This window comes from Leifsonia sp. 10L418 (genome assembly GCF_056395445.1).
Genome location: NZ_JBFTJN010000005.1, coordinates 1 through 57,671 on the forward strand (window position 1 = coordinate 1; position 57,671 = coordinate 57,671).

General features: G+C 66.1%; 50 protein-coding genes and 1 rRNA gene (1 of these 51 running past the window's edge). 33 read left to right on the top strand and 18 right to left on the bottom strand.

Going from position 1 to position 57,671, the window contains the following annotated elements:
- Positions 1-2 precede the first annotated feature (2 nt).
- A 5S ribosomal RNA gene (rrf, locus tag AC1DCF_RS11655) occupies positions 3-119 on the top strand.
- Between the two features lie 538 nt (positions 120-657).
- Here the strand turns inward: rrf and AC1DCF_RS11660 are convergent.
- Positions 658-1,512 (bottom strand): RDD family protein, encoded by an 855-nt coding sequence (locus AC1DCF_RS11660; protein WP_477211163.1) that lies wholly within the window; start codon positions 1,510-1,512, stop codon positions 658-660.
- Positions 1,513-1,528: 16 nt separating this feature from the next.
- On the opposite strand from AC1DCF_RS11660, the gene AC1DCF_RS11665 reads away from it, so the two are divergent.
- Complete coding sequence (locus AC1DCF_RS11665) at positions 1,529-2,524, top strand: stage II sporulation protein M (RefSeq protein ID WP_477211326.1); 996 nt, start codon at positions 1,529-1,531, stop codon at positions 2,522-2,524.
- Between the two features lie 53 nt (positions 2,525-2,577).
- Here the strand turns inward: AC1DCF_RS11665 and AC1DCF_RS11670 are convergent, their stop codons facing one another.
- From AC1DCF_RS11670 to AC1DCF_RS11690, 5 genes are read right to left on the bottom strand one after another with little or no spacing between them, the layout of a single operon-like run.
- Complete coding sequence (locus AC1DCF_RS11670; RefSeq protein WP_477211164.1) at positions 2,578-3,885, bottom strand: DUF58 domain-containing protein; 1,308 nt, start codon at positions 3,883-3,885, stop codon at positions 2,578-2,580.
- Positions 3,886-3,894: 9 nt separating this feature from the next.
- Complete coding sequence (locus tag AC1DCF_RS11675; protein WP_477211165.1) at positions 3,895-4,866, bottom strand: AAA family ATPase; 972 nt, start codon at positions 4,864-4,866, stop codon at positions 3,895-3,897.
- A gap of 3 nt (positions 4,867-4,869) precedes the next feature.
- Positions 4,870-6,171, bottom strand: a complete 1,302-nt coding sequence (locus AC1DCF_RS11680) for a DUF4350 domain-containing protein (protein ID WP_477211166.1) — start codon at positions 6,169-6,171, stop codon at positions 4,870-4,872.
- Positions 6,168-6,893: a DUF4129 domain-containing protein gene (locus tag AC1DCF_RS11685; RefSeq protein ID WP_477211167.1), complete on the bottom strand. Its 726-nt coding sequence runs from the start codon at positions 6,891-6,893 to the stop codon at positions 6,168-6,170. The genes AC1DCF_RS11680 and AC1DCF_RS11685 overlap by 4 nt, the downstream gene beginning before the upstream one ends.
- Before the next feature lie 2 nt (positions 6,894-6,895).
- Positions 6,896-8,104, bottom strand: coding sequence for a hypothetical protein (locus AC1DCF_RS11690; RefSeq protein WP_477211168.1), 1,209 nt, complete (start codon positions 8,102-8,104; stop codon positions 6,896-6,898).
- A gap of 122 nt (positions 8,105-8,226) precedes the next feature.
- Here AC1DCF_RS11690 and mtrA point away from each other — a divergent pair, with 122 nt between their 5' ends.
- From mtrA to AC1DCF_RS11725, 7 genes are all read left to right on the top strand, one after another.
- Positions 8,227-8,907, top strand: coding sequence for an MtrAB system response regulator MtrA (mtrA, locus tag AC1DCF_RS11695; protein ID WP_477211169.1), 681 nt, complete (start codon positions 8,227-8,229; stop codon positions 8,905-8,907).
- Positions 8,908-8,912: 5 nt separating this feature from the next.
- Entirely contained in the window at positions 8,913-10,577 is a 1,665-nt protein-coding gene (mtrB, locus tag AC1DCF_RS11700; protein WP_477211170.1) for an MtrAB system histidine kinase MtrB, read from the top strand.
- A complete protein-coding gene (locus AC1DCF_RS11705; protein WP_477211171.1) occupies positions 10,570-12,267 on the top strand; it encodes an LpqB family beta-propeller domain-containing protein in 1,698 nt (565 codons plus the stop codon). The genes mtrB and AC1DCF_RS11705 overlap by 8 nt, the downstream gene beginning before the upstream one ends.
- Before the next feature lie 89 nt (positions 12,268-12,356).
- Positions 12,357-13,094, top strand: coding sequence for a ComF family protein (locus tag AC1DCF_RS11710; RefSeq protein WP_477211172.1), 738 nt, complete (start codon positions 12,357-12,359; stop codon positions 13,092-13,094).
- 86 nt (positions 13,095-13,180) lie between these two features.
- Positions 13,181-13,882, top strand: coding sequence for a ribosome hibernation-promoting factor, HPF/YfiA family (hpf, locus tag AC1DCF_RS11715; protein WP_477211173.1), 702 nt, complete (start codon positions 13,181-13,183; stop codon positions 13,880-13,882).
- 132 nt (positions 13,883-14,014) lie between these two features.
- Positions 14,015-16,804, top strand: a complete 2,790-nt coding sequence (gene secA / locus AC1DCF_RS11720; RefSeq protein WP_477211174.1) for a preprotein translocase subunit SecA — start codon at positions 14,015-14,017, stop codon at positions 16,802-16,804.
- Between the two features lie 154 nt (positions 16,805-16,958).
- Positions 16,959-17,408 (top strand): DUF2871 domain-containing protein, encoded by a 450-nt coding sequence (locus AC1DCF_RS11725; protein ID WP_477211175.1) that lies wholly within the window; start codon positions 16,959-16,961, stop codon positions 17,406-17,408.
- 10 nt (positions 17,409-17,418) lie between these two features.
- Here the strand turns inward: AC1DCF_RS11725 and AC1DCF_RS11730 are convergent, their stop codons facing one another.
- Complete coding sequence (locus tag AC1DCF_RS11730; RefSeq protein WP_441791433.1) at positions 17,419-17,922, bottom strand: Rv3235 family protein; 504 nt, start codon at positions 17,920-17,922, stop codon at positions 17,419-17,421.
- Between the two features lie 146 nt (positions 17,923-18,068).
- Here AC1DCF_RS11730 and AC1DCF_RS11735 point away from each other — a divergent pair, with 146 nt between their 5' ends.
- Positions 18,069-18,668 (top strand): hypothetical protein, encoded by a 600-nt coding sequence (locus AC1DCF_RS11735; protein ID WP_477211176.1) that lies wholly within the window; start codon positions 18,069-18,071, stop codon positions 18,666-18,668.
- On the opposite strand, the gene AC1DCF_RS11740 is transcribed toward AC1DCF_RS11735, so the two are convergent.
- A complete protein-coding gene (locus AC1DCF_RS11740; protein WP_441791431.1) occupies positions 18,665-18,994 on the bottom strand; it encodes a helix-turn-helix domain-containing protein in 330 nt (109 codons plus the stop codon). The genes AC1DCF_RS11735 and AC1DCF_RS11740 overlap by 4 nt on opposite strands.
- Before the next feature lie 214 nt (positions 18,995-19,208).
- Between AC1DCF_RS11740 and AC1DCF_RS11745 the strand changes: the two genes are divergently transcribed.
- The 3 genes from AC1DCF_RS11745 (at position 19,209) to AC1DCF_RS11755 (ending at position 22,587) form a co-directional block, all read left to right on the top strand.
- Positions 19,209-19,766 (top strand): SAF domain-containing protein, encoded by a 558-nt coding sequence (locus tag AC1DCF_RS11745; protein WP_477211177.1) that lies wholly within the window; start codon positions 19,209-19,211, stop codon positions 19,764-19,766.
- Positions 19,767-19,768: 2 nt separating this feature from the next.
- On the top strand, positions 19,769-21,022 hold the full coding sequence (locus tag AC1DCF_RS11750; RefSeq protein WP_477211178.1) for a CpaE/TadZ family protein: 1,254 nt from the start codon (positions 19,769-19,771) through the stop codon (positions 21,020-21,022).
- 71 nt (positions 21,023-21,093) lie between these two features.
- Positions 21,094-22,587: a sensor histidine kinase gene (locus AC1DCF_RS11755; RefSeq protein WP_441791428.1), complete on the top strand. Its 1,494-nt coding sequence runs from the start codon at positions 21,094-21,096 to the stop codon at positions 22,585-22,587.
- A gap of 178 nt (positions 22,588-22,765) precedes the next feature.
- Here the strand turns inward: AC1DCF_RS11755 and AC1DCF_RS11760 are convergent, their stop codons facing one another.
- Positions 22,766-23,014: a WhiB family transcriptional regulator gene (locus AC1DCF_RS11760; protein ID WP_035837005.1), complete on the bottom strand. Its 249-nt coding sequence runs from the start codon at positions 23,012-23,014 to the stop codon at positions 22,766-22,768.
- A gap of 199 nt (positions 23,015-23,213) precedes the next feature.
- Between AC1DCF_RS11760 and AC1DCF_RS11765 the strand changes: the two genes are divergently transcribed.
- From AC1DCF_RS11765 to AC1DCF_RS11795, 7 genes are all read left to right on the top strand, one after another.
- Positions 23,214-23,672, top strand: a complete 459-nt coding sequence (locus tag AC1DCF_RS11765) for a hypothetical protein (RefSeq protein WP_441791426.1) — start codon at positions 23,214-23,216, stop codon at positions 23,670-23,672.
- A 35-nt stretch (positions 23,673-23,707) separates the two neighbouring features.
- Positions 23,708-24,481, top strand: coding sequence for a DUF1684 domain-containing protein (locus tag AC1DCF_RS11770; RefSeq protein ID WP_477211179.1), 774 nt, complete (start codon positions 23,708-23,710; stop codon positions 24,479-24,481).
- A gap of 107 nt (positions 24,482-24,588) precedes the next feature.
- The gene (locus tag AC1DCF_RS11775) at positions 24,589-26,082 is read left to right on the top strand and encodes an ABC transporter substrate-binding protein (RefSeq protein ID WP_477211180.1); all 1,494 of its coding nucleotides are present in this window, start codon (positions 24,589-24,591) and stop codon (positions 26,080-26,082) included.
- Positions 26,083-26,169: 87 nt separating this feature from the next.
- Positions 26,170-27,132 (top strand): ABC transporter permease, encoded by a 963-nt coding sequence (locus tag AC1DCF_RS11780; RefSeq protein WP_477211181.1) that lies wholly within the window; start codon positions 26,170-26,172, stop codon positions 27,130-27,132.
- Positions 27,129-27,995 (top strand): ABC transporter permease, encoded by an 867-nt coding sequence (locus AC1DCF_RS11785; RefSeq protein WP_477211182.1) that lies wholly within the window; start codon positions 27,129-27,131, stop codon positions 27,993-27,995. Before AC1DCF_RS11780 ends, AC1DCF_RS11785 begins: the two co-directional genes overlap by 4 nt.
- Entirely contained in the window at positions 27,992-28,783 is a 792-nt protein-coding gene (locus tag AC1DCF_RS11790) for an ATP-binding cassette domain-containing protein (protein ID WP_477211183.1), read from the top strand. The genes AC1DCF_RS11785 and AC1DCF_RS11790 overlap by 4 nt, the downstream gene beginning before the upstream one ends.
- Complete coding sequence (locus tag AC1DCF_RS11795) at positions 28,780-29,544, top strand: ABC transporter ATP-binding protein (protein ID WP_477211184.1); 765 nt, start codon at positions 28,780-28,782, stop codon at positions 29,542-29,544. The genes AC1DCF_RS11790 and AC1DCF_RS11795 overlap by 4 nt, the downstream gene beginning before the upstream one ends.
- A gap of 65 nt (positions 29,545-29,609) precedes the next feature.
- On the opposite strand, the gene bcp is transcribed toward AC1DCF_RS11795, so the two are convergent.
- Genes bcp through aroA form a run of 3 tightly spaced genes read right to left on the bottom strand, consistent with a single transcriptional unit; the run spans position 29,610 to position 32,572 of the window.
- Positions 29,610-30,089 carry a thioredoxin-dependent thiol peroxidase gene (gene bcp / locus AC1DCF_RS11800; RefSeq protein ID WP_441791419.1) on the bottom strand — a complete coding sequence of 160 codons (480 nt, stop codon included), beginning with the start codon at positions 30,087-30,089 and terminating at the stop codon, positions 29,610-29,612.
- A 39-nt stretch (positions 30,090-30,128) separates the two neighbouring features.
- A complete protein-coding gene (rsgA, locus tag AC1DCF_RS11805) occupies positions 30,129-31,178 on the bottom strand; it encodes a ribosome small subunit-dependent GTPase A (RefSeq protein WP_441791418.1) in 1,050 nt (349 codons plus the stop codon).
- 35 nt (positions 31,179-31,213) lie between these two features.
- Entirely contained in the window at positions 31,214-32,572 is a 1,359-nt protein-coding gene (gene aroA, locus AC1DCF_RS11810; protein WP_441791417.1) for a 3-phosphoshikimate 1-carboxyvinyltransferase, read from the bottom strand.
- A gap of 109 nt (positions 32,573-32,681) precedes the next feature.
- On the opposite strand from aroA, the gene AC1DCF_RS11815 reads away from it, so the two are divergent.
- Positions 32,682-33,329, top strand: a complete 648-nt coding sequence (locus tag AC1DCF_RS11815; RefSeq protein WP_441791461.1) for a sigma-70 family RNA polymerase sigma factor — start codon at positions 32,682-32,684, stop codon at positions 33,327-33,329.
- The gene (locus tag AC1DCF_RS11820; RefSeq protein WP_441791416.1) at positions 33,326-33,568 is read left to right on the top strand and encodes a zf-HC2 domain-containing protein; all 243 of its coding nucleotides are present in this window, start codon (positions 33,326-33,328) and stop codon (positions 33,566-33,568) included. The genes AC1DCF_RS11815 and AC1DCF_RS11820 overlap by 4 nt, the downstream gene beginning before the upstream one ends.
- 44 nt (positions 33,569-33,612) lie before the next feature.
- Here AC1DCF_RS11820 and AC1DCF_RS11825 read toward each other — a convergent pair whose 3' ends face one another.
- Positions 33,613-34,395 carry a VOC family protein gene (locus AC1DCF_RS11825; RefSeq protein WP_477211185.1) on the bottom strand — a complete coding sequence of 261 codons (783 nt, stop codon included), beginning with the start codon at positions 34,393-34,395 and terminating at the stop codon, positions 33,613-33,615.
- A gap of 239 nt (positions 34,396-34,634) precedes the next feature.
- Here AC1DCF_RS11825 and AC1DCF_RS11830 point away from each other — a divergent pair, with 239 nt between their 5' ends.
- A complete protein-coding gene (locus AC1DCF_RS11830; protein ID WP_441791414.1) occupies positions 34,635-35,123 on the top strand; it encodes a nucleoside deaminase in 489 nt (162 codons plus the stop codon).
- Here the strand turns inward: AC1DCF_RS11830 and xdhC are convergent.
- Genes xdhC through AC1DCF_RS11845 form a run of 3 tightly spaced genes read right to left on the bottom strand, consistent with a single transcriptional unit; the run spans position 35,028 to position 39,876 of the window.
- Positions 35,028-35,972, bottom strand: coding sequence for a xanthine dehydrogenase accessory protein XdhC (gene xdhC / locus AC1DCF_RS11835; protein WP_477211186.1), 945 nt, complete (start codon positions 35,970-35,972; stop codon positions 35,028-35,030). The two genes, AC1DCF_RS11830 and xdhC, sit on opposite strands and share 96 nt — an antisense overlap.
- Before the next feature lie 2 nt (positions 35,973-35,974).
- A complete protein-coding gene (gene xdhB / locus AC1DCF_RS11840) occupies positions 35,975-38,350 on the bottom strand; it encodes a xanthine dehydrogenase molybdopterin binding subunit (RefSeq protein WP_477211187.1) in 2,376 nt (791 codons plus the stop codon).
- Positions 38,347-39,876: a xanthine dehydrogenase small subunit gene (locus AC1DCF_RS11845; protein ID WP_477211188.1), complete on the bottom strand. Its 1,530-nt coding sequence runs from the start codon at positions 39,874-39,876 to the stop codon at positions 38,347-38,349. Before AC1DCF_RS11845 ends, xdhB begins: the two co-directional genes overlap by 4 nt.
- A 270-nt stretch (positions 39,877-40,146) precedes the next feature.
- Here AC1DCF_RS11845 and aceB point away from each other — a divergent pair, with 270 nt between their 5' ends.
- The 8 genes from aceB to AC1DCF_RS11885 all read left to right on the top strand — a co-directional run bounded on the left by aceB (position 40,147) and on the right by AC1DCF_RS11885 (position 49,351).
- On the top strand, positions 40,147-41,745 hold the full coding sequence (gene aceB, locus AC1DCF_RS11850; RefSeq protein WP_477211189.1) for a malate synthase A: 1,599 nt from the start codon (positions 40,147-40,149) through the stop codon (positions 41,743-41,745).
- A gap of 3 nt (positions 41,746-41,748) precedes the next feature.
- Entirely contained in the window at positions 41,749-43,020 is a 1,272-nt protein-coding gene (locus AC1DCF_RS11855; protein WP_477211190.1) for a DUF6986 family protein, read from the top strand.
- Between the two features lie 21 nt (positions 43,021-43,041).
- Complete coding sequence (locus AC1DCF_RS11860) at positions 43,042-43,854, top strand: bifunctional allantoicase/(S)-ureidoglycine aminohydrolase (protein WP_477211191.1); 813 nt, start codon at positions 43,042-43,044, stop codon at positions 43,852-43,854.
- A 23-nt stretch (positions 43,855-43,877) separates the two neighbouring features.
- Positions 43,878-45,263, top strand: coding sequence for an allantoinase AllB (allB, locus tag AC1DCF_RS11865; protein ID WP_477211192.1), 1,386 nt, complete (start codon positions 43,878-43,880; stop codon positions 45,261-45,263).
- 73 nt (positions 45,264-45,336) lie between these two features.
- Positions 45,337-45,834 carry a 2-oxo-4-hydroxy-4-carboxy-5-ureidoimidazoline decarboxylase gene (gene uraD, locus AC1DCF_RS11870; RefSeq protein WP_477211327.1) on the top strand — a complete coding sequence of 166 codons (498 nt, stop codon included), beginning with the start codon at positions 45,337-45,339 and terminating at the stop codon, positions 45,832-45,834.
- Positions 45,831-46,196 carry a hydroxyisourate hydrolase gene (gene uraH, locus AC1DCF_RS11875; protein ID WP_477211193.1) on the top strand — a complete coding sequence of 122 codons (366 nt, stop codon included), beginning with the start codon at positions 45,831-45,833 and terminating at the stop codon, positions 46,194-46,196. The genes uraD and uraH overlap by 4 nt, the downstream gene beginning before the upstream one ends.
- 2 nt (positions 46,197-46,198) lie before the next feature.
- The gene (gene pucL / locus AC1DCF_RS11880) at positions 46,199-47,098 is read left to right on the top strand and encodes a factor-independent urate hydroxylase (RefSeq protein ID WP_477211194.1); all 900 of its coding nucleotides are present in this window, start codon (positions 46,199-46,201) and stop codon (positions 47,096-47,098) included.
- Between the two features lie 87 nt (positions 47,099-47,185).
- Positions 47,186-49,351 carry an MMPL family transporter gene (locus tag AC1DCF_RS11885; RefSeq protein ID WP_477211328.1) on the top strand — a complete coding sequence of 722 codons (2,166 nt, stop codon included), beginning with the start codon at positions 47,186-47,188 and terminating at the stop codon, positions 49,349-49,351.
- Positions 49,352-49,382: 31 nt separating this feature from the next.
- Here AC1DCF_RS11885 and AC1DCF_RS11890 read toward each other — a convergent pair whose 3' ends face one another.
- Both AC1DCF_RS11890 and AC1DCF_RS11895 read right to left on the bottom strand, forming a co-directional pair.
- Positions 49,383-51,107: a cation:proton antiporter gene (locus AC1DCF_RS11890; RefSeq protein ID WP_441791404.1), complete on the bottom strand. Its 1,725-nt coding sequence runs from the start codon at positions 51,105-51,107 to the stop codon at positions 49,383-49,385.
- 161 nt (positions 51,108-51,268) lie between these two features.
- Positions 51,269-55,039 carry a multifunctional oxoglutarate decarboxylase/oxoglutarate dehydrogenase thiamine pyrophosphate-binding subunit/dihydrolipoyllysine-residue succinyltransferase subunit gene (locus AC1DCF_RS11895; RefSeq protein ID WP_441791403.1) on the bottom strand — a complete coding sequence of 1,257 codons (3,771 nt, stop codon included), beginning with the start codon at positions 55,037-55,039 and terminating at the stop codon, positions 51,269-51,271.
- A gap of 134 nt (positions 55,040-55,173) precedes the next feature.
- On the opposite strand from AC1DCF_RS11895, the gene guaB1 reads away from it, so the two are divergent.
- Together guaB1 and AC1DCF_RS11905 are read left to right on the top strand one after the other, a co-directional pair.
- A complete protein-coding gene (gene guaB1, locus AC1DCF_RS11900; protein ID WP_477211195.1) occupies positions 55,174-56,613 on the top strand; it encodes a GMP reductase in 1,440 nt (479 codons plus the stop codon).
- Positions 56,614-56,753: 140 nt separating this feature from the next.
- Positions 56,754-57,671, top strand: partial view of a hemolysin family protein gene (locus tag AC1DCF_RS11905; RefSeq protein WP_477211329.1) — the 5' portion only. Its footprint extends 498 nt past the window's final position; 918 of the gene's 1,416 nt are visible here — the first part of the coding sequence; its start codon is at positions 56,754-56,756; the stop codon falls past the right edge of the window.

Genomic DNA, 57,671 nt, shown 5'->3' on the forward strand with positions numbered 1-57,671 from the left:
GTTTCGGCGGCCATAGCGAGAGGGAAACGCCCGGTCACATTCCGAACCCGGAAGCTAAGACTCTCAGCGCCGATGGTACTGCAGGGGGGACCCTGTGGGAGAGTAGGACACCGCCGGACTTAACTTAGCAACACCAAGAAAGCCACCCCACGGGGTGGCTTTCTTGCGTTAACCACCCGGCTCGAAAACGGGCACGAAAGTCCGGTGGTCGAGCCTGTCGAGACCCCGTCAGCCAACGCTCAGACGCAAACTACGACGGCCGTGCGCCTCCTCTGGCGGCCGAGCCCTCGCCTGATCTCGAGACACGGCCGACTCCATCAGGCGCTCTAGATCAACGAATTGGGAGCGGTTAGAGACCCGGCCGCGCGACCTCCCCGAACCAGTGCGCTGACCTTGACCGTTCCGGTCGAGTTTGCCCGGCGTTGCAGGCAAGGTCGACCGCAACGGTCAAAGTCGACGAAGGTCCGTTCCGCAGCTGAAGCCACCCCGTCGGGGTGGCTTTCATTCGTTAAGGCGCTATTGCGCGGTGAGCCGGTCAGGCCGGTCAGGAGCGGGGGCGGCCGGCGCTACAGGCCCGGTGCCGCTACGCGGGTGGGAGCCAGCACGCCGACCGAGGGAAGGGGCACCAATTCGCGGCGCTGTCCATCAGCCGGGCAGCTAGCGGTTCGGGAAGTCGTGCGGCAAACCGGTCAGAACGGGGGCGAGTCGAGTCTGCTGAGCCTGTTCAAGGTTCAGCGCGGCGAACTCGCGGTCACGGCGGAGCGCCTGCACGCCCAGAAGGAAGGTCTCGGGGGAGACGGACGGAACTGGCGACACGTACGGGGCGACTTCCTCAGCGAGTGAAGCACTGAGCTTCTGTCTCGCAAACGGCGTCAGCGCGGTGGCCTGGCCGAGAAACTGCGCCACCCGGCGAGCGAGCCGATCAGGCAACTTGGCGACATCCGCCGTCAACGCCCAGGCCGTGAGCTCTGCGGGAAGACGCAGCACCGCTGCGTCCGAGCGGGGGACTCGCTCATGCTGACTGTAGGTGCCGGCCAGTAGATCGCCGAGACGTTTCGACTTACTGTTCAGCAGGCCTGCCGTCGCGGCGATCCCCCCGAAGGTCATGAAGATTTCGAGCACACCGAGTAAGGCGCGAATGAACGCGTGGCGCAAACCGATTGCACCACCGTCGTCGCGCACAATGCGCGCGCCGATCGCCAGTTTGCCGAGTGAGCGGCCTCCGGTCGCCCGCTCGACGAGCATGGGAACGATCAGGATGGCGAACACGAGGCCGGCGATACTGAGCGCTTGTGAGAGCGCATCGTCCATCACATCAGCGAGGAGCCAGAACAAGATCACCATGATGAGCAGGAAGAGCAGTAGATAGGCAGCCCAGTCGATGAGCGTGCCGGCGCCGCGCAGAATGATGCCGGCGGGCCGGACATCGAGCGCTACGGCTTCGCCGGTGATGAGTTCGTACTCATCACTGACATTCTCCTCGTGAACTGCCGACTCCGCGGGCTTCGCCATGTCACTATTGAAGCAGATGGATCTCGACGCCTACTCCGCCGCGCACCGCGCCGAATGGGACCGCCTTGCCGCACTTGGCGCGCAACGGTCCCTCTCTGGGGAGCAAGCAGACGAATTGATCGCCCGCTATCAGGCGGGCGCGACCCAGCTTTCGGCGTTGAAGACCACGGCAGGGTCAACACTGCAGGGCGACCGGCTGTCGGTATCGTTGTCGCGGGCTCGGCTGAGATTCACCGGGGCAAGCGCAAATGTGCTGGCTCAGATTCCGCAGTTCTTTCTGCTGCAGCTGCCTGCAGCGTTGTACCGACTGCGCTGGATCACGCTCGTCGTCGCACTCGTGACGTTCCTCGTCGCCGGCCTCTACGCGGCTTGGGCGCTCGGCAATCCTCAGGTGCTCGCGAATTTCGGTTCGGACGAGCAGCTGGCAAAGCTGGCCAACCATGATTTCGTCGACTACTACTCGTCGAACCCCGCAGCATCCTTCGCCGGCCAAGTCTGGACGAACAATGCCTGGATTGCCGCACAGTGCATTGCGTTCGGAATTCTCGGCGTCTACGTGCCGTACATCGTGCTGCAGAATGCCCAGAACCTTGGCGTCAATGCAGCAGTGATGTTCGCCTATGACAAGGGCGACGTGTTCTTTCTCTACATCCTGCCGCACGGGCTGCTCGAGCTCACGGCCATCTTCGTCGCAGCAGCCGGAGGGCTCCGCATCTTCTGGGCATGGATTGCTCCCGGCGCCCGCACGCGGGGCCAGGCGCTGGCCGAGGATGCTCGAGCGCTGTTCACCGTCGCGATCGGGTTGGTCTTCGTGCTGCTCGTGTCCGGGGCGATCGAGGGCTTCGTGACCCCGGCGCCATGGCCGTGGCCGATGAAGATCGGCATCGGCGCTTTGGCGCTCGTGCTCTTCCTCGTGTACATGCTCGTGGTCGGTAAGCGGGCCACGCGGCTCGGGGAGACCGGAGACCTCAGCGAGTTCGAGGCCGGGGCCCGCCGCATCTACGCCAGCTGAGCTGTCGAAGCCGGCCGAGCGGCCGGATCTCGACTGTCGGCCGGTGATGCCGGTTACAGGCGCCCGGCCGCTTTCAACGCGAGATACCGGTCGGAGAGCGCCGGCGGGAGATCGGCCGGAGGAGCCGTCACGACTTCACCACCGAGCTGACGGATGGCGGCAGACACGCTTGCGACGTCGAGCAATGCTCGCTCGGCGGCCGCGGCCGTGTACACCTCGTCGCGGTGGGAACGCCGGCCGATCGCGGCGGCTGCTCCGGGGTCGGTGACCGAAGCCACAACCACGGTGTGCCGGCGCGTGAGCTGCGGCAGCACGGAGAGCAGGCCCGACGACGAGCCGGCGGCATCGATCGAGGTCAACAGAATCACCAGGGCCCGTTGGCTGGTGATCTGCCGCACCTGTGCGGGCACCGAAGCCCAGTCCATCTCGATCAGCTCGGGTTCGATCAGGGCCATCGTGTCGACCATCCGGGAGAGGAGCTCCGCCCCTTGCGCCCCCTGAACCCGGCCGCGACTGCGACGGTCGTAGGCGAGAAAGTCGACGCGATCACCGGCCCGCGAGGCGAGCGCGGCGAGGAGCAACGACGCCTCGAAGGAGGAGTCAAGGCGCGGCTCATCATCGACACGGGCCGCAGCGGTGCGCCCTGTGTCGACCACGATGACGACCCGACGATCACGTTCCGGGCGCCAGGTGCGCACCATCACATCATTGCGTCGCGCCGTTGCCCGCCAGTCGATGGATCGCACGTCATCGCCCCGCACGTACTCACGCAGCGAATCGAACTCGGTGCCCTGCCCACGCACCATCACACTGGTTCGTCCGTCGAGCTCCTTGAGTCGCGCGAGGCGCGACGGCAGATGCTTGCGGGAATGAAAGGGCGGCAGTACGCGGATGCGACCGGGTGCGGCCAGCGTGGCCTGTCTGGCCCACAGCCCCAGCGGGCCAACGGAGCGCACTGTCACCTCGCCGACTCGCCGTTCCCCGCGACGAAACGGCGTCAGAGTGATCACGATGCGGCGCCTCTCGCCGACCGGGATACTGACGCGGCTGCGATTGTTTCCTGCGCCGGCCGACGGCTGCCAGGCATCCCTCACGACGCCGTGCAGACGGCGCTTACCGGTGTTGGTCAGATACAACTCGCTGTTGACCGACTCACCGAGCCTCACCCGTGTCGGAAGGATGCGGCGGAGCGTCAGCTGGCGGGGCGACGCGGCGAGAGTCAGATCGACGGCGCCGAGAAGGACCACACCGAGCAGCCACCAGCCGAGCACCGAGGCGGCGGCTTCAACTGAGTTTCCGAGCAGCACAATAGGCACGGCGCCGAGGGCGACGAGAAGAACGAAGCGTCCGGTAACGGTCATCGACGCGACCTAGATCGGAACCTGAACCTGTTGCAGGATCGAGCGCAGGATGGCGTCGACGCCGATTCCCTCGAGCTCGGCCTCCGGCCGCAGTTGGATGCGGTGACGCCACACGGGCAATACCATCGCCTGCACGTGATCGGGGGTGATCGACTGATAGCCGTTCAGCCAGGCCCAGGCCTTGGCCGCGGCGAGCAGGGCAGTGGTGCCACGCGGGCTCACCCCCAACTTCACCGACGGGCTGTGCCGGGTCGCCCTGGCCAGATCGACGAGATACGCCAGGACATCGGGACTGGCGCCGACGGCAGACACCGCCTGCTGTGCTTGGGCGAGTTCGTCAGCGCCGAGCACGGCGGTCACCCCGGCGCCGGCCAGGTCGCGTGGATTGAAACCGTTCGAGTGCCGGCGGAGCACCTCGACTTCGGTCTCGCGCTCGGGCAGGTCGAGCACCAGTTTCAGCAGGAACCGGTCGAGCTGCGCCTCGGGCAGAGTGTACGTTCCCTCGTACTCGATCGGGTTCATGGTGGCGGCGACGATGAACGGCTCGGGAAGCGGAAGCGACCGTCCGTCGACACTGACCTGACGTTCCTCCATCGCTTCAAGAAGGGCCGACTGAGTCTTCGGTGGCGTGCGGTTGATCTCATCCGCCAGCATGATGTTCGTGAAGACCGGCCCCTGGCGAAACTCGAACTCGCCGGCCCGAGCATCGTAGATCAGCGAGCCCGTCACATCTCCGGGCATCAGATCCGGTGTGAATTGAACACGCTTCGTGTCGAGGCTGAGTGCATGGCTGAGCGATCGCACCAGCAACGTCTTGGCGACACCCGGCACGCCCTCCAGAAGTACATGGCCGCGCGCCAACAAGGCGATGATCAGTCCGGTGACTGCGCCATCCTGGCCGACGACGGCTTTGCCGACTTCAGCGCGCACCTGAGCCAGGGCTTGACGCAGTGTTTCATCTGTTTCGAGGAGAGTCGTCATCTGTCAATTCTTCCGTGTCGGGGGAGCGGGCGAAGTGGGAGGTGGGGTGTTACCGGGAAGCATTCGTGCGACCAGCGCCTCAAGCTCGGTGAGACGGTCGGACAGGCGGATGAGGTCGCTGTCGTGGTGCGGAACCTCATCGACCAGAACCGCACGCACGTCGGTGACGTTCTGGCCGGTGAGCGCGGAAACGGCGACGATGATCTCCGAATAGTGCGCGGTGCGGGGGAGGCCGAGTCGAGTCGCCAGTCGGCTGAGCGTGCCGATACGCAGGGCATCGATCGCACGAAGCCGGGCAGAATTGCGTGCGTAGAGCCGCGCGCGGCCCTCCATCGTCTCGTTGGCTCTGACCGTCACCGGCAGGTTCTCGGCGACCAATGGGCCGAATCGGCGGCCACGCCAGACAAAGGCGCTGAGCGCGGTGAGCAGCAGAAGCACAAGCACCGGGGTCACCCAGCCCGGGGTCAGCGCGCCGAGCGATGGCGGACCAGTGCGGGGGATATCCGCCAGAGTCGGGAGGTACCAGACGACGCTCTCGCTCTCGCCCAACAGATTCAGAGCGAGAGCGGCGTTGCCAAACGTGGCGATCTCGCCGTTCTGGAACACGGCGGGCTGGGCGACGAGGGTGAGGGTCTTGTCATCGTGAACGAGTTCGACGAGCGAATACGAACCGTCTCCGCTGGGGAAGCACCCGGTCGCAGCGATGCTTGCGTCGGTGATGCGAAGCGTCTGCCCGCCGGGCGACAGCGTGCCGGCCTTGACAGCAGCCGGCACGGCGCACTCGGCGGACAGAGCGTCGGCGGTGCTCACGCCGCCGAACCCCAGACCGGGCGCTGCCGTCTCAAGAAAGGTGAAGTCAGGCGCCGCGACCACGGAGCGGGCGGGGAAGCGCAGCAACTCAGTGAGCTGATCGGAAGACAGGTAGCTGTTTTCGTCAGCGAAGAACAGGGTCGGGTCGGCGGATGTCGACAACGCGGTGGTGGCCTCCTCGAGAGTGTTGACGACGCGCACGCTCACCCCCTGCTGGCGCAACACCTCGACGAGGGCCTGGCTTCCGGCGGGCGCCGGATTTCCCGCAGCCAACGGCACGCCCCCCACCGAGCTGCCACCGGCGATGAGAGAGGCGACCATCGCAACGACCACCGCACCGGCACCGGCCAGTACCCAGAAGAGTGCGCGTCGCCCGGCCGTGCGAACCGTGGGCGTCGACGAGGAGGTCTGTCGGGGAGCCTGCTGCCTCTCGGCCTGACGCTGCGCCCGACGAGTCGCCGCGACAGCCTCTGCTGGTTCCGTGGAGACGGTCATGACAGCACCACCTGGGAGTGGTCATCCGGGGCAATGCTGTGGTCGGGCAGAATCGGCCGTTCCCCGCGCAGCGCGCTTTCGAGGTCGGCGAGGGACGTATATCCGTATTCCGTGCCCTCGGTTCCGAGATAGCGAACCTGGTCAAACGTCACGGCCGCTTCGACCAGCTGAGTTCGGTGGCCGGGAAAGGCGGTCGCGGCAGCGGCGGCGACGTCATGCGCGGTGGTGCCCGGCGCCAATTGAACGATCGTTCGCTCGAAGAGCCCGCGGGCAATTGCCCGAAACATCTCCTCGGAGGCACGGCCCCACTCGCCCGTCGTTGCGGAGGCGAGCGCTGACTTTCTCATCATGTCGGCCGAGCGGTGATCATCCTCGCCAAAAAGCACAGAGGTCGGCTTGCTGCGACGGTTCAGCCGGGGGAGTCCGAAAATCAGAAACGCCGTGACGACGAGGGCTGCCACGATGACGGCCACGATGAGGGGGAGCCACGCGCCGAGCCCCTCGCCGGACGGGACGGTCAACGACTGGACCCAGTCGAAAAACGCCTGGGACAAGCGATCGAACCAGGTCGGTTTGGCTGCCTGATAGGGGGCCTTGGCCAATTCTTCGTTCAGCCACTGCCGTGCTTCCGGCGCGCTGGGGTCAACCGGGATGTCGGCACGCCGAAACGTTTCTGACCAGCCTGTGAATGTCGCGTCAACCACCCCGCTGATCGCGATCATGCTCAGTGCGAGCCCCAACCGGGCGGGGAACTCTGAGTCGGCGTCGGGACCGGACGATACGGGTCAGGGAGTGAGGACGACCCGGGCGCGCCAGAGTGCGCGGCCTCGACGAACCGCGCCAGCTCGAGGTCGAGGCCCTCTTTGCGCATCCGCAGGTCGATGTAGATGAGCGCGGTTGTCGCCGATTGGATGACGGCGGCGACTGCCCCGAGAACGAGCGAGACAAGAAGGATGACGACGTAGAGGATGGCGGACGGCACGAAACTGTCGATCGCCGCATTCGGGTCAACGAGTGAGAAGCTGATCGAGAACAGAAACGTCAACGGAGTCACGACGACCTGGGTGATCACGTTGACGATCGCTGCGACCAGAAACTGCACTCCGAAGGTGCGCCAGAAGTAGCCGATCGTCAGCGACCAGGAACGACGAACCGCCTGACGGATGCTGAGCCGCTCGAGCACAATCAGGCTGGGCACGAGCGAGGTGCGGGTAAACAGCCACACACCGATGACGGCCAGACCCAGTCCACCGAGAATGCCGATCACGACGGCGAGTGCGATCCACATTCCGCCGAGAACTGCGAACACAGCCACGAGTCCGGCGATCAGTCCGACTCCGACGAGCAGCGCTGCAGAGAGAACCAACGTCCACAGCACCAGCGTCCACAGCCGTCGGCCGGCCGTGCGCCAGAGAACAGCGAGTCGAAGCTTCTCACCGAGAGTCGCGCGGGCCACTTCGAGCACGATCACGCCCTGGAGCAGAGCCGAGGCGACAACCGAAAGCGCGATCGGGAGGATCGCCGACAGAACGATGGTGAGGGTGGCGCCCGCCGAGACGGTATCCCGTTCGTCCAGCGGAGCGGAATCGATCCGTCCCACAGCGAAGTAGGTGACGAGCCCGATGGTGAGCAACGAAATGATCAGGCTGGCCGCCTGAACGAGGAGCGCGCTTCCGAACGTCGCCTTCGGATTGCGTTTCAGAACCTGGAACGGTGCGGCAAGCAGGGCGCCGAACCCGAGAGGTCGAAGTGGGATCAATCCGGGCTTCGGCGGCGGGGTCCAGCCGTGCGGTGCGCCCGACGGCGGAGGAAAACCACCGGCGGGAGCCGCAAACTCCCCGTAGCGAGGCGCGTCCGGCCCTGCTCCGGCCGGGGCCGCCGAAGGGCCGGGGGTGGGTGATTGCCAGTTCTGCGGGTCCGTCACGTCACCCATGCTGGCACACCAGCGCACTCGAAGCATGTTCCGAGGCGTTCCGGAGCAGTACTCGGCTACGCTGAGGCCAGAGATTACAGGAGTTGCCGCCTGACCAGGGGGCCTCAAGCGGAAACGGATGAATGAGCGCACGCATATTAGTTGTCGATGATGACCCCGCGCTGGCGGAAATGATCGGCATCGTTTTGAACGGTGAGGGCTTCGACACTCACTTCTGTGCGGACGGCGCGCTCGCGCTCGGAGCCTTCCACGAGACGAAGCCCGATCTGGTGCTTCTTGACCTGATGCTTCCCGGACTTGACGGGATCGAGGTCTGCCGCCTGATCCGCGCGGAGTCGGGAACTCCCATCATCATGTTGACGGCGAAGTCCGACACGACCGATGTCGTCAAGGGGCTCGAATCCGGTGCAGACGACTATATGGTCAAGCCGTTCAACCCCAAGGAACTCGTCGCCCGAATCCGGACACGACTCCGCCCGGCCGCCGTCGTCTCGTCGGCGAATCTGCATATCGGCGACCTGGTCGTCGATGCTGCCGGACACGAAGTGCGACGGGGCGACCAGCGCATCAACCTGACGCCGCTCGAGTTCGATCTGCTTCTGGCCCTGGCCTCGAAACCGCAGCAGGTGTTCACGCGCGATATGCTGCTCGAACAGGTCTGGGGCTACCACTACAAGGCGGATACCCGCCTCGTCAACGTGCACGTCCAGCGATTGCGGGCCAAGGTCGAGGACGACCCGGACAACCCACGTATCGTCATGACGGTGCGTGGTGTCGGCTATCGGGCCGGCGCGGTCGGATAACAGCAATGTTTGCGCGACCAACGGCTGCGCGCACCCCGGTGGCGCTGGGCGGCCGAACCTGGTTCCGCCGGGTTGCTGCGTTATGGCGGTCGTCTCTACAGTTCCGCACCGTCGGCATCACCGTCGTGCTGTCGGGCCTGGCCATCCTGCTCGTCGGCGTCTACATGTCGGTCAGCATCGGAAACGACCTGTTCCAGTCGCGGCTGAACCAGGTGCTGCTGGAGTCGAATCGGGCCACGACAGCGGCGCAAKGGATTCTGGATTCGTCGGATGCCGCAGATCGCGTGCAGGTGCAGGCTCTGCTCGGATCCGCCCGCACCCTGATCACGGCTACCTCGTCCAGCCGGCTGATCGCCGTTCTCCGGGTTCCGGGGCAGGAAGCGTCGTCGGTGATCCCGCAGGACTCGTCGACGTTCGGCGAATCGACCAACGTCATCTCTCCCGAGCTGCGTGAAGCGGTGCGGGCGAATTCCGGTGAACAGTTTTGGCAGTCGGTGACTCTGTCGAACGACGACGGCCAGGACTACCCAGGGATCGTCGTCGGCTCGCAAATTTCGGTTCCGGTCGCAGGGGGCTATGAGCTGTACATCGGCTACAGCCTGCAAGAAGCCGAGGGCACGCTCCTCTTCGTGCAGCGGACGCTGCTCATCGCGGCAGTGGCGCTGATGCTGCTGATCGGGGCGGTCACCTGGATTGTCGTGCGTTTCGTCGTGACGCCGATCCGGGTCGCCGCCGAAACCAGCCAGCGCCTGGCGTCAGGCGATCTTGCTGTGCGGATCCCGGAGAAGGGTGAGGACGTCATCGCAACGTTGGCGCGCTCGTTCAACGGCATGGCGGACAGCCTGCAGAGTCAGATCAAAAAGCTGGCCGACCTGTCGGAGGTGCAACAACGATTCGTCTCCGACGTGTCGCACGAATTGCGCACCCCCCTGACCACGATCCGCCTGGCCGGGTCGGTGCTCTACGATCAGCGCGCCAACTTTCCGCCGGCGACCGAACGCACCGCCGAACTGCTTCACACCCAGGTGGAACGGTTCGAACTACTGCTCGGCGATCTTCTGGAAATCAGCCGCTACGACGCCGGCTCGGTGCAGGTCGAAGCTGAACCCACGAACTTGGTGCACCTGGCCGAGGATGCGATCGACAGCATGCGCTCCCTCGCCGAATCGAAGGGCACCGAACTCAGGCTCGTCGCGCCCGGTGGGCACCTCAACGCCGAGGTCGACCCGCGTCGCATCCGTCGTATCTTGCACAACCTCATCGGAAACGCGATTGAGCATGGTGAGGGCAAACCCGTGGTGGTCTCTGTCGACAGCAACGCGACCGCCGTCGCGCTCTCGGTGCGCGACTTCGGGCTGGGGATGACCGACGCCGACGTCGCCCATGTCTTTGACCGGTTCTGGCGGGCAGATCCATCACGTCAGCGCACGATCGGCGGAACCGGACTGGGCTTGGCAATTTCGCTCGAGGATGCGACGGTGCATGGCGGCTGGTTGCAAGTCTGGTCGAGCCCCGGCGACGGATCCTGCTTCAGACTGACCCTCCCGCGACGTTCACGTGACACGCTCACCGACTCCCCGCTCCCGCTGACGCCCGATGAGGGGCTGGTCGGCGAGATGCCTCCCGGCCTCCTGCTTGACGGAAAGACGACGGAGGGCACCAATGTCTGACTCTCCTCGCCGTTCCCGCCTTCGGGCGTGGGGCGCACTTGCCGTTCTCGCCGTGACGCTGCTCGCCGGATGTTCGGGTATTCCGCGTTCCGGAGAAGTGCAGGCCGGGGCCGCAGCCCCGCCCGGCGACACACTGAACCCGGTCTTTCTGCCGTCCGGCCCCGAGAAGAACGCGAGCCAGGAATCGATTCTGCGCGGTTTCATCGACGCCGCATCGAGCCCGGAGAACAACTACGCCATCGCCCGTAAATTTCTCGCCCCGGCCGACAGCACGTCCTGGGCGCCGGATGCCGGAGTGACCGTCGACGACGGAAGCGGCCGGGTGATTCAAGTCGTCGACGACATGGCGATGCAGTTCTCGGTGAAACCGGTGGCGGAAGTCAATGAGAAAGGTGAGTACCGTGAGGTCGGGTCGTCTGCCCCGGTCACCCTGCTCTACCACTTCGTGCTCGTCGAAGGCCAGTGGCGAATCAGCCAACCGCCCAACGGAATCGTGATCGATCAGAACACCTTCCGCGACGTCTTCAGCTCGCAGGAGATCTATTTTTACGATCCGACCTTCACCTATCTCGTGCCCGATCTGCGTTGGTTCCCGCGAGGCGCTTCCGCTCCGACCAAGATCGTGAACGCTGTGCTTGCCGGCCCCAGCCCGTGGCTGGCGCCCGCGGTGACCACAGCCTTCCCCGAAGGAACAAAACTCACCGCCGACGCCGTGCAGGTGGTTGCACGCGTGGCCCAGGTCGACCTGAACAACGAGGCATTGAACGCGGAACGCGTCACGCTGCAACGCATGAAGGCACAGCTGACGAACAGTTTGCCGTCTGGGCTCTCGGTGACGATCACCATCAACCACAACTCGCAGGACATCGGCGATCTCGGCGATGCTGCTCCGATTGTGAACCCGCGCGGTGATGCCAGGGCGCTGATTCTTCGCAACGACGAGTTCGGGTTCTTGGGCGCCACAGGAAGCTCGCTGACCCCGGTCAGCGGTCTGTCGGACAGCATCGCGACGCTGAAGCCGAAAGCCGTCACACTCGCTGCCGGGCAAGATTTCGCAACGGCGCTCGCCGACGGAGGTGTCTACGGAATTCCTGCCGGCGCGCCGGCGAAACTGTTGGATCCGCGCGCGAACCTCATCGCCCCGTCGGTGGACCCCTTCAACATGGTGTGGTCGGTACCGGCTGATCGCCCCGCTGAGCTCTTTGCCTACACGCCGAGTGGTGAGTCGGTCGCCGTGCCGACGAATTGGCAGGACGCGACTTCGATCACCTCACTCGTGGTCTCCCGGGACGGAAGCCGGCTCATCGCCCTGCTGAGCACCGGCACCGATGTGCGGTTCGTCGTCGCGGCGATCAGCCGCGACAAGGGAATTCCCGTTGCTCTCGGCGAGCCGGTCACGCTCGCCGCTGCTCCGGGCACCCCACTGGGCGCAACCTGGATCGACGACGTCACCGTCGCCTCGCTGACGGTCACCCCGACAGGAACGGAACAAATCGTCGCGCAGGAGATCGGCGGCGTGCGCACCCCTCTCGAGCCGGCCCCGCACAGCGTCTCGATCACGGGCGGGAACACGCTGCGCGATCTTCGAGCACTCTCGGTCGACCAGGGGCTGCAGGTGCAGTGGGGGAGTGGCTGGCAGCAACGAATCGATCACGTGGCGCTGATCGCGACGCAGCAGGGGCTCCTCTAACCGCCCTCACCACTCGCAGCCCGGCAGCGGTTCTCCACGGATGAGGTGCGGGCCCGCAGCCGGCGCTTCCCGTGCGGGAACCTGGCGTCGTGAACCTGCGCGACATCTTCTCTGGGCCGCTCCTCGACGCGTTCGCCGTGGTGGTGCCGACCGCCTGTGCCGGCTGTGGCCGGCCTGACCGTGGGATGTGTGCCGCCTGCCGGTACAGCGTGCGACCGCATGTCCACACGGTGTCCAGGGGCGCATTGACGGTCTGGTCGGCTCTCGAATATGCCGATGAAGCCCGGCGAGTGATCGCCGCATACAAGGATGGCGGGAGAACCGATGTCGCGCCGATTCTGGCCGTGGCGCTCCAGAGTGCGGTGCGGGCGGCGCTCGCCGCCGACGAGTCGTTGGATGCCATGGCGCAGGCCGGCTCCCACTCCCACGAAGACCGGGCACGCGGGGTGCGGGTGGCGACGATTCCATCGTCGTCAGTGGCCTGGCGCCAGCGCGGCTTCAGCCCCGTCGGGCTGCTCCTTGCCCACGGAGGCATCGTTGCGGGCAACGTCCTCCGACAGCTCGGCATCAGTCGTGATCAGGTGGGTCTCGGCGTCGCCGAACGGAGCCTCAACAAGCACCTCTCGCTCGTGGCTCGCGGTCGGCTCGACGGCCAGGACTTCCTGATCGTGGATGACATCCTGACGACCGGTGCCACGCTCCGGGAGGCGCAGCGTGCGATTGTGGCCGGCGGAGGGCGGGTTATCGGATGTGCGACGCTCGCTGAAACTCGACGCCGTCATCCCCTCACCCAGCACTCACAGGAAACTGTTCCGCAAATGCTGTGACTTATCTCTCAAGCCCCGCTACGGTGGTCCTAAAGGCGCGAAACAATCGCCCGGATTTGGGCGATTCGCCAGATCTGGAGGTCGTCATGGAAACTATCATCGTCGGACGAAATCTAGGGATCACCGACCGGTTTCGCGAATACGCGACCGAGAAGGCAGAGAAGATCGCGGCGCTGGCCGACAAGGCACTCGCTCTTGAAATCAAGGTCAGCCGGCACAGCGAAAAGAACGGTGCGACCGGCCCCGATCGAGTAGAACTCACGCTCATCGGCAAGGGTCCGCTCGTGCGGGCTGAAGCAGATGGATCCGACAAGTACGCGGCATTCGACGTTGCCCTCGGTCGACTTCTCGAACGAGTTCGCCGCGCGAAAGACCGCAAGAAGGTGCATCGTGGTGGCGCTCACCGCCCGACCTCGCTTCACGACGCGTCGGCAGACGGCTTCAGCGTCGTTGACATCACCCCGGCCACCAGCGAAACACTGGAACGGGTACGCACAGGGTCGATTCCCGTTGTCGGCAGTGAAGCCGAAGGCGAAGAGATTGAAGAGGTGTACAGTCCGGTCGTGATCCGGCGCAAGGTGTTCGAGGCCGCTCCCATGACCGTCGATGACGCGCTCTATTTCATGGAACTCGTCGGACACGACTTCTATCTCTTTCAGGATGCGACGTCACTGCGACCGAGTGTGGTCTACCGCCGGAAGGGTTGGGATTACGGCGTCATCGAACTGGGCGAAGTCTCAGAGGAATCGGAACTGCGGGAGGCAGCTGCCAGCAGTCGCAGCATCTGACCAAGTAGCATTGCTAAAGTTGCCGGCTGTGTCGGCGCGCTGTGTCGGTAGCAGGCTGTGCCGGCAATAAAACATGGCGTCCGACCGGACGACAGGCGTGGCTTGCGCCGTGACGACTAGTGGAGTGCATTCGTGGCCTCAATTCTTGAAAAGGTTCTTCGTGTAGGAGAGGGACGCATCCTGCGTCGTCTCGAGAACTACGCCAAGGCGATCAACGCGCTCGAGGAAGACTTCAAGGGCCTCAGCGACGAGGAACTGAAGAACGAGACGACGACCCTGCGCGAGCGCTACTCGAACGGAGAGTCGCTCGATGATTTGCTGCCGGAGGCCTTCGCCGCTGTGCGTGAGGCCTCCACCCGCACCCTCGGCTTGCGTCACTTCGACGTACAGCTGATGGGCGGGGCAGCGTTGCACCTCGGCAACATCGCCGAGATGAAGACCGGTGAAGGCAAGACTCTCGTCGCGACGACAGCCGCGTACTTGAACGCCATCACCAGCCGCGGTGTGCACGTGATCACCGTCAACGACTACCTGGCGAGCTACCAGAGCGAGCTGATGGGGCGCGTCTTCCGCGCCCTCGGGATGACGACCGGATGCATCGTGTCCGGTCAGACCCCGGAGCAGCGTCGCGAGATGTACGCCGCTGACATCACCTACGGAACCAACAACGAGTTCGGTTTCGACTACTTGCGCGACAACATGGCGTGGCAGACCTCCGACATGGTGCAGCGCGGGCACTACTTCGCCATCGTCGATGAGGTCGACTCGATTCTCATCGACGAAGCTCGCACGCCGCTCATCATCTCGGGCCCCGCATCGGGCGAGGCGAACCGCTGGTTCACCGAATTCGCCAGCCTGGCCAAGCGACTTGTTCCGGACGAAGACTTCGAGGTCGACGAGAAGAAGCGCACCATCGGCGTGCTCGAACCCGGCATCGAAAAGGTCGAGGACTACCTCGGCATCGACAACCTGTACGAGTCGGCGAACACGCCGCTGATCTCGTTCCTCAACAACGCGATCAAGGCCAACGCGCTGTTCAAGAAAGACAAGGACTACGTCGTGATGAACGGCGAGGTGCTGATCGTTGACGAGCACACCGGCCGTATCTTGATGGGGCGCCGCTACAACGAAGGCATCCACCAGGCGATCGAGGCCAAGGAAGGCGTCGCGGTCAAGGCCGAGAACCAGACCCTCGCCACCGTCACCCTGCAGAACTACTTCCGTCTCTACTCCAAGCTGTCCGGCATGACCGGTACCGCCGAGACCGAGGCTGCCGAATTCATGAGCACGTACAAGCTCGGCGTGGTTCCCATCCCGACGAACAAGCCGATGCAGCGCATCGACCAGTCGGACCTCGTGTACAAGAACGAAGAAGCCAAGTTCAACCAGGTCGTCGAGGACATCGTCGTGCGCCACGAGAAGGGGCAGCCGGTTCTGGTCGGAACGACGAGCGTCGAGAAGAGCGAATACCTCTCCCGCTTGTTGGCCAAGAAGGGCGTGCGCCACGAGGTCCTCAACGCGAAGAACCACGCGCGTGAGGCAGCGATCGTTGCCCAGGCCGGCCGACTCGGTTCGGTGACCGTCGCCACCAACATGGCTGGACGTGGCACCGACGTGATGCTTGGCGGCAACGCGGAGTTCCTTGCCGTTGCAGCGATGAACGCGAAGGGCCTCAGCCCCGTTGAAACCCCTGACGAGTACGAGACGGCTTGGGACGACGTGTTCGCCGACGTCAAGTCCGGTGTCGACGAGGAGGCCGAAAAGGTCATCGCGGCCGGCGGACTCTACGTGCTCGGCACCGAACGTCACGAGTCGCGTCGAATCGACAACCAGCTGCGCGGACGCAGCGGGCGTCAGGGCGACCCGGGAGAGAGCCGCTTCTACCTGTCGCTGACCGACGACCTGATGCGCCTGTTCAACGCCGGCGGTGCTGAGGCATTGATGGGACGCCAGGGCGTTCCCGACGACCTCGCCATCGAATCAAAGATCGTCAGCCGGGCCATCCGCAGTGCTCAGTCGCAGGTCGAAGGCCGCAACGCCGAGATTCGCAAGAACGTGCTCAAGTACGACGATGTGCTGAACCGTCAGCGTGAAGCGATTTACAGCGACCGCCGCCACATCCTCGAGGGCGACGACCTGCACGACCGCACGCAGAAGTTCCTCGAACAGGTTATTGACGAGGTGCTCGAGGTGCACACCGGAGAGGGCAACGGCGACGACTGGGACTTCGACGCCCTGTGGACCGAGCTGAAGACCCTGTACCCCGTCGGAGTCACGATCGATGAGGTCGTCACCGAGGCCGGAAGCCGCGGCAAGATCAACCGCGACTTCATGCGCCGAGAAATCCTCTCGGATGCCAAGCTCGCCTACCAGAAGCGCGAAGAGTCCCTCGGATCTCCCGCGATGCGCGAGCTCGAACGTCGCGTCGTTCTCTCGGTCATCGATCGCCGCTGGCGAGACCACCTCTACGAGATGGACTACCTGAAGGACGGCATCGGACTGCGCGCGATGGCGCAGCGCGACCCGCTGGTCGAGTACCAGCGTGAAGGCTACGCGATGTTCCAGCAGATGATGGGGCAGATCCGCGAGGAGACCGTCGGCTTCTTGTTCAACCTCGAGGTCGAGGTCAGCCAGGGCGCAGACGCCGTCGCCGGGCCGGTCGTCGCGGCCAAGGGCCTCACCCCCGCCGAAACGGCAGAGGAGAAGCTCAGCTACACGGCTCCGAGCGATTCCGGCGGAGTCGAAGTGCGCAACCAGCGCGGTCAGATTCAGCAGGCGGCAACGGATCGGGCTCGTCGCGCCGCGGCCCCGGCCCCCGCCGAGGCTGAGGCTCCGGCAGCGCCGGCCCAGCGCGGTGCCTTCGGACAGACGGCCCCCGCCGAGGCTCCGGTCAACCGAGCTGAGCGTCGCAAGAAGAAGTAGCACGAAGAAATGAACGAGCCGGTGGCCTGAACAGGCCACCGGCTCGCGTGTTTAAGCTGAGCGCATCCGGCTCTCCGGCTCTCCGACAGCGGTCGCCAGTTCTGCAACTTTTGACCGATGCGGCGGCCCACCGGGCCGGGCCAGACTAGGAGGCATGATGAAACTCTTCTATGCCTCGTTCAGCTACATGGTGCTCGGTGTGCTCTCCGGCCTGTACTACCGGGAATTCACCAAGACGAATGACTTCACCGGCCAGACCCAACTCGGTCTGGTGCACACTCACCTGCTCACCCTGGGCTTCATCGTCTTGCTCATCGTGCTGATCCTCGAGAAGCAGTTCACGCTGTCACGCAGCCCGCTCTTCAACTGGTTCTTCTGGGTCTACAACGCGGGTCTCATTCTCACCTCGGCAATGCTCGCGGTACACGGTTCCCTGACCGTCGTCGGACAGGAATCGAACAGCGCCATTGCGGGAATCGCGGGGCTCGGCCACATTCTTCTGTCAGTCGGAATGGTGCTGTTGTTTCTGGCTCTTCGCGCTCGCCTGGTCGCACAGCCCGACGTCGCCGAGCCGGTGACAGCGAACGCATCGTCGTCGAAATAGCTCCCGCGATCTAGAGCACGTTGATGGCGCTGGCACGCCAACGGCGATCCAGCCCTTCCAATCGCAGGGCGACGGCCCTGACGCGCGCTTTGGTGTGCACGATGACGACCGCTTCAATGACACCGTCGCGGGGTTCCGACATGCTGATGTGCCCGATGACGAGTGTCGGGCGCTGCACGCGTCGCCCGGTAGCTGCTCGGGCGCGGGCGGAGAGCACGACCCGCGTCAGGAGATGCTTGTAGACGTCGTCGCTCACCCAGCGGGCCAGCTGGTCGAGCTCGCGCGCACCGGCGAGCACCTCGATGACGCACCGGGTGAGGTTGATCAGAAGCGGTTCAGGGTCGGGAAGCTGGCTGCGGCCACTCGGCTGCATTCCGAAGAAGTCATCATCCGGGACGACGTTGCTCCGTGAAGTTTTCTTCGGGGTGGCTCTCGCCACGCTGTCGTTCATCCCAGCTCCGATCTGCGTCACCAGGGAGGTGCCCTGCACCATCTGGTCTTCGGGTGTGCGCATGTGATCTCTCGCGAGGCACCTCCCCCCATTCGGGGGGCGGGTGTCTTGGCGGACACTCAACCAGGCTCTACCGGTCTTGTCTAGGTCGCGGAGGCGACCTGTGGATAACCTTTTCCCGCACAAGCCCCGACCGATAGGTTCGGGATGTGCGCTGGGATAACTTGTTCGACGACCTCGAGGGTCAGCTTGAGCATGAGCTGACCCTCGACGAAATTGACCTCCAGGCCGAGGAGGAACGGTTGCGTCTCGGGCGCCTGACGCTCCGCAGCCGGCTCGTCGGACTCGGCAGTGCGTCTGTCGTGCGAGTCGGGCTGGTGTCGGGGGATACCCTCACCGTGCGCCCGACAACGTTTGGTCGAGACTGGCTCGCCGCCGACATCCTGAACGAGAATCGGGGCTCGGGCAGCGACTCAACGGGAGCCATGTGTGTGCTGCCGTTCACCGCCGTGAGCAGCGTCGTACTTCGGGCCGAGCAGATTCCGCTCTCGCTCGGCGACGAAGGAGAGTCGGCGGCGCGATTCGTCGAACGGATCGGCATGCCCTTTGTGCTCAGGGACCTGTGCCGAAGACGAAAAAGAGTGACTGTCATCACAACGACGGGCGAGATCTCCGGCACGATCGACCGGGTCGGACGCGACCATTTTGATCTGGCTGTCCATGCCGCAGGCGCATACCGGCGAGCGGCGGCCGTCACCGAGTTCCGGATCGTGCCGGTGGCGCATCTCGTGCTGGTGAAACTCGACTAGTCGTCTGCTCCGGTTTCTGGGGCGGTGCCGGAACGAGAGATGGTGTCGGGCTGAATGATTCGGCCGCCGGAGAGCTCCGGAATGTTGCCGAAGTCCGACTGCTCCCAGAGGGCGATTCGCCGTGCCTCTTCGTACTTGGCCTCAATGTACGACTCCAGTACGACGCGTTCCACGCGCCAGGCCCGTGAGGTTCCGATGCGAATAGCGGGAAGCTCTCCGGTTCGCACCAAATCCAGCGCCTGGGAGGCGGTGAGGTTCAGGATCGCCGCCGTGTCAGCGAGCGTCAGAAAGCGCCCCAGTGAGTCGGCGGACACGGAATCGGTCATGATCCGATTATGCGCCGGACGCGGTGACTACTTTCGTGTGGGTGAGGAGTTGTGGATAACTTCTGCGTGACATTTCCCAAACCACGACGATAGAGCCGAAGGCTTAACCCGATGGTGGGTTCAGGGCAGGGGATGTGAGCTGATGAACGCAGCCGTACGATCCGGGCGGAACAGGTTCTGGTTCGACCCACGGTTCTCGATCGGGATCGGATTGGTGATCACGGCCGTCCTCGGCGTCGTCGCGATTGTCGCGAACTCCGACGCGACCACTCCGGTGCTTGCCGCGCGAGAGTCGCTTTCGGCCGGGGACACGATCTCGCGGTCGGACCTCAGAACGGTGCAGGTACGGCTGGGAAGCACGGCGGGCCACTATCTCGTCCCCGATGCCCTCCCTCCGGACGGACTCGTCGTCACCCGCACCGTCGCGGCCGGCGAACTCGTTCCGATGAGCGCGATCGGCACCCGGGAAGGCATCACCAGCACCAGCATCGTCGTCAGGCTGGACGGTACGTTGCCCGCATCGATCGGGTCAGGTTCCGTCGTTGACGTGTGGTCGTCCCGGGCGGCGGAGAACGGAGCGTTCGGTCCTCCGGCCGTGCTCGTCGACKGAGCAGAAATCGTGCGCCTCGTCGCCGCGTCGGGCTTCATGGCCGATGAGGGCACATCCGTCGAGATTCTGGTGCCGAAGCAGGACGTGGCCGCTGTTCTCGAAGCGATGGCGAACGACAGCGCCATTGCGGCGGTTCCGGTCAACACCCGAGTGGAGCCGTGACCGTGGCGACGTTTGCCTTAGCTCTCGACAATGCGCTCGAGGATCGCCTGCTCCTTGACCTGATCGAACACGGGCACACGGTGGTCGCGCGCTCGTCGACGGCCGACGAGCTCGTCGTCGTGCTCGGGCGCACAGTGCCGGATGTGGTCTTGGTGCTCGCCGAGCGCCCCACGCTGACCGCGGCGCTGTTGGCCGCGTGCGATGAACGCGGGGTACGGCTGATCGCCCTGATCGGCTCCGACCCCGGACGACGCCACGCTGCAGCGCTCGGGCTCTACGAGGTGCTCGACGCGGAAGCGGGCTGGCCGGCCATCGAGGCGATGATCAACGCGGAGGTCCCGGCGCCAGATCGGGGAGACCAGACCCCCGCGGGTGCCTTCCCCTCTCCCTGCACGGTCTTGGCCGTGTGGGGGCCAGCCGGGGCGCCGGGGCGCACCACCCTCGCGATCAACATTGCGGCGGAAATCGCCGCGACCGGTCACACCGTCGCACTCGTCGATGCCGACACCTATAGCGGCTCTGTTGCCGCCACGCTGGGCATGCTCGACGAAGCACCCGGTTTCGCCGCTGCGTGTCGGCTGGCCGGCGCCGATGCACTGACCCAGTCCGAGCTCGAACGCATCGCCCAGCGGTACACCTCGGCGCACGGCGCATTCTGGGTGCTCACCGGCATCGGGCGAGCCTCACGGTGGCCCGAACTCTCGACTGAACGCATCACCCGGACGCTCGCGGCGCTCCGGCAATGGGTCGAGTACGTCGTGATTGACACTGGGTTCAGCCTGGAAAGCGATGAGGAATTGTCCAGCGACCTCTTCGCGCCGCGCCGGAACGCGGCAACGCTCACTGCGCTCGGCGCGGCAGACCACGTTGTGGCGTGCGGGTTGGGTGACCCGGTCGGGATGGCGCGATTCTTGCGTTCCTGGGTGGACCTGGCCGACGTGCTCACCACCCGGCGGCTGACTGTCGTGATGAACCGGGTGCGGTCAAGCGCCGTCGGCCTCGACCCGAAAGGTCAGATTCTTCACACGCTGCGCCGCTTCGGGGGCATCGACGGGATCGTCTTGATCCCCGACGATCAGCGGGCCGTCGATGGCGCGGTGCTGAGCGGGCGTCCGCTGCAGGATTCTGCACCGAAATCGCCGGTACGGGCGAGCATCCGTCGTCTGGTGACGACCGAGATCCTCGCCGCTCCGACCCCGGTCAGGCCGAAGCGGTGGCCGCTTCGCGCGGCGAAAGCACAACGCGCATTCAGCTGAGGCGCCACCGGAGAGCACCCTCGCCTGCCGGGCTGCGGCGTGGCGGCATCCGTGGCCGTAGGCTAGTGATCGTGTCGACGCTTAGTGAACTCGTACTTGCCCAGGGCCTCAGTAGTGAAGAAGATGTGGACTGGCTTCACATGCTGGTCGCCGATGGCCAGCTGATCGCCGACCTTGCGTTCGCCGACATCGTCGTGTGGGTGCCCACCGACGCAGGAAGCTTCGTCGCCGTCGCGCATATGCGTCCGTCGAGCGCTGCAACCTTGTTCTACCGTGACTTCGTCGGGCAGAACATCAAGAACGAATGGCGCAAGCAGGTCACCGAGTGCTTCGAGACGGCGAAGATCGTCGATACGACCGCACCCGACTGGTACGAAGAGACCCCGACCCGGGTGCGCGCCATTCCGGTCATGCGTCGACTGTCGACCACTGGCGCCCAGGTGACGGATGCCCCGGTCGCGGTGCTCACCCGGCACACCAATCTGAGCGAGGCGCGCACTCCCAGCCGCCAGGAGCTCACCTTCAACGATTGCGCCAACGACCTGTTCGTGATGATCGCCTCCGGCGACTTCCCGGACTTGGGCGCCCCCACCGGACCGCGGCGTGGAGCGCCTCGCGCATCAGACGGCCTGATTCGCCTCGGCGTCGACGGAGTGACCACCTTCGCCAGCCCGAACGCCCTGTCGGCGTTCAACCGCATCGGTTTCGCCGACGAGCTGGAAGGCGAGTCGCTGGCCGAGGTCACGACCCGGTTGCTGACCGGCAACGCCGTCGTCGACGAGTCACTGCCGCTCGTCGTGACCGGACGCGCGCCCTGGCGCACCGACATCGAGGCCCGCGGGGTGACGGTGTCGCTGCGCGCCATTCCGATTCGCAATCGAGGCGAGCGCATCGGAGCGATCGTGCTCTGCCGCGATGTGACAGAACTGCGCCACCAGGAACGTGAGCTCATCACGAAGGATGCCACGATCCGGGAGATCCACCACCGGGTGAAGAACAACCTGCAGACCGTGGCGTCGCTGCTGCGCATCCAGGCGCGGCGCACCCACTCCGAAGAGGCGCGCGAAGCCCTGGCCCAGGCCATGCGGCGGGTGGCGGCCATCGCCGTGGTGCACGACACCCTGTCGGAGGGTCTCAGCCAGAGCGTCGACTTCGATGCGGTGTTCGACCGCGTGTTGCTGTTGATCGCCGAGGTGGCCAGCGCTCACAACACGACGGCGCACCCGAAGAAATCGGGAGCATTCGGCATTCTCCCGAGCGCCTACGCGACGCCGCTCGCGCTCGCACTGACCGAACTCGTGACGAATGCCGTCGAGCACGGCCTGGCCGGACGCGAAGGCGAGGTGTCGATCGAGGCGGAACGCAACGAGGAAACGCTCACCGTGCGTGTGCGCGACAACGGTTCGGGGCTGCCCGAGGGCAAGGTCGGGTCCGGCCTCGGCACACAGATTGTGCGCACCCTGATCCAGGGCGAGTTGAGCGGCACCATCGACTGGCACACCATGATGGGCAGCGGCACCGAAGTGACCATCGAAATCCCGCTGCGCTACATGCAAGAGGGCTAAGCCAGCTCGCCCAGCTTGAGCGTTCCGGTCGAGTTTCCCTGGTCTAACAGGGAAACTCGACCGGAAGTGTCACACTCGGCGCAGGGGGCGAAGCGCGGGTACGCAAAAACGTGGGCCCTGGGAGCAGATGATCGGGGATCATCCGCTGCCAAGGCCCACGGTGAAAAGGTTGCGGCTGTTAGGAAGCGCGACGGGCGCGTGCGGCGCGACGCTTGAGCGCGCGACGCTCATCCTCGCTGAGGCCACCCCAGACGCCGGAATCCTGACCGGTCTCGAGAGCGTACTGTAGGCACACCTCGGTGACGTTGCAGCGTGCGCACACGGACTTCGCCTTCTCGATCTGGTCTACTGCGGGACCAGTGTTGCCGACCGGAAAGAAAAGCTCCGGGTCAGCAGTGAGGCAGGCAGCTTTATCGCGCCAATCCATGGGGGTGCTCCTTTATTGCGGGGGTGCATGGCCGATCGGCCGAAATGCGGATGAGTGCCGGTTGCAGGAAAAGTTCAGATCCGCGCAATTCGTGAATATGCACATAAGATCGGCTCACGTCCCTGTGAGCGTCAACCGGGCTTCAAATATGGTCCCATAATAGGGGGACCAAATCAATAGCTTTGTATGGGATTCCTCTGTGAACGACCAGTCTGACCCGATCAATTTCGAGGCGCCGCGTCCGTCGCGCCCGGTACGTCCACCCGCGCTGCGCCTGATCACGGTGTTGCTCGTCGCTGAGGCGCTCCTGTTGTGGGTCGCCGTGGCCTGGTTTGTGCTCGAACTTCTCACCGCGACTCCGTCGTCGCTTGCCGGCGCACTGGTGATCCTGGCGATCGTCGTGATCGCCGCGATCGGCGTCAGCGTGGTTGCCTCGGGGGCCGCCCGCGGCAAGTCCTGGATGCGCAGCCCTGCCGTGACCTGGCAGCTCATGCAGATCGCGGTGGCTGTCGGCTGTTTCCAAGGCCTGTACGCGCGGCCCGACCTCGGCTGGGCCTTACTGATCCCGTCTCTGGTCGTGCTCGTGCTGCTCTTCACTCCGCGCGTCATCGACGCAACCCGCAACACCGGTTCAGGAAACATTTCGCAATCGGAATAGTTTTCACCGGTTGAATCGTTGAGAATTGCATGGTCATGACATCCACAACAGCAACCGGCGCAGTGCACGCCCCGGACCACCACGTCGAAGCAGCACGCTCCGGTTGGTCTGAATGGCGGGCCGCACGGTTGGCGTCGGTGGTTGCTCCGACCGGAAACCTGTCGCTGATCGAGACGCGCTGGCTCGACGCTGAGGCACCGTCGTTGAGTGCTGACGAGGCACTGGTCGGCCAGGCCGACACCGTCACTGCAACGGTGCTCGGGCGCCGGAACCTGGTGACGGGACAGCCGGAGCGCGGCATCCGTCTCTGGGATGCGGCATCACCGTCGATCACGAACTTCGATACCGTCACCGCCTGGGAGTTCAACCCCGAGTGGGTCGTCTCCGCAGAGTTCACCCCGGTCGACGCCGACCGCACGATCCCGTTTGAGCACATTCGCGACAACGGAGGCACCCGCGATCTCGTGGTCCCCGGCGACATCACCTTCACTCTTGACGGTGTCGACTACACGTTCAGCGCTTTTGACGACGACGGCACTCTGCTGCTCGTCTTCGGTGACGCCAGCAACGGTGGCGACGGTCCCGACGGAAGCTACGAAGCAGGACGCTTCTTGTTCGTGCACCGGGAGGCCGCCGAGTTCGGTGTTGCCGGTCCCGTCGTGCTCGACTTCAACCGCGCCTTCGTGCCGCCGTGTGGTTTCTCGATTCACTACAACTGTCCGTTGCCACCGCGGAACAACCGTTTCTCATTTCCGGTCGAAGCCGGCGAGAAGGCTGTTGTCTTCACTGGTGGCCACACCCTCTACTAACCGCGATCTGCTTATGCCTCGATTCATTCGATCGAGGCAGTTTGCACACGGTTGCCGGGCGGCGTCGATGCTGCGTCCGGCTTCACACACAGCACAGGAGAACATTCGTGAAGAAAAGTACGTTGGCCATCATCGCCACCGCCCTCACCGCAACCCTGGCCCTCGCCGGGTGCTCGCCGTCGTCGAACGGTGACGCATCCGCGGCGAAAGCCATCGAGGTCGGCTCGATCTATGAACCGCAGAACCTCGACAACACCGCCGGCGGCGGCCAGGGCAGCACCGAGGCATTCAACGGCAACGTCTATGAGGGGCTGTTCAAGCTCACCGATGACGGAGCTGTGGAGCCGCTGCTCGCCGCGTCGAACACGGTCAGCGAAGATGGCTTGACCTACACGTTCACCCTCGTCGACGGCGTGACCTTCCACTCCGGCAAGGCGCTCACGAGCGCTGACGTCAAGGCGAGCATCGAGCGCGTCACCGCCCCGGACTCGCAGTCGGCCCGCAAGTCGAGCCTCGCTGTGATCTCCGGCATCGAAACGCCCGATGCGAAGACGGTTGTCGTCAACCTGTCGAGCCGCTCGATCTCACTGCCCTACCTGCTCAGCTACGTCTGGATCGTCAACAGCGAGGCACCAGACCTGAAGACCGCTGAGGACGGCACCGGCCCGTACACGCTCGGCACCTGGAAGCGCGGCAGCTCGCTGAGCCTCGAGGCCTGGGACGGCTACTGGGGTGAGAAGGCGAAGAACAAGGAAGTCGTCTTCAACTACTTCACCGACGCGACGGCCCTCGGCAACGCGCTGCTGACCAACCAGGTCGACATCGTCACGAGTGTGCAGAGCCCGGATGCGTTGACCCAGTTCAAGGACAACCCCGACTTCACGGTCAACGATGGCAAGTCGACCACCAAGGAGATCCTGGCGTTCAACGACCGCGTGGCACCGTTCGACAACGTCGACGTGCGCAAGGCGCTCTACTCGGCGATCGACCGCAAGAAGCTGCTGAACTCCATCTGGGGCGACTACGGCACCCTGATCGGATCGATGGTTCCGCCGACCGACCCGTGGTACGAAGACCTGACCGGCGTCAACCCGTATGACACGGAGCTGTCGAAGACGCTGCTCGCGCAGGCCGGCTATCCGAACGGTTTCGAGTTCACCCTCGACACCCCGACCTACGACCCGCACCCTGCGGTGGCGGAATTCGTCAAGAGCGAGCTGGCCAAGGTCGGCGTGACGGTGAACATCAACTCGATTAGCTCCGACGAGTGGTACAGCAAGGTGTTCAAGAGCCAGGACTTCGAGGCGACCCTGCAGGAGCACGTCAACGACCGCGACGTGGTCTGGTACGGCAACCCCGACTTCTACTGGGGCTACAACAACCCGCAGGTGACCCAGTGGGTCGCCGAGGCCGAGCAGTCCGCCACGACCGACGAGCAGACCGCCAAGTTGAAGCTGGTCAACGAGCAGATCGCGAAGGATGCCGCCAGCCTCTGGCTGTACCTCTACCCGCAGATCGTCGTCGCCGCGAGCGACCTCACCGGCTACCCGGTGAACGGCCTCAACTCGCAGTTCTACGTCTACAACATCACCACGAAGTAGCGGATGTCGTTGGTCGAGCCTGTCGAGACCCGGTCACGGGATCTCGACAGGCTCGATCACCGCGCAGAACGGTAACCTGAAAGCACCATGATCACGTATCTGCTGCGCCGCTTCGCCTTTCTGGTGGTGTCGCTTCTGCTGGCCATGGTGGTGCTGTTCCTGCTGCTGAGGCTGCTGCCGGGCGATCCGGCCAATGCGCTCCTCTCCGTGAACGCGACACCGGAGCAGATCGCAGCAGCTCAAGAGCAGGTCGGCAGCAATCTGCCTCTTGGGGAACAGTTCGTCGCCTGGTTCGGTGACATGCTCACCCTGAACCTCGGTGACTCTTTCATCAGCTCCCTGCCGGTCGGACCGGAAATCATGGCCCGGCTCGCCGTCACCGTGCCGCTGACGCTGATCTCGTTCACCCTGGCCCTGGTGCTCTCGCTCTTCGTCGGCTTCATCGCCGCCTGGAAAGGCAACACCTGGTACGGCGCCGGACTCTCCGCGCTTTCCCAGCTCGGCGTCGCGGTACCGGCGTTCTGGGTGGGCATCCTTCTGGTCAGCGCATTCTCGGTCAACCTCCGCTGGTTTCCGTCGGGCGGTTTCCCCCGGGACGACTGGGCGGACCCGGCGGCGGCCCTGCACTCGCTCGCCCTGCCGATCTTCACCATCACCATCGTGATGACCGCATCGATCTCCCGCTATGTCAGGTCGGCGACCCTCGACGTGCTCGGGAGCGATTACCTGCGCTCGGCACGCGCCCTCGGCTCCGGATTTCGTGAGGCGATGTGGCGGCACGGCTTGCGCAACGGCTCGGTGCCGGTGATCTCGATTCTCGGCATCGAGCTGGCGACGACCTTTCTCGGCGCCGTCGTCGTCGAGAGTGTCTTCACCCTGCCCGGACTCGGGAGCATGCTCTTGAAAGCCATCGCTCAGCATGACTACCCGAACATCCAGGGGATTCTGCTGTTCTCCACCTTCGTCGTTCTCGTGATTGGATTCGTGGCCGACATCGTGCAGCGCCTCATCGACCCACGACTCCGCACCAGCGTCTCGGGGAACCGATGAACGCCGCGGCCCTGGTGAGAACGGATGCGCCCGCCCCGGCGCGTCGGCGGACGCGTCGGTCGACGACCCTGACGATCGGAATCATTCTGGTCGGGGCCGTGCTGATCACCGCGCTCATCTCCCTGTTCTGGTTGCCCTATCCGTTGGCCGACACCACCGGCGGACGGCTCGAAGCGCCGAGCGCCGAGCACTGGCTCGGCACCGACAAGCTCGGCCGGGATCTGCTCAGCCAGTTGATGGTCGGTGCCCGCATCGCCTTGATCGTCGGTGCCGGAGCCACCCTGATCTCCGCGGTCCTCGGCATCTCGCTCGGCCTGACCGCGGCATTCGCCAGCGATTGGCTCGACGACACCCTCTCGGCCGTCCTCGATATCCTGATCGCATTCCCGGTGCTGCTGCTGGCGATGCTCATCGTTGCCGCGCAAGGGGCGTCGCTCTGGTCGGCGACGCTGGCCATCGGCATCGCCATGTCCGCGATCGTTGCCCGGCTCACCCGGGTGCTGGCCAAGCGCGTGCTCGGCACGCAGTACATCACCGCCGCGCGCACCTCCGGCACCAGCTGGCCCGGGATCATCGTGCAACACGTGATGCCGAACATCGCACCGACGCTGGGCGTCAACCTGGCCCTGCAGTTCGGCATCGCCGTGCTGGCCGAGGCCAGCTTGTCGTACCTCGGCCTCGGGGCGCCGCCGCCCAACGCGTCGTGGGGGCGGATGCTGCAGGAAGCACAGGGAACCGTCGCAACAGCCCCGGTCGGCGCAATCGCCCCCGGTCTGGCCCTCGTCGTGCTCGTGATCGGTGTGAATCTCGTCGCCGATGGGCTGCGGGACGTGGCAGACCCGACGCGGAGGAGATCACGGTGAGCCTGCTTTCAGTGTCTGAATTGACCGTTGCGACGACCGGCGGAACGCGGCTGGTGCGCCGGCTGTCATTCGATCTCGCGGCGGGGGAGCGCCTGGGCCTGATCGGGGAATCGGGGTCGGGCAAGTCGCTGACCGCGCTCGCGATCACCGGTTTGCTCGCGCCGGGACTCGGCGCGCTCGGCAGCATTGTGCTCGGCGGAACCGAGGTCGTCGGGGCCGACGAACGCACACTGGTGACGCTGCGTGGACCCGTGGCGGCTGTCGTCTTCCAGGACCCGCTCTCGGCGCTTGACCCGCTGATGCGAATCGGTGCCCAGCTCTCTGAGCCCCTGCGTCGGCATCAGGGGCTGCGAGGTGCCGCGCTCAAGCAGGCGGTGACTGATGCGTTGACCGAGGTGAGCCTGCCCGATCCGGAGCGCATCAGTCGGTCGTACCCGCATGAGGTGTCAGGCGGTCAGCGGCAGCGGGTCGCCATCGCCTTGGCGCTTGCGTGCCGCCCAGAACTGCTGATTGCCGACGAACCGACGACGGCGCTGGACGTGACGGTGCAGGCCGAGGTGCTCGACCTGCTTGATCGAATCGTCGCCGAGCGCAACATGGCGCTGCTGTTCATCAGCCACGACCTCGCCGTCGTGGCGCGGATGACCGATCAGGTGATCGTGATGAGTGCGGGTGAAGCCGTGGAATCCGGATCGTTGGCGGCGCTGCTCGCCGCGCCGGGGCATCCGTACACGGCCGAGCTCGTCAGAAGCGCACGCACCCTCGACGCCGCATTGGAACTCTCATGACCGCGCTGCTGGAGCTTCAGGGCGTCGGTTTCTCGTATCGGAGCGGGGCGCGAGCCGTGGACGATGTGTCGTTTGCGGTCACCGCGGGCCGCAGCGTCGGGCTCGTCGGTGAATCGGGGGCCGGCAAGACCACACTGGTGAAACTTCTGCTCGGACTCGCCACCCCGACCAGCGGGACGGTGCTCTTCGACGGGGTGCCGCTCGTTCCCCGTGATCGCGCGCAGATGCGGGAGTTTCGGCGCAGCGTGCAGACTGTGTTCCAAGATCCCTATTCGTCGCTCGATCCCCGGCAGAACGTGTTTCGGATCGTTGCCGAGCCGCTCACGTCGCTCGGGATCGCGTCGGGGGCCGAGTTAACCGCCCGGGTGAATGCCGCGTTGGCGGCCGTGCACTTGCCCGCGGATGCCGCGACCCGGTTTCCGCATGAATTCTCGGGTGGCCAGCGGCAGCGCATCGCGATCGCCCGGGCGATTGCACCGGGGCCGCGCCTGTTGCTCGCCGACGAGCCGATCAGCGCGCTCGACGTGACGACCCGCATCCAGATCATGGAGCTGCTGGCCGAACTCGGCCGCACCACCGGGCTGACGGTGCTGATGGTGTCGCACGACCTGAGCGTGGTTGCGGCGCTCTGCGCGGAGACTGTGGTGTTGCAATACGGCCGCGTTGTGGAGCAGGGGGACACCGCGTCGGTGCTCGGCGCCCCCCGCGAGGAGTACACGCGGCGACTGCTGGCCGCCGTGCCGCGGTTGCCCGCGCTGTAGCCCGCCGGGCCTGGCCTGTCGAGAGCGCCCGGCGGAGGCCTCGACAAGCTCGACCACCGGTCTGGCTACGCGTCGATTCCCAGCTTCTTGCGCAAGCTCGCCACGTGACCAGTGGCCTTGACGTTGTAGAGCGCCCACTGAATGATCCCGGCCTCGTCGATGACGAAGGTGGAGCGCAGCACGCCGGTGACGATTTTGCCGTACAGGTTCTTCTCGCCGTAGGCGCCGTACGCGTTGTGCACGTCGAGTGACTCGTCGGAGAGCAACGGAAAGTTGACCGCGTCGTGCTCCTGGAACTTCTTGAGCTTCGCCGGGGCATCCTTCGAGATGCCGAGCACCTGGTAGCCGGCCGCCTTCAACGAACCGAGATTGTCGCGGAAGTCGCAGGCCTGGGTCGTGCAGCCCGGGGTCATCGCTGCCGGGTAGAAGTAGACGACGACCTTCTGGCCCGCGTAGTCGGATAGCGAAACGGCCGCGCCATCCTGGTCGGTCAGGGTAAAGGTGGGAGCGGTGTCGCCAACGGCCAGGCGGGTGGATTCAGTCATGCTTCAACGGTACCCGCTTGCGGCTGTCGTGTTGCGGCGCTAGTGCGTCGGAGCGTTGGCGAACGTGGTGAGCAGACGCTGCAGCGAGTCCAGGCGAGCCTTGCCGGTTTCACCGATGGTGCCGGCTTCGACGGCTTCCATGATCGCGCAGTCGGGGGAGTCCGGCAGATGCGTGCAGCCGCGTGGGCAGTTCTCGGCGAGGGTGGCGAGGTCGGTGAACGCCTTGAGGATGTTGTCGGTGTTGATATGTCCGAGCCCGAACGAGCGCACACCGGGAGTGTCGATGACCCAGCCGCGACCGGCGTCCGTCTCCAGGCGCAGTGAAATCGTCGACGACGAGGTGTGCCGGCCACGACCGGTGACGGTGTTGACGACGCCGACCGCACGCTTGGCGTGGGGGACCAGGCCGTTCACGAGAGTTGACTTGCCGACGCCCGAGTGGCCGACGAAAACGGTGTCGTGACCGATCAGCGCCTCGGAGATCTCGGCGAGCGGCATCACGTCTTCGCGGCTGCGGAAGACCTTGAGGTCCAGCCCGGCGAAGTTGCTGAGGAACTCGGCCGGGTCGGCGAGGTCGGTCTTGGTGATGCAGAGGATGGGCGTGACGCCGGCATCGTAGGCCGCGACGAGGTAGCGGTCGACGAGACGGATGCGTGGCTCCGGATTCGCCGCGGCGACCACGATGAGCATCTGGTCGGCGTTGGCAACGATGACGCGTTCGACGGCGTCAGTGTCGTCGGCGCTGCGGCGGAGCAGCGTGGTGCGCGGCACGATCCGCACGATGCGGGCGAGGCTGCCCTCCGCCCCCGTCGTGTCGCCGACGATGTCGACGCGGTCTCCGGTGACGACTGCTTTCTTGCGCAGCTCGCTGGCCCGCGCCGCGGTCACCCGGCGTTCTTCGGGGAGTCCCTCGTCGAGCATGACCGTGTAGCGGCCGCGGTCGACCGAGAGGATGCGCCCGGTCAGCGCATCTTCATGCCCCGGCCTGGTCTTGGTGCGCGGCTTGTTGCCCTTGCGGTTCGGTCGTACGCGCACACTCGATTCGTCGAATTCGGGCTCGTCGTCTTCGTCGGTTGTCCACCAGCTCATCGGAGCACGGTCCTGATCGCGTGCTGGGTGCTCATCTAGAGCACAGCCTCACCGATGAGGTTCTGCCAGAGTTCGGGGAACTGCGGCAGCGTCTTCGCGGTGGTCTTGATGTTCTCGATCTCGACGCCGGCCACAGCAAGGCCGATGATGGCGCCGGTGGTCGCCATCCGGTGGTCGTCGTAGCTGCGCCAGACGCCGCCGTGCAGCGGGCGCGGCTCGATGTGCAGGCCGTCTTCGAGTTCGGTCACCTGACCGCCGAGACCGTTGATCTCGGCGGCGAGGGCGGCGAGACGGTCGGTCTCGTGATGGCGAATATGCCCGATGCCGGTGATCGTGCTCGGGGAGTCGGCCAGCGCGGCCAGGGCGACCAGGTTCGGCACGAGCTCACCGCCGGTCGACAGGTCGAGTTCGACGCCACGGATGCTGGCGCCGCCGGTGACCGTGAGGCGATCGCCGTCGCGGGTCACCGTCGCCCCGAACAGCGGGAGCAGGTCGATCAGGTCGGCACCGACCTGGGTGGTTTCGGCCGGCCATCCGGTGATCGTCACGCTGCCGCCGGCAACGAGCGCTGCGGCGAGGAACGGGGCGGCGTTGGACAGGTCGGGTTCGATGTCGACGTCGGCCCCCTGGATGGCGCCGGCCGGCACGATCCATTCGCCGACAGCCGGGCTTTCCACGGTGACTCCGCGCGCGGCAAGGGTGGCGATGGTCATTTCGATGTGGGGGAGGCTCGGCAGGCGCTCGCCGTCGTGGCGGAGGTGCAGGCCGTTCTCGAACCGGGATCCGGCGAGCAGCAGGGCGGAGACGAACTGGCTCGAGGATCCGGCATCGATGGTGACCTCGCCGCCGGTGAGCGAGCCGGTCCCGTGCACGGTGAACGGCAGCGCTTTCCGCCCGTCGTCGTTGATGTCCGCGCCGAGCGCGCGCAGCGACGAGACCGTGGTCGCCATCGGGCGACGGCGGGCGCCTTCGTCGCCATCGAAGGTGGTCGGGCCGAGCGCCAATGTCGCGACGACGGGAAGGAACCGCATCACGGTGCCGGCCAGACCGCAGTCGATCGTGGTCGAACCGAACAGTTCGCCGGGAGTGATGCGGAGGTCGTCGCCATACGCGCCGTCGCCGGGAACCGATTCGATCGTCGTGCCGAGTTGGCGGAGCGCCGCAACCATGAGGTCGCTGTCGCGGGAATGCAGGGGAGCGCGAAGCAGTGAGGGGGTCTCGGCCAGGGCCGACAGGACGAGTTCGCGGTTGGTCAAGGATTTCGAGCCCGGCAGGCCGAGAGCGGCGGTGAGGGGGCCGTGCGCGACGGGCGCCGGCCAGAGCACGTTGGCGTCGTCGGGCGCGTTGTCGCCGTAAGGGTTGAACTCCGGCTTGGAATATCTCGAGATCAGCATCGGTTATCAGAATAGTCGGTGCAATCAAGATGAGGGAGGTCCGGTGGCTGTTCAGCTGCTTCTCGAACGACCAAGCATGCCCCAGGCCAACGGCCTAGGATTGCCGGTGATGACTTCAGACACGCCGCTTCCCTCCACCGTGCAGGAGACGACTGAGCTGGCCGATAAGAGAGACCTGTTCGAAGAACAGGCGATGCCTTTCATCGACCAGCTCTACGCCGCTGCAATGCGTATGACGCGCAATCCGTCGGACGCGCAAGACCTGGTTCAGGAGACGTTTGTCAAGGCGTTTGCCGCCTTCAAACAATTCGAGCAGGGCACGAACCTCAAGGCGTGGCTCTACCGAATTCTCACCAATACCTTTATCAACACCTACCGCAAGAAGCAGCGCGAGCCCTATCAAGGCACGATCGATGAACTCGAAGACTGGCAGTTGGGCGGGGCCGTTTCGACGACGGCGATGGCGAGCAGGTCGGCCGAGGCCGAGGCGATCGATCACCTGCCCGACAGCGCCGTCAAAGACGCGCTCCAGGCCATCCCTGAAGACTTCAGGCTGGCGGTCTACTTCGCGGACGTCGAGGGCTTCTCCTACCAGGAGATCGCCGAAATCATGAAAACACCGATTGGCACAGTGATGAGCCGCCTGCATCGGGGCAGACGGATGCTTCGCGATCTGCTGTCCGGCTACGCCGCCGAGCGCGGGCTCGGCATGGGGCAGACAGCAAGCCAAAAGAATTCTGGGAGTGGAAAGAAATGACCGACTGTGGATGCGAGAAAGCCAAGGCTGAACTCGAAGAGTACATGCGCAACGAGCTCTGTGGAGAAGATGCAGCGGATGTGCGTGAGCACCTCGCGAGTTGTGCCGACTGCAGCAGCGAACACCTGGTCGGGCGCACGCTCACCGAGGTGATGCAGCGTGCCTGCAAGGAAAGCGCCCCGGAAGACCTGCGCGACATGGTGCTGCTGAAGCTGCGCGCCATCCAGTCAGCGCACTAAGCCTCTCGTCAGAACCGGGCCTCTCGTCAGCGCCAGGCCTCTCGTCACGAGACCTCTCGAATAGAGCTGAGCAGAAACGTGGCGCCGGTCGGGTCATTGACCTGTGCGAACGTGCCGAATTCGGTGTCCCACGGCTCGCGCTGTACCGCACCGCCCAGTTCGGCAACCCGTCTCGCCGCATCCGCCACATCGGACACCCCGAGGTAGAGCAGCCAGTGCGAGGGCATGCCGGGCGGCAGATAGTTGTCAGAATCGTAGATGCCCCCGGTGAATCCATCACTCGGACCGAATGTGCTGTAGCGAAACTCGTCGGTGTCGGAGAGTGGCGTCAGCTGTAGCCCGAAGACGTCTTCGTAGAACGGAACCGCGGCGTTCCAATCGCGGGTGCTGAGCTCGATCCAGACCGGAGTTCCGGCCTTGCCGAATCTGCCGAACCCGGTATGTGCCGCCGACTGCCAGATGCCGAAAACCGCGCCGGACGGATCGGCGAGAATCGCCATGCGCCCCTGTTCGCCGACGGTCATCGGTGCGGCGAGCACCTGGCCGCCTGCTTCGAGGGCCAGAGCGGTCGTGGCGTCGGCATCCGCGGTGGAGAGATAGGTCGTCCAGGAGCTGCGTTGCACCTCCGTCTCCGGCATGGCTCCGGCGAGACCGGCGACCTGTGCGTCGCCGTTCCAGAACGTGACGTAATTGCCGTACTCCGGCCCCGACGTTGTGGCTGTCCAACCGAAGAGCGAGGTGTAGAAGGCCAGAGCGGAGGCGGGATCGGTGGACATCAGATCGACCCAACAGGGTTCTCCGAGGCGGGTGGTGTCGTGAGCGGGCATGCTCGGGCTCCCTTCGAGCGCAGCGTGCGGTCAGCCTACGACTGGCCGGTAGTCCCGGCAAGGGTGTCACCCGTCTCTGCTGGTGCCGCCGCCGAAGTATGCCAGCGGCGGCTCGACGGAAGACGCCAGGTCTTGGCACGACCCTGGAAAGCAGCGGCGCCGACTGTTATTCTCGGCATCCAGCCGCTGAAGTCCCACAGGCGGCCGCAGTCGGTCCCAGACCAGAGGAGTCCACTCTCATGGATGCACCGAAGCCCGTCGCCCAGCTGCTCGCCCGCGCCGTCGACCTCGCCATCGAGAACGTGCGCAACAACGGCGGCCCGTTCGGGGCCCTCGTCGTCACAGCCGACGGTCGTGTCTTCGAGGGGGTGAACCGCGTGACAGCCACGCTCGATCCGACCGCGCACGCGGAGGTCACCGCCATCCGCTCGGCCTGCCAGATGCTCGGCACCTTCCACCTCAGCGGCGCGACTCTCTATGCGAGTTGTGAGCCGTGTCCGATGTGTCTGGCATCCGCCCTCTGGGCGCGCATCGACACGGTCTACTTCGCCGCCGATCGCACGGATGCGGCGGATGCGGGCTTCGACGATGCCGTCTTCTACGACTACTTCGAGGGCTCAGGGAGCGTTCGGTCACTGATGCCGGTCGAACGCGTCGACCTCGGCACCGGCGTCAGCGTCAGGCCGTTCGTCGAGTGGAACAGCACGACGACCCACATCGACTACTGAGGGCGAGTGCCCGCGAGGTTGTGCGACGACGACGCTCGACGAGCGGCGGACCGCACCCGCCTCGATGAGCTGCAGCATCCGCGCGGCCGCGCTGACCGCGATGGTCGCCGGTTCCTTGCCCCGGATGCCGCCAATGCCGATGGGGGTGTCGATGCGGGCCAGTTCGGCGTCGCCGTGTCCCGCCTCACGCAGCTGCTTCTGAAAACGCGTCCACTTGGAGCGCGAGCCGATCAGCCCGATCGAGTCGAGGCCGGCCGTGCGAAGTGCCGAGTCGCAGAGCGCGAGGTCTTCGAAGTGATCGTGGGTCATGATGAGCACGTGTGAGCCAGCGGGCAGCTCGGCCAGGATCGATTCCGGAACCGGCGTCACGTGCACTCTGAGCTCGGCGACGCTGTCGGCGAGCACGCGCAGTCGCCCGCCGGTGAGCATGTCGACCCGCGAGTCGACCAGGTGCAACTCGATGTCCTGCCGGCTCAGGATCCGGGCGAGCTCCAGCCCCACGTGGCCGATGCCGAAGATGGCGACCGACGGCCTTATTCTGATCGGTTCCAACAGCACGGTCACCTCCCCTCCGCAGCACTGAACCCCGTACTCGACGGTGGCCTTGTCACTCAGCTGCAGGGTGAGCAACTCCGGCTCATTGCTGCCGGAGCCGAGCATCCGGCGCGCGCGACCAACCGCCGTGGCCTCGAGGTTGCCACCGCCGACCGTGCCCCAAAGTCCGTCGGACGAGACCACCATCTTGGCTCCGCTGTTGCGCGGAGCATGCCCGCGCACGGCCGCCAGCGTGACGATGACGGCGGGCGTGCGCTGCGCGCGCAGCCGCTGCACCTCGTCCACCCAGTCCACGATCAGGTCCCGGCGGGTGTGAGGGAATCGTCGGCGGGCAGCGCGGGCGCCGCATCGGCATCCTGCGCCGCAGTGATGGCCCAGAACACGGCCTCCGGCGTGGCCGGCGACGCCAGTGCGACGGAATAGCCGGTGGGGCCGAAGCCGGCGATGGCCTCGCGGAGCGCCTCGCGCGCGCTGAATGCGAGCATGAGCGGCGGCTCGCCAACGGCCTTCGAGCCGTAGATGGCCCCGTCTTCGGTGGCGTGCGCGAGCAGGGTGACCCCGAACTCCTCGGGCATCTCCGAGAAGCTCGGCAGCTTGTAGGTGCTCGCCGACTGGGTGAGCAGGCGGCCGCGGCCGGGCCCGTCGCTGGTGTCCCAGCGCAGCTCTTCGAGCGTGAGCCAGCCGACGCCCTGCACGAAACCGCCCTCGATCTGGCCGAGGTCGATCACAGGGGAAAGGGAGTCGCCCACATCGTGCACGATGTCGACCCGTCGCACCCGGTAGGTGCCGGTGAAGCCGTCCACCTCCACCTCGGCCGCCGCAGCCCCATAGGCGAAGTACTTGAACGGCTCGCCCTGCATCTGTTCCTGATCCCAGTGCAGACCCGCGGTGCGGTAGAAGCCCGCCGCCCACAGTTGAACGCGCTCCAGATAGGCGGTGGCGGCAAGTTCGGCAAAGCTCATCGATGGGCCGGTGCCCGGCGCACTGACCTGGCCGTGCGAGAAACGGATGTCGCCGGCATCCGCCCCCAGAATCCGCCCGGCCACCTCGGCCATGCGATCGCGGATCTGGTCGCAGGCCTGCTTCACCGCCCCGCCGTTGAGGTCGGAACCAGACGAAGCGGCGGTCGCGGAGGTGTTGGGCACCTTGTCGGTGCGAGTGGGCGCCAGACGCACCACGGAGGGAAGCACGCCGAGCGCGGTCGCCGCCACCTGCAGCATCTTGGTGTGCAGCCCCTGGCCCATCTCGGTGCCACCGTGGTTGATCAGCACGGAGCCGTCCTTGTAGACGTGCACAAGGGCGCCGGCCTGGTTGAAGGCGCTGAAGTTGAACGAGATGCCGAACTTCACGGGCGTGACCGCAAGGCCGCGCTTGACGTCGGGGCTCGCAGAGTTGAAAGCCGCGATCTCGGCGCGTCGCTCCTCGACCCTGCTGCCTTCGAGCAGCTCGCCCCAGACGGCACCCAGCCGCTCGGCGTGCCGAACCGGCTGGCCATAGGGGGTGGACTGGCCGGGCACGTAGAAGTTCGTGCGGCGCAGCTCAAGCGGATCGATTCCGAGCTGGGGGGCACAGCGGCCGAGGATGTCCTCGATCACGAACATGCCCTGCGGGCCGCCGAATCCGCGGAACGCAGTCTGCGAGGTCTTGTGGGTGAGTGCGATCCGGCCGTGGGCGGTGAACGCGGGAATCCAGTAGGCGTTGTCGATGTGGCAGAGCGCACGACCCAGCACGGGTTCAGAGAGATCGAGGCACCACCCGCCGTCGGCCGTGAGCGTCGTCTGCAGGGCGAGAATCCGGCCCTGTTCGTCGAAGCCCACTTTCCACTCGGCATGGAAGGGGTGGCGTTTGCCCGTCATGGTGATGTCCTGCGTGCGGTTCAGCCGCAGCCGCACCGGCCGGCCGGTGAGCGTGGCGCCGAGCGCCGCGATCGCCGCGAATCCGTGCGACTGCACTTCCTTGCCGCCGAACGCGCCGCCCATCCGCAGCGACTGCACGGTGACCGCATTGTCGCCCCGGCCGAGCACGTGCGCCACGATGCTCTGCGCCTCGGTCGGATGCTGGGTGCTGCACTGCACGAACACCTGACCCTCCGTGTCGACCTCCGCCAATGAGGCCTGCGTCTCGAGGTAGAAGTGCTCCTGGCCGCCGATCTCGGTGACGCCCTCGAACACCCAGGCAGCACTCCCCATAGCGGCCTCCGCGTCGCCTCTGCTGACGGTGCGGGCAATCCCCTGAAACGACTCGGCCGCGATTGCCTCCGCCACCGTGATCAGCGAGGGGAGCGGCTCATACTCCACCTCGACGGCGGCGGCGCCGAGGCGCGCGGCCTCCTGCGTCTCGGCGAGCACCCAGCACAGCGCGTGACCGAAATACATGGCCTCGCTGGGAAAGAGCGGCTCGTCGTGCTTGGTGCCGGCGTCGTTGAGGCCGGGCACATCGGCCGCGGTGAGCACGCGCACGACCCCGGGCACCGCGAGTGCGGGCGCGGTGTGCAGGGTGACGCGGGCGTGCGCGTGGTCGGATTGCACCGGCCACGCAGTGAGGATGCCGCTCCGCTGGGCTGCGATGTCGTCGGTGTACGCCGCGAGTCCTGTGACGTGCAGTGCCGCACTCTCGTGCGGCACGCGTGTGCCGACGACGGCGTCGGCCGGGCGTTCGGAGAGCGACGTCACGGGCGCACCGCCCGGGCCTCGTGGGCGGTCTGGCTGTACAGCTTCAGGATCGCCCGGTTCAACATCAGCGAGCGGTAGTCGGCGCTCGCGCGGTGGTCAGACATCGGGGTGCCCTCCGCACCGAGCACCGCCGCTGCCGCACGTACCGTCTCACTGTTCCACGGCTTGCCCACGAGGGCCGCCTCGGTGGCGAATGCGCGCAGCGGTGTCGCCGCGACGCCGCCCAGACCGATCCGGGCGGATGCGACGATGCCGCCGTCCCCGCCGTTCGGCTCGATGTCCAGCGCGAACGCGACGGCCACGCTGGAGATGTCGTCAAAGCGGCGCTTGGCGATCTTGTGGAAGGCGGCGACCGGTGCCAGGGGCACGGGGATCCTGATGCTGCGGATCAGCTCGTTCGGACGCAGCACCGTCGTGCGGTATCCGGTGAAGTAGTCCGCGAGATCGACTTCGCGTTCCCGGATCTGGTCGCCATCGGCTGAGGCAAGCACGACGCTCGCGCCGAGGGCGAGCAGCGCCGGAGGCGCGTCGCCGATGGGCGAGCCCGTGCCGAGGTTTCCGCCGAGGCTGGCGCGATTGCGGATGAGGCGGGAGCCGAACTGGGGAAAGAGCTCGGCCAAGAGCGGCACGCGCCCGGCGAGGATGCGTTCGGCCTCCGACAGGGGCACGGCGGCACCGATCTCGATCATCCGGTCACCCACGGTGAGGGTGCGCAGCTCGGCCAGCTGATCGACGGCGACGACGAGAGGGGCGCGTCGGCCGCGCAGATTGACTTCGACGCCCCAATCGGTCGCGCCGGCGATGAGCACGGGCGCCGGGTCGGCGCCGAGCAGCCGCAGGGCATCGGCCAGGGTCACCGGGCGCACAAAACGGCCGTCTGGGCCGTCGACGTCGGCGGCGACGGGTGGGGGAGGAGCGAGTGTGCGGCGGGCGGCGAGCGCGTCGTCCTCCGCCGGTTCGCCCAGCGCATAGGCGGCGTCACGGATGGGGCGGTAGCCGGTGCACCGGCACAGGTTGCCGCTGAGGGCGTGCAGGTCGAAACCATTCGGCCCGAGCTCGTCGTGCCCGGTGCCTCGCCCCTGCTCTTCGGCGTCAGGCACGCGGTCGCTGCGGTAGAACTCGGCGGCCATGCTGCAGACGAAGCCCGGCGTGCAGTAGCCGCACTGCGAGCCGCCCGCTGCGGCCATCTCCCGTTGAACGGGGTGCAGGCGCTCGGGGGTGCCGAGGCCTTCGGCGGTGACGAGTTCCTGTCCGTTCAGCGCGGCAACCGGCACGAGGCAGGCGTTCACCGACGTCCAGCTCGTGCCGCCGCTTTCGGCGGGTGTCGCGACGAGAATCGCACATGCACCGCATTCACCCTCGGCGCAGCCCTCTTTGCCGCCGGTGAGGCCGATGCCCCTCAGCCATTCCAGTGCCGTCGTGTGTGCGCTCGCCGCACGCACGGGGCGGAGCTGCCCATTGACCGTCACGCCGATGTTATTCACGGTGAGGCTCCTCACGTTCTGCGGTGCGATCGGTGCGCGCATTGCCGGCGAGGCGAGACGCGGCGCTGCATTCGACCTGCCGAGGGTGTGTGCCGCCGTGGCCGCACGCGGGGCCCCCGAGTTGTCGAGAGTCTAATACTCGGCCCTGCGGGCGCGCCAGGTATCGGGAATGCCGCCGTTCCGAACAGCCGCGTTCTGAACATCGGTGTTCCGAAGAAGGCCTCTGCCATGGCGGAACAGGCGTTCCCACGGCAATAATGTGCATCACACGAACGTCTTCTGCCGCGACCGGAGCCAGAAAGGACAGGTGGCATGACGATTGAAGCCACCCGCATCCCGAACATCGATGGGGCCACGGAGATTCTCACACCAGAAGCTCTCGCCTTCGTGGAGGAGCTGAGCAGGCGGTTCGACCCCACCCGCCGCGAGCTGCTCGCAGCTCGTGTTGTGCGACGAGAGCACGTCTCCCGCAGCGGATCCCTCGACTTCCTCCCCGAGACCCGCGCGGTGCGAGAGAGCAGCTGGCAGGTGGCCGACGCGCCCGACGACCTGCTCGACCGCCGCGTCGAGATCACCGGCCCAGCTGTGCCGGCCAAGATGGCGATCAACGCGCTGAACTCCGGAGCGAACGTGTGGCTGGCCGACCTCGAGGACGCGAGCTGCCCCACCTGGGAGAACGTGGTTGGGGCCGTGCTCAACCTCCGCGACGCCGCGCGCGGCACCATCGCGTTCACCTCGCCCGAGGGCAAGGAGTACACGCTGCGCACCGACATCCGTCGTCCCACCGTGGTGACCCGTCCGCGCGGCTGGCACCTGAACGAGCGACACCTCCTGGTCGACGACGTGCCCGCGGCCGGCGCACTGGTCGACTTCGGCCTTCATTTCTTCCATACTGCGCAGCTGCTCATCGCCAACGGGCACGGCCCTTACTACTACCTGCCCAAGATGGAGAGCCACCTGGAGGCCCGCCTCTGGAACGACGTGTTCGTCTTCGCGCAGAGCGCCCTCGGCATCCCGAGAGGTACCGTGCGCGCCACCGTGCTCATCGAGACCATCCCCGCCGCGTTCGAAATGGATGAGATTCTCTGGGAGATTCGCGAGCACGCCTCTGGCCTGAACGCCGGCCGGTGGGACTACCTCTTCAGCATCATCAAGTACTTCCGGGACGCCGGCCCGGGCTTCGTGCTGCCCGACCGGGCGGCAGTGTCGATGACCGCGCCGTTCATGCGCGCGTACACAGAACTGCTGGTGAAGACCTGCCACCGCCGCGGCGCCTTCGCGATGGGCGGCATGGCCGCCGTCGTGCCGAACCGCAACGACCCAGAGGTCACCGCGGTCGCCTTCGAGAAGGTGCGCGCCGATAAGACCCGCGAGGCGAACGACGGCTTCGACGGCTCCTGGGTCGCCCACCCCGACCTGGTGCCCATCTGCCGCGAGGTGTTCGACGCCGTGCTCGGTGATAGGCCGAACCAACTCGCCCGGCAACGGCCCGAGGTGGAGGTCACGGCCGCGCAGCTGCTCGACGTGGCATCCGCCGGAGGGAAGGTCACAGAGGAGGGCTTGCGCGCCAACCTCTACGTGGCGGTGGCCTACACCGCCGTGTGGCTCTCGGGCAACGGGGCCGTCGCCATTCACAACCTGATGGAGGACGCGGCCACCGCCGAAATCTCCCGCTCGCAGGTGTGGCAGCAGATCCGCAACGCCGTCACCCTCGCCGACACCGGCCACACCGTGACCTCCGAGCTCGTCAGCCGGATTCTCGAGGAGGAGACCGAGCGCCTTCGCGGTGAGGTCGGTGAGGAGACGTTCGTCGCCCACTACCTCCCGGCCTCCCGGCTCATCGCCGACCTCTGCCTCAGCGAGGAGTACACCGACTTCCTCACCACGGCCGCCTACGAGCTGGTGGAGTAGAGCATGGCTCCGGCGCTCCGGGTGCGATCTCTCAGTTCCGCCGACCTCGCCGGCATCGATGAGCGGCTCGCCGCGAGCGACGAACTGCTCGCCACCGGCTACCCGGGCGACGACGGATCGCGCCAGCCGGTGCACACCGTTTATCTGCCCGCCGACGCCTTCAGCCCCGGTCTTGCCGGCGAGTGGGGGGAACGCGCCCTCGCCGCCGTCGACGAGCACGGCGGCCTCGATCGGCTCGCCGAGATCGTGGGTCAGGATGCGGCGCTCGCCGCCGTCGTCATGCCTCGGGTGCGGGCGAAGCTCGAGTCCGAACCGATCGAAGACCTCCGACTCGACTTCGAAGACGGTTACGGCCACCGGGGTGACGAAACCGAAGACATCGATGCCGTGCGCGCGGCGCAGCGGCTGGCCGAGGCCGTGTCAGCGGGCACGGCGCCGCCGTTCATCGGCATCCGGTTCAAGAGCTTCGAGGCTCCCACCCGGGCGCGCGGGCTGCGCACCCTCGACCTCTTCGTGACGACGCTGGCCGAGGCCGGAGAGCTGCCGCCCGGCCTCGTCTTGACGCTGCCGAAGGTGACGACGGTGGCGCAGGTGCAGGCGATGGCGGATGCCGCAGCCGCGCTGGAACGCGTGCACGCGCTGCCGTCGGGGCGGCTGCGCTTCGAGGTGCAGGTCGAGACGCCGCAGCTCATCCTCGGGCCGGACGGCACCTCACCGGTCGCCAGACTCGCCCACGCCGTTCCGGGCCGCATCAGCGCGTTGCACTACGGCACCTACGACTACAGTGCCGCACTGCAGATCGCCGCGCCCTACCAGTCATTGGACCACCCGGTTGCCGACCACGCCAAGGCGGTGATGCAGCTCGCGGTGGCCGGAACCGGCATCCGTCTCTCGGATGGGTCGAGCAACATCCTGCCCATCGGCGACCGCACCGTCGAGGCGTGGCAGTTACATGCCCGGCTGGTACGGCGCTCGCTGGAACACGGTTACTACCAGGGCTGGGATCTGCACCCCCACCAGCTCCCCACGCGCTTCGCCGCGAGCTACGCCTTCTATCGCGAACGTTTCGACGCGTCGGCCGTGCGCCTGCGCGCCTACCTCGAACGCACGCAGAGCGCGTTCCTGGATGAGCCGGCCACGGCCCGCGCGCTCGCCGGCTTCGTGCTGCGCGGCGTGCACTGCGGCGCGGTCTCGGCCGACGAGGTGCGCTCGGTCATCGGAATCGACGAGGGGCAGCTCGCCGCTCTCGCGCACCCGCGGCCCGCCGCCCCCTGAACCGCGACCCCAGGAGAACTCATGAGCAGCTACTACACCCCAGCGGGCGGCCTCCCCGCCCAGGCTCAGCTCCTCACCGACCGCGCCATCGTCACGACGGCCTACACCGTCATCCCGAAGGGCGTGCTGCGCGACATCGTGACGAGCGCGCTGCCGGGGTGGACGAAGACGCGATCCTGGATTCTCGCCCGCCCCATCGCAGGCTTCTCGACGACCTTCGCGCAACTCATCGTGGAGGTGCAGCCGGGCGGCGGCGCTCGGAAGCCCGAGCCCGAGGCCGGCGTCGAGGGAGTGATCTTCCTCACCGCCGGGCGGATGACGCTCACCCTCGAGGGCGAGACCCACCGGCTCGACCCCGGAGGCTACGCCTACCTCGCGGCGGGGGCGAACTGGTCGCTCGCCAACGAGGGCGCCGAGTCCGCGAGTTTTCACTGGATTCGCAAGGCGTATGAGCCTCTCGAGGGTCACACGGCCAGCTCGTTCGTCGCGCGCGACCAGGATGTGGTTCCACGCGAGATGCCGGGCACCGACGGCGCGTGGGCCACGTCCCGGTTCGTCGATCCCGACGATCTCGCGCACGACATGCACGTGAACATCGTCACGTTCCAGCCGGGCGGCTCCATCCCCTTCGCCGAGACTCACGTCATGGAGCACGGGCTCTTCGTGCTGGAGGGCAAGGCGGTCTACCGGCTGAACGACGACTGGGTGGAGGTTGAGGCCGGGGACTTCATGTGGCTGCGGGCGTTCTGTCCACAGGCCTGTTATGCGGGTGGCCCCGGCCCGTTTCGCTACCTGCTGTACAAGGACGTCAACCGTCAGATCCGGCTGTGTTGAGTCGAGATGTGCTGAGTCGGGCTGTGCCCCACGCGGCTTTCGACCTCGTCATCCGTGCGCGGCAGGTGCTGACACCCGATGGAATCGTCGCGGCTGAGGTCGGCGTGCGGGACGGTGTCATCGCCGCCGTCGCCCAGTTGCCCAGTGGCGGCGCAGGAAGCGGGCTCGCCGGGGCCGTCTCTGTGCAGCTCGGCGACGACGAGACGCTCATCCCCGGTCTCGTCGATACCCATGTGCACGTCAACGAACCCGGGCGCACCGAGTGGGAGGGCTTCGCCTCCGCCACGAGGGCCGCCGCCGCGGGCGGAGTGACCACCATCATCGACATGCCGCTCAACAGCATTCCGCCCACAACATCCGTCGGCGCACTTGCTCTCAAGCGCGCGGCCGCTGCCGGCCAGTGCTTCGTCGACGTGGGGTTCTGGGGCGGGGTCGTTCCCGGCAATATCCGAGAGCTCGCGCCGCTGCACCGCGCGGGCGTGTTCGGCTTCAAGTGCTTTCTGCTGGACTCCGGCGTCGACGAGTTTGCGCCGGTCACGGCCGACGAGATGGAAGAGGCCATGCGCGTGATCGTCTCCGTCGACTCGGTGCTGCTCGTGCACGCGGAGGATGCCCACGTCATCGACGGCGCCCGCACCGGAGGCGGTCGGGCCTACGCGAACTTCCTCGCCTCGCGGCCGCGGGAGGCGGAGGACACAGCCATCGCCGAGGTGATCGAACGGTCGCGCCGCACGGGAGCCCGCGCGCACATCCTGCACCTCAGCTCCGCTGACTCTCTCCCGCAGCTGGCGGAGGCCAAAGCGCAGGGCGTGCGTCTGACCGTCGAAACCTGTCCCCACTACCTCACGCTCTGCGCCGAAGACATCCCCGACGGAGCGACCGCGTTCAAATGCTGCCCTCCCATTCGCGAGGCGGCCAACCGTGACGCCCTCTGGGAGGGACTCAAGAACGGCATCATCGATTTCATCGTCTCCGACCACTCGCCCAGCACGGCCGACCGCAAGTTCGCCGGAGGCGGCGACTTCAGCCTGGCGTGGGGCGGCATCGCCTCCCTCCAGCTCGGGCTCTCGCTCGTCTGGACGGAGGCCGCCCGGCGCGGCATCCCGCTCACCCGCGTGATCGACTGGATGGCGGCTGGTCCCGCGCGTCACGCCGGGCTCGAGGCCAAAGGCCAGATCGCGGTTGGGTTCGCCGCCGATCTCGCGGTGTTTGCCGCCGACGAGACCTTCGTAGTGGATGCGAAGGCTCTGAAACACAAGAATCCCATCACGCCATACGACGGCCGGAACCTGCGGGGAGCGGTGCGCCGCACCTACCTCGCGGGGGTGCCGGTCGCCGAGCTGTCGAGTGCGGGTGAGTCGCCGCGCGGACAACTGCTCCGCCGCGGCATCCGCTCGCCTCATGCTTGACGCCGACGGCATTGTGACCCATCGTGAGTACAACGCGACCTCGGACCTGCGATACGAGAGGGCTGAACCAACAATGCTGCTCACGGAGTTCAATGAGGCCAGCCGCCCGAGCGCTGTCGCCGTGCTTCGCCCGTGTGTGGATGTCCAACGATGGTGTGAGCAGATCGCCGATGCTCGCCCGTTCGCCTCGAAGGATGCCCTGATGGGAGCGGCCCGCCGCGCGGCATCCCCGTTCACGAACGAGGAGGTCGAGGAAGCCCTCGCCCAGCACCCCAAGATCGGGGAGCAGGCGAGCGGCGACGGCCGCGAGGCAGCGATGTCACGCTCGGAGCAGGCGGGAGTCGACGCCTCCGACGCAGCGGTCATGGCGGCGCTCGCCGCCGGAAACCTCGCCTACGAGCGCAAATTCGGACGGGTGTTCCTGATCCGTGCCGCGGGGCGCTCCGCGGCCGAAATTCTCACGGTGCTCCGCCAGCGGCTCGATAACGACGCGTCGGAAGAGGACCGGATCGTCGCCGAGCAGCTACGGGAGATCGCCCTGCTGCGACTGGATGGAGCGGTGGCCGCATGAGCGTGTCGCAGATCACGACCCATGTGCTGGACACCACTCGGGGGCGTCCGGCATCCGGTGTCGCCGTGCAGCTCCTCGGTCTTGTCGATGGACACATCGATGAACACGGCGACGGCTCGTGGCGGCAGATCGCCGCCGGCGTCACCGATGCCGATGGCCGGGTCACCGACCTCGGGCCGGACTCCGTTGCGGCGGGCCGCTATCGCCTGCGTTTCGACACTGGGGCCTACTTTGCCGCACTCGGCACAGACACCTTCTTTCCCGAGGTCGTCCTGACGTTCACCGTCGCGGAAGGGGACGGGCATTGCCACGTGCCTCTCCTTCTCGCGCCCTTCGCATACTCGAGTTACAGGGGGAGCTGACCATGAACCGTGACAACATCGTGCTGGGCATGAACCAGTACGGCAAGGCCGAGGTGCGCGTCGTCAAGGTCACTCGAGACACCGAGCGGCATGAGATCGAAGACCTCAACGTGAGCTCGCAGCTGCGCGGCGATTTTGTGGCGGCGCACCTGCGCGGCGACAACGCCCACGTCGTCGCCACCGACACACAGAAGAACACGGTCTACGCGTTCGCCCGCGAGGGCATCGGCTCACCGGAGGCCTTCCTCCTGCGCCTCGGCCGCCACTTCACGGACAGTTTCTCCTGGGTCTCCGGTGGGCGCTGGGAGGCCGCGAGCTACGCGTGGGAACGCATCCAGGCGCATGGCAAGCCGCACGATCACTCCTTCGTGCGCACGGGCCAGGAGATCCGTACCGCCGTCGTCGTCATTGACGGCGAGCAGACCACCGTGCTGGCCGGATTCAAAGACCTCACCGTGCTGAAAACGACTCAGTCGGGATTCGAGGGGTTTCCCCGGGACGAATACACAACGCTGAAAGAGACGGCCGATCGCATCCTCGCCACTCAGGTCGCGACCCGGTGGCGGTATGACGATCACGACATCGACTTCAATGCCGTCTACGCGAGCGTGCGTGCGCACCTGCTCGAGGCGTTCACCGAGAACTACTCGACGGCCTTGCAGCAGACCATGTTCGACATGGGTGCGCGGGTGCTCGAGGTACACCCCGAAATCGCGGAGATCCGCCTCTCCATGCCCAACAAGCACCACTTCGTGGTGGATCTTGCGCCATTCGGACTGGACAATCCGAACGAGGTCTTCTTCGCGGCCGACCGCCCCTACGGACTGATTGAGGCCGCGGTCACACGCGAGGGGGCATCCGACCCGGGCAACGCCTGGGACGGCATCGCCGGGTTCTGTTAGCGGCAGTTAGTCGGACTATGTGGTGCACGAAGTCAGGCGCGTGCCCCACCCGTCTGGGCGCGACACCGGACTAACCTCGACAGGGTGATGAAGTCGTCTGATCAAACAACCCGTTCCGGTGTTCCGCTCTGGTTGCGCGCGGTGATCCCCGTCGTGCTGATTCTGATCTGGTTCGCGTTGTTCGGCGCCGGTGGCGCCTCCTTCGGGCAGATCAGCGCGGTGTCGAAGAACGAGTTGGTGCAGCAGCTGCCGGCCAGCGCCGACGCCACGCAAGTGCAGGCGCTGCAGAGCGAGTTCCGCGGAACAGAGACGATTCCAGCGGTGATCGTCTTTCAGCGCGACGGCGGGCTCAGCCCCGCCGAGCTAGCGGCGATTGACGCCGAGATCGCTCGCATCACGGCGCTCCCCGGCGTCGTGAGCGACGGGGTCTCACCGGCCATCGTCTCGGACGACGGCCAGGCGGTCGAAGTTGTCGCGGCACTCGACACCGGCGTGAAACCGGCGACGACGGTTGACGCGATGCGCACCTCGCTCGCCGACAACGCGATCGACGGCGTGAACGTGTACGTGACCGGGCCGGCCGGGTTGACCGCCGACCTGACCGGGGCCTTCGCCGGCATCGACGGCATCCTGCTGATCACCGCGCTGATCGCCGTATTCATCATTCTGATCATCGTCTATCGGTCGCCGCTGCTGCCGTTGATCGTTCTCGGCACGAGCATGGCGGCGCTCTGCGCGGCGGTGCTCGTGGTGGTGGCGCTCGCCCGGGCCGAGCTGCTGGTGCTGACCGGTCAGACCCAAGGCATTCTGTTCATTCTGGTGATCGGTGCGGCAACCGACTACTCGCTGCTCTATGTGTCGAGATTCCGGGAAGCCCTGCGCGACAACGCACACAAATGGGAAGCGACCTGGGTGGCGCTCCGCGGCGCGGTCGAGCCCATTCTCGCCTCGGGCGGCACGGTCATCGTCGCGCTGCTCTGCCTGCTTTTGAGCGACCTGAACTCGAACAAATCGCTGGGCCCCGTCGCCGCAATCGGCATCGCGTTCGCGGTGTTGGCGGCCCTGACCCTGCTTCCCGCTCTGCTGCTCTGGGCGGGACGAACCGCGTTCTGGCCGGTGCGTCCGAAACTCGGCAGCCCGCATCCGGCCGTCTCCGGGCCGGACGCGACAGGGGTCTGGCCCCGCGTCGCGCGTCTGATCGACAAGCGGGCCCGCTTGGTGTGGATCTCCTGCACGGTCCTGTTGGCGATCGCCTGCCTGGGGGTGTTCCAGCTCCGGGCCGACGGTGTTCCGCAGAGCGCGTTCGTCTTGGGACAGTCTGAGGCGCGCGACGGGCAAGCGGTTCTCGGCGAACACTTTCCGGGAGGCTCGGGGGAGCCGGCGATCATCATCGCTCCGGAGGAATCGTTGCAGGACGTCGCGGATGTCGTGCTGGGCACAGCGGGCGTCGCCTCCCTGTCGGTGATCTCCGCCGATTCAGTGTCGGGAACGCTTCCGGTGACAACCGACGGGGTGCAGGCGTTCGGCCCTCCCGGCACACCCCCTGGCGCACCGACGGTTATCGACGGCCGGGTGATGCTGCAGGCGACACTGGACGATGCGGGCGACTCGCCGGCCGCCGAGCAGACGGTGCGCTCGATGCGCGCGGCGCTGACGGATGCCGACAGCAGTGTGCTGGTCGGTGGAACGACGGCAATTGCGATCGACACCAACGACACGGCGATTCACGACCGCGATCTGATCATCCCAATCATCCTCGGCGTGATCCTGCTCATCCTGATGCTGTTGCTGCGCTCGATTCTGGCGCCGATCCTGCTGATCGGCACCGTTGTTCTGTCGTTCGGAGCGGCGTTGGGCGTCGCGGCCTGGGTGTTCGACGGGCTGTTCCAATTTCCGGGTGCCGACCCATCGGTGCCGATGTTCGGCTTCGTCTTCTTGGTGGCGCTGGGCATCGACTACAACATCTTCTTGATGACCCGGGTGCGGGAGGAATCGATCGTTCACGGCACCCGAGCGGGAATTCTGCGCGGCCTTGTCGCGACCGGCGGCGTGATCACCTCGGCCGGAATCGTGCTGGCCGCCACCTTTGCCGCGTTGGGGGTGTTGCCGATCCTGTTTCTCGCCCAGATCGCCTTCATCGTGGCGTTCGGCGTGCTGCTCGACACCTTCGTGGTGAGGTCGCTGTTGGTGCCGGCGTTGACGTACGACATCGGCCCGAAAATCTGGTGGCCCTCGAAACTCGCGCGGCGGTAGCGCCGCGGAGCGCGGTCAGTGCAGGGGCACGTCAGTGGTCGTCGGTCCCGTTGTCGAGCTGCGAGAGCCGCGACTCCTCGAGGTCGAGCATGTGCGCGGCGTGCTCTGTGATCCGTGAACTGTACGTACCCGTCGAGCGGGCGTCGAGCAATGCGGCACGTTCGGCCCTCAGCACTTTCAGCCGCAGTGCCCGCCGCTGCTCGTGGGGGCCGACACTGTCTGTTGCGGCGAGTTCCGTCACGGCTTCGCTGGCGAGCCGGCTGTCTTGTCGCACCAACTCAATGACCGCCGGATCGAACCGTTCGCCGTTGTCCTGGCGGAGATCGGGGCTGTCCAGCGTCGACGCTCCCAGTTCACCGATCTCGCTGAGGAGACCGGCCAGCTCGACCCGGTCGGCGTCGACGCTGGTGCCCACGATGCCCAGCCGCCGGATCAGCAGCGGCAGCGTGCTGCCCTGCACGAGCAGGGTGACGACGGCGACGGTGAAGGCGACCAGGATGAGTTGGGGGCGGTACGGGAAGCTCTGCGGCAGCGACTGCGCGGCGGCCAGAGTGACCACTCCACGCATCCCCGACCACGCGAGCACGGCACCACCCTTCCAGCCGAGGCCTTCTGTTCGAAGAAACTCGACGTCGGCCTGTCGGCGGGTCAGGAAACGGCGCAACCTCCGAAGCCCGCGTTTCGACCGTTCGTCGGAGACTTCCCACTGCTCGAGGGTCTGTCTCATGCCTTTCAATCGTGCTTCGGTGTGCTCGGCTTTGCGTTGATCGCGCCGCAGGAGGGCGATCAGCGGAATGACGAAGAGAATCCGCACGACGATGAGGAGCACCGTGGCAAGGAGCCCGATGAATACCGCATCGTCGACGCCGAGGTCGTCGTCGAGAACTTGTTCGATGAGCGATTTCAGCTCGAGGCCCATCAGCAGAAAGACGCCGTTTTCCAGCACGAACTGCACGGTGCGCCAGTTGATCCGCTCGGTGATGCGGTCTTGGGCGCTGAAGTATTTGGCGCTCCGATGCCCGGTGACGAGACCGGCGACCACCACCGCGAGCACGCCGGAGGCATTGATCGCCTCGGCGGGCGCGTAGGCGAGAAACGGCACCGCGAACGAGATCGTGGTGTTGAGGATCGGGTTGTCGAGTTTCGACCTGAACCAGACCGTCAGATAGCCCACCGCGAGGCCGACGAGGATGGCCGCCGCGACGGCGAACGCGAAGTCGCCGACGACCTGCCAGAGAGACACCGCCCCGGCAGTTGCGGCCACGGCCGAGCGCAGCAACACCAGTGCCGACGCATCATTGACGAGTCCCTCGCCTTCGAGCACCGTGACGAGGCGTGGCGGGAGGCCGAGACGCTTGCCGATGGATGTCGCGGCGACGGCATCCGTCGGACTGATGACCGCGCCGAGTGCGATCGCGGCGGGCAGGCTGAGCTCGGGGAACAACCACCAGAACAGCAGGCCGGACAACACCGCCGAGACGATGACGAGCAGCACCGACAGGCCGGTGATCGCCTTGAGATTGCGGCGGAAGTCGACCAGGGGAACCGTGACCGCCGCAGAGTAGAGGATGGGCGGCAGCACGAGGGTGAGAATCAGCTCGGGCGGAAAGTCGACGGGCGGCAGCCCGGGAAGAAAGCTGCAGACGATCCCGACGACGACAAGAATGAGTGGGGCTGCGACCCCGAGCTTGCGAGCGAACGTCGACACCAGCACGATGACGACCAGGCTGAGCAGGCCAAGGAGAGCATAAGACACGGCTCAACTCTAGAGGCCAGGGGAGGCGAGCCGACATGTGCGACTCAGGTTCAGAGATTGGCTCGCGAGATCTCGAGATGCGGCCTCCTGCGTCGGCAGCTCCTCGATCAACGCACAGAGGCCCGGTCGAAATCGACCGGGCCTCTGTGCGTGCTGCGCGACTAGAGAGTCAGCGCGCTCCTGATCAGTTCCGACTGCTCAGCGGCGTGACGCTTGGCTGAACCGGCGGCCGGCGATGCAGAGGGCGCCCGCGAGAACAGGCGAACCGCGCGCGGGCCCAGCTTGTTCGTCTCGAGGTAGAAGAACGGCCAGGCACCCTGGTTCTCCGGTTCGTCCTGCACCCAGGCGAGCTCGGCGTTGGGGTACTGTTCGGCAACGGCCTTCAGCTCGACCGCGGGAAGCGGGTAGAACTGCTCCATACGCACAAGTGCGATCTCGGGGTTGGGGTTCTTCTCCAACTCGTTGAGCAGGTCGTAGTAGAGCTTGCCGGCCATGAACAGAACCCGCTTGACCGCGCTCTTGTCGGTGATGCGCGCATCATCGATGACCGGTTCGAACTTGCCACTGGTGAACGCCGGGATGTCGCTCGTTGCGCCGCGGAGGCGCAACATCGCCTTCGGGGTGAAGACGACCAAGGGGCGGCGGGGGCGCATGTACGCCTGACGACGCAGCAGGTGGAAGTACGACGCCGGAGTCGACGGACGAGCAACGGTCATGTTGTTCTCGGCGCAGAGCTGCAGGAATCGTTCGATGCGAGCCGACGAGTGGTCGGGGCCCTGGCCTTCGTAGCCGTGCGGCAACAGCAGCACGACGCTCGAGCGCTGGCCCCACTTCTGCTCGGCCGAGGAGATGAACTCGTCGATGATGGTCTGCGCGCCGTTGGCGAAGTCACCGAACTGGGCTTCCCAGAGCACGAGGGCGTCGGCGCGTTCCACCGAGTAGCCGTACTCGAAGCCCATGGCGGCGTACTCGCTGAGCAGCGAGTCGTAGATCCAGAACCGTGCCTGGTTGTCGGAGAGATTGGCCAGCGGCAGCCATTCCTGGCCGTTGACCCGGTCGTGAAGCACGGCGTGACGCTGCACGAAGGTGCCGCGGCGGGCATCCTGGCCGGCGAAACGCACCGGGGTGCCTTCGACGAGCAGGGAGCCGAGAGCGAGAAGCTCGCCGAACGCCCAGTCGATCTTGCCGTTGCGGCTCATTTCGAGACGCTTGGCAAGCAGCTGCTGCAGCTTGTTGTGCACGGTGAAGCCGGCCGGCTTATTGTTGAACGCATCGCCGATCAGGGCGACGACGTTCTCGGGAACGCCGGTGGTCTCCGGCTCGCCCGCGGCGTCGTCCTGGTCCTGGCTGACCGGGAGGCCGAGGCTGTTGGCCGACGAACCGGTGATCACCGGGATCGACTCAGACTGGGCGGCGTGGGTCTCCATGAAGGCCCGCTCGAGGCGGTCCTGGAAGTCCCGGTGCGCGGCTTCGTATTCTTCGACGGTGATATCGCCACGACCGACGAGAGCCTCGGTGTAGAGCTTGCGCACCGACCGCTTGGCCTCGATCAGGTTGTACATCAGCGGCTGCGTCATCGAGGGGTCGTCGCCCTCGTTGTGACCGCGGCGGCGGTAGCAGACGAGGTCGATCACGACGTCGCGCTTGAACTCCTGGCGGTAGGCGAATGCCAACTCGGCAACGCGCACCACAGCTTCAGGGTCATCCCCGTTGACGTGGAAGATCGGCGCCTGGATGGTCTTGGCGACGTCCGTGGCGTAGATCGAGCTGCGGCCTTCGCCGGGAGGGGTGGTGAACCCGACCTGGTTGTTGACCACGATGTGCACGGTGCCACCCGTGCGGTAGCCGCGGAGCTGCGACATCTGCAAGGTCTCGACGACGATGCCCTGGCCGGCCATTGCCGCGTCGCCGTGGATGAGGATGGGCAACGTCGAGAAGGTGCCGATCGGCTTGCGGTCTTGCTTGGCCCGCACGATGCCTTCGAGCACGCCGTCGGCGGCTTCGAGGTGCGAGGGGTTGGCGGCGAGGTAGACCGGGATCTCTTCGCCGTTGGCGCCGCGGAAGGTTCCTTCGGTGCCGAGGTGGTACTTGACGTCACCGGAACCCTGAACCGTGCGCGGGTCTTGTGTGCCTTCGAACTCACGGAAGATGTGACCGTAGGTCTTGCCGGCGATGTTCGTCAGCACGTTGAGGCGGCCACGGTGCGCCATTCCGATGGCAACCTCGTCGAGGCGCTGCTCTGCGGCGCCCTGCAGGATCGCGTCGAGCAGTGCGATAGTCGATTCGCCGCCTTCGAGGCTGAATCGCTTCTGCCCGACGTACTTGGTCTGCAAGAACGTCTCGAATGCCTCAGCCTCGTTGAGCTTGCCGAGAATGCGCATCTGCTCGTCGTGCGTGGGCTTCTCGTAGGCCTTCTCGACCTTTTCCTGCACCCACTTGCGCTGGATCGGGTCTTGGATGTGCATGTACTCGATGCCCGTCGTGCGGCAGTACGAGTCGCGCAGCACACCGAGGATCTCGCGCAGCGGCATCCGTCGACGGTCACCGAAGTTGCCGGTGACGAACTCGCGGTCGAGATCCCAGAAGGTGAGACCGTGGCTCGCGATGTCGAGGTCGGGGTGTGAGCGCTGCACGTATTCGAGCGGGTCGATGTCGGCCATCAGGTGACCGCGCACGCGGTAGGCGTTGATGAGTTCCTGCACGCGAGCGGTCTTGTCGACCGCGCTGGCGAGGTCGACGCTGATGTCGGGCGCCCAGTGGATCGGGTCATACGGGATGCGCATGGCCGCGAAGATGTCTTCGTAGAAGTTGTGCTGACCGATCAGAAGTTCGTGAACGATCTTCAAGAACTCGCCGGACCCTGCACCCTGGATGACACGGTGGTCGTAGGTGCTGGTGAGCGTGATGGTCTTCGAGATGGCCAGGCTGGTCAGCGTCTTGAGGCTGGCCCCCTGGAACTCGGCCGGGTAATCGAGGGCGCCGGCGCCGATGATGCAGCCCTGGCCCTTCATCAAACGCGGGACCGAGTGAACGGTACCGATGCCGCCGGGGTTGGTCAGCGACATGGTGGCGCCGGAGAAGTCTTCGGCGGTCAGCTTGTTCTTGCGGGCGCGGGCGACGAGGTCTTCGTAGGCGGTGAGGTACTCGCCGAAGGTCATCGTGTCGGCGCGCTTGATCGCCGGCACCATCAGGGCGCGGCTGCCGTCAGGCTTCGGGATGTCAATGGCGAGACCCATGCCGACGTGAGCCGGGGCGATCACTGAGGGCTTGCCGTCAACTTCGTCGTAGTAGACGTTCTGGCTCGGGAACATCTTGAGGGCGCGGATCAATGCCCAGCCGATGAGGTGAGTGAACGACACCTTGCCACCACGGGCACGCTTCATGTGGTTGTTGATGACAATGCGATTGTCGATCAGAAGCTTCGCGGGGATGGTGCGCACGCTCGTCGCGGTCGGCACGGTGAGGCTGACAGCCATGTTCGTGGCGAGAGACTTCGACGCACCGCGGAGCGGTGTGACGACGTCTTTGAGCTCGGGGGCGTCGGTCGCGGCCGGCACAATCTTCTGCGGGCTCGTGATCGGAGCGTCGGCCGGAACCGGCTCCGGCTTCGGTGCGACAGACGTGGTGCGCGCGGCAGGCTGGCTGCCGATCACCGAGATCGGTGCAGTGACGGGCGCTGCAGTCGGCGCGGAAGCAGGAGCTGCCGCACTGGGCGCTGCGACGGCAGACGCTGCGTGTGCACCATCCGGTGCGCCGGCAACCTTGTTTTTCGCGGTCTGGTGGTAGCTCTCGAGCACCGGCCACCAGGATTGGTCTACCGAGTTCTTGTCAACGAGATACCTCTCGTATAGCTCGTCAACGAGCCACTCATTCGCTCCGAATTCGCCCGACGTAGTTTCGTCGGATCCTCCACCGGTCAACTGGCTTGGCACAGCCCGATCGCCCACTCTCTCCGTTGATTCTGGATGCCCCAGGCGACAGAAAATCGCCGGTTCAGTATGCCAGTCAAGCCTAATCCAATCCCAAGCTGCTGCGGTCACCGACGCGGAGGGCTAGCCTCAATTGCATGAGGTTCTACGAAGCAGCACCGAGTCATGATCTGACCTATTCAGACGTGTTTCTTGTGCCGAGCCAGTCGGCCGTGACCAGCCGCCTTGACGTCTCTCTCGCTCCGGGGGACGGCACCGGCACCACGCTTCCGATCGTGTCGGCGAACATGAACTCGGTCACCGGGCCGCGTCTTGCTGCGGCTTTGGCCCGTCGCGGGGGCCTCGGCGTGTTGCCGCAGGATATGCACCTGCAGGATTTGGATTCGGCGATCCGCTGGGTCAAGGACCAGTCTCCGCAGTTCGACACCCCGTTTCATTTCGGGCCGGACGACACTGTCGAGGCGGCGCTGCGTCAGGTTCCGCCGGTTGACGGCCAGGGCCTGGTCATCCGGGACGCGGCCGGCGAGTATCTCGGCTGCATCGTCGCGTCGCGTTTGGCGACCGCGCTGCCCGACGCGAGACTGGGCGACTTGCTGCACGGCACCTTGGCTTCCATCGACGCCGACGATGTCGACGGACCCCGCCGCGCGTTCGACCTGATGACCGAGGCCGACCTGGACTTCATGCCGGTGATGCATCACGGAGCGGTGATCGGAACCCTGAGCCGGAAGAGCGCCCTGCGGGCGACGCTGTACGAAAGCGCCGTGGACGCCGCGGGCCGGCTCAAGGTGGCGGCGGCCGTCGGCATCAACGGGGATGTGGCAGCGAAGGCGAAGGCATTGGCCGCTGCCGGAGTCGACGTGCTCGTGCTGGACACCGCGCACGGGCATCAGCAAGGGATGCTCAGGGCGCTCAGTATTGTCGCGGACCTCGATCTCGGCCTGCCGATTGTGGCCGGAAACGTGGTGACCGCCGACGCGGTGGCGGACTTGGTCAACGCAGGTGCGAACATCCTGAAAGTGGGTGTCGGCCCCGGCGCCATGTGCACGACACGCATGATGACGGCCGTTGGACGCCCACAGTTTTCTGCGGTTCTGGAGACGGCGGCGGCGGCGCGCGACGCCGGGGCGCATGTTTGGGCCGATGGCGGGGTGCGCTACCCGCGTGATGTTGCCCTCGCCCTGGCAGCCGGGGCATCCTCGGTCATGATCGGCTCCTGGTTCGCCGGAACGATCGAGGCTCCCGGCACGCTCAACGCCGATTCCCGCGGCGCCCTCTATAAGGAGAGCTGGGGGATGGCCTCGACGAAGGCGGTGCATGACAGGTTCGAGCGGCTCGACGCCTACGAACTCGCCCGCAAGACGTTGTTCGCGGAGGGGATTTCCAGTTCGAAGATCTACCTCGACCCGCTGCGGCCGTCGGTCGAAGATCTGCTCGACATGATCACCTCGGGGGTGCGCAGCTCCTTCACCTATGCCGGGGCGAGCACGCTCACCGAGTTTCACGAGCGAGCGCTGGTCGGCATCCAATCGGCAGCGGGGTACGAAGAAGGGAAAGCGCTGCCGGTTTCTTGGTAGGGGCCACGGGACACGACCTCCGGTCAGCGTGCAGGTTCTGCGCGGAACCGGTCGATATACTTGCCGAACAATGGATGACCCTCCCTCTGCCAGTTCCCCCAGTCATAGACCTTCGCCCGTGAGCTGCGGCGGTGAGCGCATTGTTTGAGTGGATTCTGCTCGGCATCGGACTCATCCTGACCGTGGGCACGGGCCTTTTTGTCGCCAGCGAGTTCGCGCTGGTCAATCTCGATCGTTCCGATCTCGAGGCACGTCAAGCGCGCGGTGAGAGCCGGCTGTCGATGACCATCGCCGCGCTCAAGATCACCTCGACGCATCTGTCGAGCGCACAGCTCGGCATCACTCTGACGACCCTGCTCGCCGGTTACACGATGGAGCCGGCTCTGAGCTCCCTGCTGACACCGCCGCTGACCGCCGTCGGCCTGCCGGAAGTTGTCATTCCGGTGACCGCGACGGTACTCGCCGTGGTCATCGCGACTCTCGTCTCGATGATCATCGGTGAACTCGTGCCGAAGAACTTCGCCCTGGCTCTGCCGATTCAGACCGCGAAACTTGTGGTGCCGTTTCAGACGGCGTTCACGACGGTGTTCAAACCCGTCGTCTTCGTGCTGAACGGCAGTGCGAACGGCATCCTGCGCTCGATGGGCATCGAACCGAAGGAAGAGCTCTCCGGTGCCCGCACGGCTGAGGAGCTGTCGTCGCTCGTGCGCCGCTCGGCCAGCGCGGGTCTGCTGGAGAAAGACACGGCGACGCTGCTGCACCGCACCCTGCTGTTCTCCGGGCACACGGCATCCGATGTGATGACCCCGCGCCCTCGCGTGGCAAGCATCAATCGCACCGCCTCGGCGCAGGCCGTGATCGACCTGACCCGGCAGACCGGGTACTCCCGCTTTCCGGTCATCGACGAAAGCGTCGACGACGTGGTCGGCATCGTGCACATCAAGCAGGCGGTGGCCGTGCCCCGGCATCGCCGAGCGGATGTCCCGGTGTCCGCCCTGCAGTCTGAGGCCATTCGCGTGCCGGAGACCATGAAACTCGACAGCCTGCTCGGAGAACTC

Excerpts from the sequence above, each read along its gene's own strand:
- AC1DCF_RS11660 (WP_477211163.1), bottom strand. The coding sequence starts at position 1,512 with ATGGCGAAGCCCGCGGAGTCGGCAGTTCACGAGGAGAATGTCAGTGAT.
- AC1DCF_RS11665 (WP_477211326.1), top strand. The coding sequence starts at position 1,529 with ATGGATCTCGACGCCTACTCCGCCGCGCACCGCGCCGAATGGGACCGC.
- AC1DCF_RS11670 (WP_477211164.1), bottom strand. The coding sequence starts at position 3,885 with ATGACCGTTACCGGACGCTTCGTTCTTCTCGTCGCCCTCGGCGCCGTG.
- AC1DCF_RS11675 (WP_477211165.1), bottom strand. The coding sequence starts at position 4,866 with ATGACGACTCTCCTCGAAACAGATGAAACACTGCGTCAAGCCCTGGCT.
- AC1DCF_RS11680 (WP_477211166.1), bottom strand. The coding sequence starts at position 6,171 with ATGACCGTCTCCACGGAACCAGCAGAGGCTGTCGCGGCGACTCGTCGG.
- AC1DCF_RS11685 (WP_477211167.1), bottom strand. The coding sequence starts at position 6,893 with ATGATCGCGATCAGCGGGGTGGTTGACGCGACATTCACAGGCTGGTCA.
- AC1DCF_RS11690 (WP_477211168.1), bottom strand. The coding sequence starts at position 8,104 with ATGGGTGACGTGACGGACCCGCAGAACTGGCAATCACCCACCCCCGGC.
- mtrA (WP_477211169.1), top strand. The coding sequence starts at position 8,227 with ATGAGCGCACGCATATTAGTTGTCGATGATGACCCCGCGCTGGCGGAA.
- AC1DCF_RS11705 (WP_477211171.1), top strand. The coding sequence starts at position 10,570 with ATGTCTGACTCTCCTCGCCGTTCCCGCCTTCGGGCGTGGGGCGCACTT.
- hpf (WP_477211173.1), top strand. The coding sequence starts at position 13,181 with ATGGAAACTATCATCGTCGGACGAAATCTAGGGATCACCGACCGGTTT.
- AC1DCF_RS11725 (WP_477211175.1), top strand. The coding sequence starts at position 16,959 with ATGATGAAACTCTTCTATGCCTCGTTCAGCTACATGGTGCTCGGTGTG.
- AC1DCF_RS11730 (WP_441791433.1), bottom strand. The coding sequence starts at position 17,922 with ATGCGCACACCCGAAGACCAGATGGTGCAGGGCACCTCCCTGGTGACG.
- AC1DCF_RS11740 (WP_441791431.1), bottom strand. The coding sequence starts at position 18,994 with ATGACCGATTCCGTGTCCGCCGACTCACTGGGGCGCTTTCTGACGCTC.
- AC1DCF_RS11760 (WP_035837005.1), bottom strand. The coding sequence starts at position 23,014 with ATGGATTGGCGCGATAAAGCTGCCTGCCTCACTGCTGACCCGGAGCTT.
- AC1DCF_RS11770 (WP_477211179.1), top strand. The coding sequence starts at position 23,708 with ATGACATCCACAACAGCAACCGGCGCAGTGCACGCCCCGGACCACCAC.
- AC1DCF_RS11780 (WP_477211181.1), top strand. The coding sequence starts at position 26,170 with ATGATCACGTATCTGCTGCGCCGCTTCGCCTTTCTGGTGGTGTCGCTT.
- AC1DCF_RS11785 (WP_477211182.1), top strand. The coding sequence starts at position 27,129 with ATGAACGCCGCGGCCCTGGTGAGAACGGATGCGCCCGCCCCGGCGCGT.
- AC1DCF_RS11795 (WP_477211184.1), top strand. The coding sequence starts at position 28,780 with ATGACCGCGCTGCTGGAGCTTCAGGGCGTCGGTTTCTCGTATCGGAGC.
- bcp (WP_441791419.1), bottom strand. The coding sequence starts at position 30,089 with ATGACTGAATCCACCCGCCTGGCCGTTGGCGACACCGCTCCCACCTTT.
- rsgA (WP_441791418.1), bottom strand. The coding sequence starts at position 31,178 with ATGAGCTGGTGGACAACCGACGAAGACGACGAGCCCGAATTCGACGAA.
- aroA (WP_441791417.1), bottom strand. The coding sequence starts at position 32,572 with ATGCTGATCTCGAGATATTCCAAGCCGGAGTTCAACCCTTACGGCGAC.
- AC1DCF_RS11815 (WP_441791461.1), top strand. The coding sequence starts at position 32,682 with ATGACTTCAGACACGCCGCTTCCCTCCACCGTGCAGGAGACGACTGAG.
- AC1DCF_RS11820 (WP_441791416.1), top strand. The coding sequence starts at position 33,326 with ATGACCGACTGTGGATGCGAGAAAGCCAAGGCTGAACTCGAAGAGTAC.
- AC1DCF_RS11825 (WP_477211185.1), bottom strand. The coding sequence starts at position 34,395 with ATGCCCGCTCACGACACCACCCGCCTCGGAGAACCCTGTTGGGTCGAT.
- AC1DCF_RS11830 (WP_441791414.1), top strand. The coding sequence starts at position 34,635 with ATGGATGCACCGAAGCCCGTCGCCCAGCTGCTCGCCCGCGCCGTCGAC.
- AC1DCF_RS11845 (WP_477211188.1), bottom strand. The coding sequence starts at position 39,876 with ATGCGCGCACCGATCGCACCGCAGAACGTGAGGAGCCTCACCGTGAAT.
- aceB (WP_477211189.1), top strand. The coding sequence starts at position 40,147 with ATGACGATTGAAGCCACCCGCATCCCGAACATCGATGGGGCCACGGAG.
- AC1DCF_RS11855 (WP_477211190.1), top strand. The coding sequence starts at position 41,749 with ATGGCTCCGGCGCTCCGGGTGCGATCTCTCAGTTCCGCCGACCTCGCC.
- AC1DCF_RS11860 (WP_477211191.1), top strand. The coding sequence starts at position 43,042 with ATGAGCAGCTACTACACCCCAGCGGGCGGCCTCCCCGCCCAGGCTCAG.
- uraD (WP_477211327.1), top strand. The coding sequence starts at position 45,337 with ATGCTGCTCACGGAGTTCAATGAGGCCAGCCGCCCGAGCGCTGTCGCC.
- uraH (WP_477211193.1), top strand. The coding sequence starts at position 45,831 with ATGAGCGTGTCGCAGATCACGACCCATGTGCTGGACACCACTCGGGGG.
- pucL (WP_477211194.1), top strand. The coding sequence starts at position 46,199 with ATGAACCGTGACAACATCGTGCTGGGCATGAACCAGTACGGCAAGGCC.
- AC1DCF_RS11885 (WP_477211328.1), top strand. The coding sequence starts at position 47,186 with ATGAAGTCGTCTGATCAAACAACCCGTTCCGGTGTTCCGCTCTGGTTG.
- guaB1 (WP_477211195.1), top strand. The coding sequence starts at position 55,174 with ATGAGGTTCTACGAAGCAGCACCGAGTCATGATCTGACCTATTCAGAC.